Raw genomic sequence first — 53,515 nt, 5'->3', positions numbered from 1 at the left:
AAGGCGCGATCGCTAATCAGGATCGCTTCATCAGCTCCCATAGCCAAACATTCTTTCAGGGCGTCTTTCGCCTGAGGCGGTCCCATGGAGACGACGGTCACTTTGCCGCCTTCTTTTTCTTTGAGTTGCAGCGCCGCTTCCAAGGCATTTTTGTCAAAAGGATTGACAATGCTCGGCACTCCCTGACGAACGAGCGTGTTCGTTACGGGATCGATTTTCACTTCGGTCGTGTCAGGTACTTGCTTGACACAAACTACGATTTCCATACTTTCGGCCTCCTGTTACACATTAGTAAAAGCGGGGGGCAAAAGCCCCTTACCGCAAGATAGCGCCAGAAACAACCATACGTTGTACCTGATTTGTGCCTTCATAAATTTGGCAAATTTTCGCATTTCTGAAGAGACGTTCTACAGGATATTCTTTCGAATAGCCGTAACCACCGAAGATCTGAACAGCATCTGTCGTAATTTCCATTGCTGAATCAGAAGCAAACATTTTAGCCATAGCAGCCTCTTTCGAATAAGGTTTGCCCTGATCTTTCAGATAAGCAGCTTGATATACGAGCAAACGAGAAGCTTCAATTTTCGTAGCCATGTCAGCCATCATGAAAGCAAGTGACTGCTGTTTTGCAATCGGTTTGCCGAACTGAACGCGTTCTTTGGAATATTTAATAGAATGTTCCAAAGCTGCTTGTGCAATTCCAAGAGCCTGAGCGGCAACGCCAATACGGCCGCCATCTAAAGTCGTCATAGCAATTTTGAAGCCTTCGCCTTCTTTGCCAAGACGATTTGCTGCTGGAACACGGACGTTTTGGAAAATCAATTCCATAGTCTGAGAGGAACGAATACCAAGTTTGTCTTCTTTCTTACCGAAAGTAAAGCCTGGCATGCCTTTTTCCAAAATGAATGCGGTAATCCCTTTCGTTCCTTGCGAACGATCAGTCATAGCAAAAACAACATAAATATCAGCAACTTCGGCATTCGTAATAAACATTTTGCTACCATTTAAAATATAGTCATCGCCGTCTTTGACTGCGATGGATTGTTGTGCACTCGCATCAGTACCAGCATTGGCTTCTGTCAAGCCAAAAGCGCCTAGAGAAGTACCTTCTGCGATAGGAGTAACGAATTTTTTCTTCTGTTCTTCTGTACCATATTTAAAAATCGGCCAAGCGCAAAGCGATACGCTAGCAGAAAGAGCAATACCCAAACCGTCATCAACGCGGGAGATTTCTTCTACTGCCATAATATAAGTTAGACCGTCGCCGCCAGCTCCGCCATACTCTTCAGGGAAGCAAATTCCTGACAAGCCTAATTCGACCATTTTGTCATATAAATTACGGTCAAAAATATCTTTTTCGTCTCTTTCTGATGCGCCTTCAGCCAATTCAGCTTCAGCAAATTCACGAACAAGTTTTTTCATTAAAGCCTGATCTTCTGTCATTTCAAATTTCATTACAATACACTCTCCTTTTATCTCTTGCCTTTTTTAGTGAAACATGAGTTATAAAGAAAACTGTCTGATTATACTCTTTCGCCAAAATATTCAAAATACCTTTGCATGAAACTATTTTTTATACAAACTATTTTTCTACAAAATATTCAGCTTTTAGTACATCAGACGCTCCAAACTAGCAAGTAAGCATTTCTTCTTTAATTCCCATAGGTGCATCCGTAAAAATACGAGCATCCATAGTTTTTAAATTTGGCGAAATCTCTGGCTTAAATTCCATGTGTGCCAAAATGTCTTTTTCCAAATCTACGCCTGGCGCAATTTCGGTTAAAGTAAGACCTTTATCTGTCAATTCAAATACAGCTCTTTCGGTAATATACAGGACAGGTTGATTCACTTTGCGAGCGTAGGCGCCGCTAAAAGTAATTTGTTCCACTTGTTTTAGGAATTTTTTAGCCTTTCCTTCCTGAACAATCGTCAGTTTGCCATCACCAACAGCTACTTTGAGTCCACCGGCTGTAAAGGTACCACAATAAACTACTTTCTTAGCATTTTGTGTAATATTAATAAATCCGCCGCAACCAGCAACACGACCTTTAAACTTACTTACATTAATATTTCCTTCAGGATCGGTTTCGGCAAGACCCAAATATGCTAAATCTAAACCGCCGCCGTCATAAAAGTCGAACTGGTAGGGTTGATCCAAAATTGCTTCGGCATTCGTTGTAGCACCAAAGCTTAATCCGCCAGCAGGTACGCCGCCAACAGGCCCAGCTTCAACAGTCAGGGTCATCGTGTCGCCGACTCCTTCTTCATTGGCAACCATAGAAATTCCTTCAGGCACGCCAATACCAAGATTTACTTTCGCATTACAAATAAGTTCTAAAGCGGCACGGCGAGCAATGACTTTTCTTTCATTTAATTTCATCGGAGGTAGAGAGTTTAATGGCACGCGCACTTCACCAGAGTAAGCCGGATTATAAGCTTCACCATAAGTCTGCTTATGATGCTCTGGTTCAGCTACAACGATATAGTCAACAATCAAACCAGGAATTTTCACGTTCATCGGCGCTAGGGTACCGTTTTTAACAATTCTTTCGACTTGAACAATAACAATTCCACCGGAAGCTTTGGCAGCTTGAGCAATAGGTAAAATTTCGAGCGAAACAGCTTCGCGTTCAATTGTAATATTACCTTTTTCGTCGGCACTAGTACCGCGAACAAGAGCCACATCAATCGGGAAAGGCTTATACCACAGCCACTCCTCGCCGCCGAGTTCGACAACTTCAACAAGATCTTCCTTAGCAGCTGCATTAATTTTACCGCCTTCTACCCGTGGATCTACAAAGGTATTTAAACCGACTTTTGTAATGACGCCAGGTTTTTTGCCAGCAACTCCACGGAACCATTGGGCAATCGTTCCTTGTGGTAAATTATAAGCTTCAATTTGATTTTCTACAGCCAAATTGCCCAGTTTTGGCGATAAATTCCAATGGCCGCCAATGACTCGCTTTACAAGCCCGGCATGACCAAAATGATTTAACCCAAGATCCTTGCCGTCCCCTTGCCCTGCTGCATAAACCAAGGTTAGATTTTTGGGTGATTGACTCTGCAAAAAAGTTTCTTCTACTTGAGCCGTAATAGCTTCAGGATGACCGCTGCCAAGAAAACCGGAAGTTGCTACTGTTGCGCCATCATGAATCAACGCCACCGCTTCCTGCTTTGTAATCACTTTTGCCATATCTAACTCCTCCTTAAAGATAAACTCAAAACCTATTCAGCCATAAAAAATGCAATTGCCGTGCCAAATTTCTAAAAATCTGAAAAATTATAATAAAACTTCGCACTTTTCTTCACAAAGTCAAATGTTTTCGATTGTTTGCTTACAAAATATTTTTGTACAATTCCCGTTATTTAAAATATTTGCAAGCCATTCATTTGATAAAACTGTCTAATATTAGACATACATGTCTAATTAATAGACATTTTATGTACATATTAGTGCACAGTAATCACAAATAATTTTTCTGTTTTTTTTGACTTCATAAAATTCACTATATATTTCAAACGATTTATTTAGAAATAATACGACTATTTTCAAATTCCCACTCATTTTGGTATATAACTTGCAATAACACTTGTTATAAATATCACAAATTTTTCCCCGAAAGGAGTGACGTGTTTCATCGGTTTTCTCAAACTTTACTTAGGATGGTGATTTTAGAATGGATGTAATTGGTATTCTCCTCAGTCTGTTTTTACTTATGTTTTTTGCCTATCGCGGTTTCTCGGTTATTTTATTCGCTCCTGTTTTCGCCCTTCTTGCCGCTTCTATGTCAGGATTACCCCTGATGCCTGCTTATACGGAATTATTTATGGCTAAAGCAGTTGTCTACATCAAATCGTTTTTCCCCGTCTTTATGTTAGGAGCCGTTTTCGGCAAAGTCATGGAAGACACTGGACTTGCCAAAGCAATTGCTCGTTCCATCATTCAGTCACTGGGCAAAGAAAGAGCGATTCTCTCTGTCGTACTAGCCTGTACGGTGTTAACTTATGGCGGTGTTAGTTTATTTGTCGTTGTATTTGCAGTCTATCCTTTTGCTGCAGCATTATATAAAGAAGCAGATATTCCCAAACGCCTATTACCTGGTACCATTGCCCTCGGCGCCTTTACCGCTACAATGGATTCCTTTCCTGGCACACCACAAATTCAAAATCTCATTCCTACTAACTTTTTCGGCACAACAATCTATGCGGCGCCAATCCTCGGCATTATCGGCGGTATTCTAATCTACACATTAGGTCTTTTTTACTTGGAACATCGTCGTAAAGCAGCTGCGGCCGCTGGCGAAGGCTATGGTAACCATACCTTAAATGAGCCTGAAGTAAAAGAAGACGTAACACTTCCGCCTTGGTATGTAGCAATTCTTCCATTAATTACTGTTCTGGTCGTAAATCTCTTGATTACAAAAGTAAATTGGGACCCTTCATTAATTACTATTTTCCAAGACATGAAAATTCCCCTTGTTGCAGCTGGTATAAAAAACGTTCTCGGTATTTGGGCTCTGATTATCGCCTTGATCTGCGGTATTGTTCTAGCTGTGTTACTAGGAATTACAAAGCTGCCAAAAGGTGGTTTGATCAAAGCATTAAACGCTGGTACTATCGGTTCCCTGCTTGCCATTATGAACACAGCTTCTGAAGTAGGTTACGGCAATGTAATTGCGTCCTTAAGCGGCTTTAAACACATTTCCGCTGCTCTCATGTCCATCAAAGTCGGCGGTAGCCCGCTCGTATCGGAAGCTGTTACCGTAAACGTACTAGCTGGTGTCACAGGCAGCGCTTCCGGCGGTATGTCTATTGCCCTAGATTTAATGTCTAAAGACTGGCTCGCCTGGGCAAATTCCATTGGAATGTCCCCGGAAATTCTTCACCGTGTCGCTTCCATGGCTTCCGGCGGCATGGATACGCTTCCTCATAACGGTGCAGTCATCACGCTTCTCGCCGTTTGCGGTATGACACATAGACAATCATACCCTGATATTTTTGCCATGACTTGTATTAAAACATTCATGTGCTTTGTCATTATTTTAATTCACTCTGTAACAGGTATTTTATAAAACAACAAAATATAAAAATAGAGAAATAAGAAAAGTAGTTTGTATTTTTGCATTGTATGTATGATGTTGAAGTGAGGGTTTTATGGACGGCGGCGCAGTAGCGCCGCCGTCTTACGTTGTCTAGAAGATCAATTTCTGGACATAATATGTATATAAATTTAGACGCAATCGGACAAAATAATCACTATTTTTTATATATTCAATCTAATTAAAAAAAACTTATATTTTTTACATTTCTATTTTCTCATCCACACTCTTCTTAGCTCACTTATTCAATAGAAAATAAGATTCCAGGTATAAATCTTGCATTTTAAACATAATAAGTATATACCCTATATTGATTCGTTATTGAGGGAGGTGAAGATCAAACTTTTCCTTGGTATGAGTGATAAGCTAAAATAACTTGACAAAGGACGGTGGACTACAATGGAAGTCATAGGTATTATTTTAAGTCTATTTCTTCTCATGTTTTTTGCTTACCGCGGCTTTTCCGTGATCCTCTTCGCCCCGGTTTTTGCTTTATTGGCAGCCTCGCTTTCGGGACTTCCGCTCATGCCAGCTTATACAGAATTATTTATGGCCAAAGCGGTCACCTACATCAAATCATTTTTTCCTGTGTTTATGCTCGGCGCTGTTTTTGGCAAAGTTATGGAAGATACCGGCTTGGCAAAATCAATTGCCCATGCCATTATAAAATCGCTCGGTAGAGAACGCGCTATCTTGTCTGTTGTTCTCGCCTGTACGGTCCTTACCTACGGCGGCGTAAGCCTCTTTGTCGTTGTATTTGCCGTATATCCGTTTGCTGCAGCTTTGTATAAAGAAGCAGACATTCCCAAACGGCTGTTACCTGGTTCTATTGCTCTTGGCGCTTTTACGGCTACCATGGATTGCTTCCCAGGAACGCCGCAAATTCAAAACCTTATCCCAACAAACTTCTTTGGCACGAATATTTATGCCGCACCTATTCTCGGCATTATCGGCGGCATTTCAATTTATACCTTAGGCCTTTTCTACTTAGAACACCGCCGCAAAGCTGCTGCGGCAGCCGGTGAAGGCTATGGCAATCACACGTTAAATGAACCAGAAGTAAAAAACGAAACGAATTTACCGCCTTGGCAGCTTGCTATTTTACCGCTGTTGGCTGTTCTAGTAATCAATTTTATGATGACCCGCGTTGAGTGGGATCCCGCAATTTTAAAGGTATTCCAAGATATGAAGCTGCCGCTTGTAGCAGCCAGCGTCAAAAATGTTCTTGGCATTTGGTCACTCATTATCGCTCTAGTTTCAGGCATTTTGTTGGCCATTGCTCTCGGCTTTACAAGACTTTCTTCTGGTGGCTTGATCAAAGCGTTAAACGCTGGTACTATCGGTTCCCTGCTTGCCATTATGAACACAGCTTCTGAAGTAGGTTACGGCAACGTAATTGCGTCCTTAAGCGGCTTTAAACACATTTCCGCTGCTCTCATGTCCATCAAAGTCGGTGGCAGCCCGCTCGTATCAGAAGCCGTTACCGTAAACGTACTAGCTGGTGTCACAGGCAGCGCTTCCGGCGGTATGTCTATTGCCCTAGATTTAATGTCTAAAGACTGGCTCGCCTGGGCAAATTCCATTGGAATGTCCCCGGAAATTCTTCACCGTGTCGCTTCCATGGCTTCCGGCGGCATGGATACGCTTCCTCATAACGGCGCAGTCATCACGCTTCTCGCCGTTTGCGGTATGACTCACCGCGAATCCTACCCAGATATTTTTGCTATGACTGTTATTAAAACCTGTATGGTTTTCCTCATTATTTTGCTTCATTCCATTACAGGCATTCTGTAAAAACAAAATCAGTAATGGTAGCTGCTCCGCCAGGAGCAGCTTTTTCTTTACACCAAAAACGAGTATAATATATGAGAATGCTTCTTCTTAAAGGAGGAATTAGGTTGATCACAGCAAAAAAAGCGTTTCTCACCGCGACCATTCTACTCACGTTTTTTCTCTTCATCGAAGTTCCCATCATCGATGCGGGCCTGACAAGTCAACCTAAGCCCAGTGATGTACTCATTGTACTAGGCGCTCGATTAATCGGTCATGAACCTAGTGCAGTGCTTCAATTAAGGCTGCAAGAGGCTTACCGTCTTTATGAAGCAGGGTATGCAAAAAAAATCATCGTGAGCGGCGCTAAAGGCTCCGATGAAGATATTTCAGAAGCACAAGCTATGAAAGACTACTTTTTACAGCAAGGCGTATCAGAAGATGTGATTTATGTGGAAGAACACTCTTATAATACCTATCAAAATTTAGCAAACTCAAAAAAAATCATGGAAGAAATGAACTGTCATAATGCGATCATCGTATCAAACACTTCTCACATACACCGCGCTCTACTGCTCGCCAACCAAATAGGCCTTGAAGCAACAGGCGCTCCGGCCCCGCTACCTAACAATATTTATTTCACAGCAAAACAATATGCGCGAGAAGGCGCCGCGGCAGCAGCCCTGCTGTTCATCCCGTCAAAATAAAAACAGCCCTTTAAGTCATACATTCTGATATGCCCCCAAAAAGTTAGATTTTTATGGTCTAATTGATTGGGGGCAATTCATACCGACTAAAGGACTGTCTTTTTATTTATTCCATATTAAGCAACTGTTACCGAACCAGAACCAAGCAACTGGAGCAGTTTAGGCACAATATCTGTCGATAAATCAACCCAAAAACCGCGATCTGTTTTAATTACTTTTTTATTGCCAGCAAAGTGAAGATACACAACCGACTCTCCAGCTTTCGCCTCAAGCAAATCTTTCAATTTAGCCATAATTTCTGGTGTTTCCTGGTGAACAGCAATACGAATATGCACTTCTTTATTACTGTCGGCAGTACTTGCACCTAATTCGCGAATCGTACTTGCTAAAATCTTAGCAGATTCTTCATTTTTACTGATACGTCCCTGTATAATCACTGCTTTATCTAATAGCAACAGCGAACTATATTGGTCAAAAACGCGAGGAAATACAACAATTTCGATATGATCCGTCAGGTCTTCCAGCTCTAAAAAACACATAAGCTCACCATTTCGGGTGCTGATTCGCTTCGCGCCAATAATCATACCGCCAATACGTACGGTCCGACCATCTGCAAGATCGCCTGACAAAATATCCTTGATCGCCGTCAAAGAGCGAAACTGTTCGCGATAAGAATCAAGGGGATGACCCGTAATATAAAAGCCGATGATTTCTTTTTCCATGGCCAAACGCTCTAACAACGGCAACTCTGGCAGATCAGGAAGGTCGATATGCACCTGATTTGTCAGATCGTCGTCGCCAAACAGACCAATTTGGCCGCTTTGTAAATCTTTTTGCAGTTGTTGGGCTGTTTCGACAACTTTATCAATAACCTGTTTCAGTTGTGAGCGCTTATACCCTAAAGAATCAAAAGCGCCGCATAAAATAAGACTTTCCATGACCCGCTTATTAACAAGCCGCATATCAACGCGACGGCAAAAATCAATCATAGATGTAAATTTTCCGTCTTGCCTGCGAGCTGTAATAATACTTTCAATGGCGCCCTCACCCACATTTTTTACAGCGGCCAAGCCAAAGCGAATCGCTTGCTCACTTACAGAAAACCGCGACTGACTTTCATTAATATCAGGCGGCAAAATTGCAATTTTTAAGCGGCGACACTCTTCAATATACTGCCCAACTTTTTCGTTGGCGCCAATAACGCTTGTTAACAGAGCGGCCATAAATTCCTGGGGATAATGTGCTTTTAAATACGCCGTCTGATACGCTACCAAAGCATAAGCAGCACTATGCGATTTATTAAAGCCGTAATCGGCGAAATGAGCCATCAAATCAAAGACTTCAATCGCAAAACCTTTCTCAAGTCCATTATTGATGCAACCTTGAACAAAATGATCTTTCTGGGCCATAAGAACTTCATGTTTCTTTTTCCCCATGGCGCGCCGCAAAAGATCTGCTTCGCCTAAAGTAAATCCACCAAGCACAGAGGCGATCTGCATAACCTGTTCCTGATATAAGATAACACCAAAAGTATCCTTTAAAATGGGTTCAAGCAACGGATGCAAATATTTCACTGTTTTGCGGCCATGACGTCCTTCAATAAAATCTGTTACCATACCACTGCCTAATGGCCCTGGTCGATATAAGGCTACAAGGGGAATAAGGTCGGCAAAGCAACTAGGTTTTAATTCCTTGACTAAATGAGTCATGCCTGATGATTCCATTTGAAAGACACCCGAAGTTTCACCTTTTTCTAAAATTGCAGCAGTTATTTCATCCGCTAAGGCAATGGCCTCAATGTCAAAAGCGCTGTCATGATTTTCTCTAATTAAATCAACAGCGTCGCCAATCACAGTCAAAGTACGCAATCCCAGCAGATCCATCTTAAGCAGACCGAGTTCTTCAATCAAATCTTTATCATACTGCGTCGTTAAAAAACCTTCAGTGGAGTTTTGGAGCGGTACATATTCTGTTAAAGGCTGCCTAGCAATAACCAGTCCCGCTGCATGAGTCGAAGCATGCCGCGGTAGTCCTTCTACCGCCTGAGCTAGATCAAGGAGTTTTTTGGCTTCTTCATTTGTCTCATAGAGATTTTTCAGTTCATGACTTTGAACAAGCGCTTTTTTTAAAGTAATGCCAAGTTCGTTAGGAATCAACTTGGCTATCTTATCAACTTCGCCATAGGAAAGATTTAACGCTCTGCCCACATCACGTACTGCGGCCTTTGCCGCCATCGTACCAAAAGTAATAATCTGGGCTACATGATCCGCACCGTAACGCTGAGCTACGTATTCAATAATCCTACCGCGTTTTTCATAGCAAAAATCAATATCAATATCAGGCATGGTAACCCGTTCTGGATTTAAGAAGCGTTCAAAAAGCAATCCATACTGCAATGGATCAATATTGGTAATTCGGAGAAGATATGATACGACACTGCCGGCAGCTGAACCGCGGCCAGGTCCTACGGGAATTCCATTCCGCCGGGCATAGTCCACAAAGTCCCACACAACCAGAAAATAGCTATCGAAACCCATATCATGAATAATAGATAATTCATAATCGAGACGTTTTTTTATTTCATCAGTTACACTTTGGTAACAGCGCTCTAAATTTCTTTCACAAAGCAGGCGAAGATAAGATTGAGCGGTATAACCTTCCGGCACCGGGAATTCCGGTAAATGATAATGATCAAAGTCAAAATCCACTTGACAGCGTTCGGCAATCTTTAAGGTATTCGCTAGCGCTTCCGGCTGACCAGGAAATAATGCAGCCATTTCTTCGCCTGATTTTACATAAAATTGATCATTAGGAAACCGCATCCGATTTGGTTCATCAACCGTTTTTCCCATCTGGATGCATAATAACACATCATGAAATTCCGCATCCTGCCGCTGAATATAGTGAATATCATTCGTAGCGACTAAGCCAAGACCATATTTTTTTGCCAAAAGAATCAATGCTTCATTTGCCGTTTTCTCTTCTGGCAAACGATGATCTTGTATTTCTAAAAAGAAATGATCTGTATCGAAAATATCAAGATATTCTTGTAAAATCTCTTCCGCCTTCGGTAAATTTCCTCGTAAAATCTGGGCAGGAATTTCCCCGGCAATACAGGCGCTCAGTACAATGATCCCTTTACTATACTGCCGCAGCAATTCGCGATCGATTCGCGGTTTATAATAAAATCCCTCTGTATTCCCCCGTGATACCAGCTCAATTAAGTTTCGGTAGCCTTCATTCGTCTCGGCTAGTAAAATCAGATGGAAATAGGCATCGCCTTCTCTTGTCGTTTTCTCTAACCGCGACTTTGGCGCTACATAGACTTCACAGCCAATAATTGGTTTAATACCAGCCTTTTTGGCTTTTTTATAAAAATCAATACAACCGTACATCACGCCATGATCAGTAATGGCAATCGCCGGCATATTCATTTCCTTCGCCCGGCTGATCAGTCGATCAATGCGGCTGGCCCCATCAAGTAAACTGTATTCTGTGTGAACATGAAGATGAACAAAGGGAGTCTGCTCGCCTTCTGTTTTTCCTGCCATAGAAACCTCCATTACACTAAAATGCTATATTGCAGTATGAAAAAACAGCACTGCCTCGCGAGCAGTACTGTTCAAAAGTTCAGATTTTATCTTATTGCAATCCGAGACGTTGGACTGCAATCGGACTGTTAAAAGCAAATAAATCATGGAAAGAGGTGCGATCTAACGCCTTTTCACACGAAACCGCTACTCCTTCCGGCACATACAAAATCACTTCATCTGAAATGATTTGAGCCTGTCCGTGAAGCACATAACATACGCCTTGCAAAAAGTCATGCATAGTCTGTTGCTCATATTGCTGCAGTCCCGCATAATTGATTAGCAGGGCTGAACCATCTTGTAGCCAATCGGCGTAGGAACAAGTCTGCTCAAGTATAGCAGGCGAAAGTACAATCATTTTTCCCTGGGGAGATTCTTGCAGCACAAGAGAATGAGGCCTGAGGCGATGCTCTCTCTCCTCTGATAATTCATTCAGACTCTCGGGCATAATATATTGTTTTACCTTATCCCATAGAGAAGGAGCCATAATTGTTTCGCCTCCTAAAAATCAGCTGCGACTTAGCTCAATCTTTCGCCATTTCTTAATATAATTCGCGATAAAAAGAATCTCTCCTGCCATAAATACGGTAAGAAAAGAAATCCTTAGGATTTTTTCTTTTCCCGACCGCGAGCTTGACGATTTAAAACGGTTTTGCGTAAACGAATGCTTTTCGGCGTAACTTCCACTAATTCATCATCATTAATATATTCAAGAGCCTGTTCTAAACTTAAAATTTTCGGCGACGTCAAACGAATCGCTTCATCAGAAGAACTGGAACGCATATTTGTTACATGTTTTTTCTTACAAGGGTTCACGTCCATATCCAGTTCTCTGGTATTTTCGCCAATAATCATGCCTTCATAAACTTCCTGCGCTGGAATAATAAACATAATTCCACGATCTTGTAGGCTGTAAATGCCATAGCCTGTCGTTTCTCCTTGTTCAAAAGCCACAAGAGCGCCACGTTTTCTGCCTGGAATTTCTCCCTTGAAAGGAGCATAACCATGGAACAAATGATGCATAATGCCATTGCCCTTCGTATTTGTCAAGAACTCGGAACGGAAACCAATCAAGCCACGAGCTGGAATGATAAATTCCATACGCAAATAGCCGGACAATTCCACCATATTAACGAGCTCTGCTTTTCTTGTTCCGAGCGATTCCATAACGGCGCCCATAAATTCCTGTGGTACGTCAATAGTCAGATTTTCCATTGGCTCACAAAGCTGACCTTTTATCATTTTATTTAACACGCGCGGTTTTCCTACTTGGAATTCGAAACCTTCGCGACGCATTGTTTCGATCAAAATTGCCAAATGTAATTCGCCACGGCCTGCCACTTCAAACGAATCAGGGCTATCTGTTTCTGTAACGCGTAAGCTTACATTCGTTTCGATTTCTTTAAACAAACGATCGCGCAAATGACGGGATGTAACAAACTGGCCTTCCCGTCCGGCAAAAGGACTGTTATTAACACTAAAGACCATCGCTAAGGTCGGTTCATCAATATTAATTGTCGGCAAAGCCTCAGGATTTTCCGGATCAGCAATCGTTACGCCAATATTAATATCAGCGATTCCTGTAACAGAAACAATATCGCCAAGCGCCGCTTCAGAAACCTCAGCGCGCTTCAGACCTTGGTAAGTATAAACCTTACCAATTCGTTCCCGTTTCGAAACATCACCATTTAGAACAACGACATTTTGTCCAGCCATCATTTTACCACGAATAATACGACCGATAGCAATTTTTCCGACGTAATCATCGTAATCCAGTGTAGTGACAAGCATCTGCAAAGGACCATCAATTTCGCCTTCCGGTGCCGGAATTTTTTCGATGAGCAATTTAAATAGCGGCGTTAAATCCTTATTATCATCATCCATGCTCATTTTGGCAATGCCTTCACGTGCTGTTGCATAAACAACAGGGAAGTCAAGCTGTTCGTCATCTGCATCGAGCTCAATAAAGAGTTCTAAAACTTCATCAACGACATCTTCTACGCGCTGATCAGGACGATCAATTTTATTGATGACAACAATTGGTTTTAGTTTTTGTTCTAGGGCTTTGCGCAATACATATTTCGTCTGCGGCATGGGGCCTTCGAAAGCGTCAACTAACAGAAGTACGCCGTCAACCATGTTTAATACACGTTCTACCTCGCCGCCAAAATCAGCATGGCCAGGAGTATCCACAATATTAATTTTCACGCCGTCATGCATAACAGCCGTATTTTTCGAAAGAATTGTAATGCCTCTTTCTCTTTCTAAATCATTAGAATCCATTACTCGTTCCGCAACTTGTTCATTGCTGCGAAATACGTTGCTTTGTCTAAGCATGGCGTCTACCAATGTTGTTTTGCCATGGTCAACGTGAGCGATAATGGCGATATTTCTCAAGTCTTCGCGCTTCATGTATAAGTACCTCCTAAGTACAAAAGAGAAAAGGATGCTGTGCCACCTAGCATCCTTTCTAGTTTCATTTAAATATCAATATAGTATACTTCTTGCCCTTCTGTCAATTGTTTCCCGTAAAATTTTACACAAAATCCGTCATAAATTCAAAAACGCTGTCTTTATTTAGCAAAAAACTTTTTCATTAACCCGCGAACTTGCGAAATAAGACCGAGCACTTTACCGGCTTGTGCTGGTTCCTTAAGCAGAATTGTTTCGAATTTTTGTTTATACTCACGATACTCTTCTTCCATATCTTTAAGCGCGCTCTGCACTTGCCGCACAACAGGGTCCACAATAACAATATCGGATTCCTTCACTTCATAGTGACGGCCTGTAATGGTAATGGCATCACCATAGGCAGGGATATAGGCAGGCGCCTGAATCGTTTCCTCTACCACTTTTGCAAAAGGCTCTGACATGTTAATTTCGCCATGAACAATGAACACACCAGCTGGCGGCTCTTTAAAAGAAGACAGCCAATGAAGCAGTTGCTGTTGATCAGCATGGGCTGAAAAGCCTTCTAAATTGCAAATTTTCGCCTTAACAGCGACTTCTTCCCCCATAATTTTAACGCGTTTAGCCCCTTCGATGATCCGACGCCCTAAACTTCCCTGCGCCTGGTACCCTACAAAAAGAACCGTTGAGTCGCTTCGCCACAAATTATGTTTTAGATGGTGAAGAATCCGCCCAGCATCAGCCATGCCGCTGGCTGAAATAATGACAGCTGATTGATCCATTGTATTAATATTTTTTGATTCCTCCGCTGTTTTCGTAAACCGTAGGTTCGGCCAATCCGCTGGCCCCTTGCCTGAAGCCACTAATAATTCATAGGCTTCTTCATCATAATCTTCCGAATGACGAAGAAAAATACTAGTAGCTGCAATCGCTAAAGGACTGTCAATAATCACAGGAATATCTGGAATCCGCTTTTCTCTAAGTAGTTTTTGTAAATAGTATAGCAGCGTCTGCGTTCGCCCGACGGCAAAAGCGGGAATAATAATATTGCCGCCTCGCTCTACTGTTTCCCGAATAATCTCGGCCAACCGCTCTTCTCGATCATAGTGTTCATGAACCCGATTGCCGTAAGTCGATTCGGTAATGACATAATCGGCATGTTCTAAATAGGTAGGGTCTTTTAAGATCGGTTGATCAGGTTGCCCTAAATCGCCGGAGAAAACCAGTTTTGTCGTTTCTTCACCTTCGGTCACATAAACTTCTAAAAGGGAAGAACCTAAAATGTGACCCGCGTCTTGAAACACAATACGAATGCCTGAAGCGACCTCAAATTCACTCCGATAAGGAACAGATGAAAACTGGTTTAAGCAGTTATAAGCGTCATCAATCGTATACAAGGGAATCAGTTCTGGCCGTCCAAGCCGTTTGCCTTTGCGATTATAAATTTCGGCATCATATTCTTGAATGTGAGCGCTATCAGGCAGCATAATTGAGCACAGCTCTTTTGTAACAGGAGTTGCGTAGATTTTACCGCCATAACCAGCGCGGCAAAGACGCGGCAAAAGTCCGCTATGGTCAATATGGGCATGCGTTAAAATTACAGCATCTAAAGTATTGGGCATAAAATGAAAGGGGCGGCGGTTGAGAGCTTCGATTGTTTTTGAGCCTTGAAACATGCCACAATCAATTAACACCTGTTTTCCATTGGCCTCCAGTAAATAGGATGAGCCTGTTACCATCATTGCTGCGCCTAAAAAAGTAAGTTTCACTATAACCACTCCTTTACCGTCTAATCTTTGCTTTCCTATTACTTTATACTGAAAAGTTCGACAAAGAAGACTTTTTTCCCTTTTCCCCAAAAAAAGAACCATGAACGGCAAACCGTTCATGGCCAAAGTTCAATCCGTAAAAATTAAGGGCGTCCAATGACTCGTACCTCTGGTTGAAGTAAAATACCGTGAGCCGCCTGTACCTTCTGCTGCACTGCGGCAATCAAATTTAGTACATCTGTCGCTGTGGCTCCGCCGCAATTCACTACAAAACCAGCATGTTTCTCGCTAACAGCGGCACCGCCGATTTGAAACCCTTTCAGCCCAGTCTGTTCAATCAGCGTACCAGCAAAGTGCCCAGGCGGACGTTTAAAAGTACTTCCGGCACTTGGCATATCAAGTGGCTGCTTTGCTTCACGCCGAGCAGTGAGCTCCGCCATTTTTGCCAAAATAGCCGCTGAATCGCCGACTTGTAAAGATAAAACAATTTCACAGATAATAGCATGATTTTCTTGAAAAATACTGTGACGATAGGCAAATGCTAATTCTTGTCGAGACAATACGATTTCTTGACCATCAAGCGTTACTGCCGAAACCGAAAAAACGATATCCTTGATCTCTCCGTCATAAGCTCCAGCATTCATAAAGACTGCGCCGCCGATGGTTCCGGGAATACCAATGGCAAATTCAGCGCCAGAAAGCTTCTGAGTCGCAGTAAATTTTGCTACATCAGCCAGAAGAGCTCCCGCTCCCACGGTAATTGTGTCGCCATTAGCCTGCATGGATGCCATATTATCGCCTAAAGCAACTACAGCCCCAGCAATACCGCCGTCACGAACAAGCAGATTGCTGCCATTACCAATCACCGTAACAGGAATCTGATGCTTTGCCGTAATTCGCATGACTTCTGCCACTTCTTGTTGACTGCCTGGCAAAATAAAATAATCAGCAGGCCCGCCAATTTGAAAGGTCGTATGATCTTTCATCGGTTCATCAAATAAAACTTTACCTGTTACTAATGCAGTTTGAAGCTCTGCCTTAAATTTTTGATTAGCGCGGTAATTTTCCAAATATATCCATTCCTTCAGCTATAGAATCACCTAATACTTTATAAATATCGGCCATAAGACGCTGAAACTTAAAGTGAGCCTGCAAAAATTGCGCTGCTGTCTGATTCAGCATCAAAACTTCCATAAATTTTTGTAAATCTGCCTCTTTTTCCGTTGACGGTTGCCCCGTCATACGGTCATACTCATAAGCCATTTGCTTCGCTAAAAAATCCCGTACAAGTTCTTGGGCCTTACTATCCTGTTCTAAAACCTTTTTGGCTCCGACAAGTGCTTGATACTCCGCACTTGTATTTAGCAATCGAGCTAATTCATGCGCTTTATCATAAATGCTCACTGGATTCCCCCCAATATTCTGCTTTGTTAATATATGCAAGTTATAAAAGCCTATGCTTTATTTTCTAGCGCATACCAGGATAGCCAATCTGACGAAGCGCTTCATAAGCTACGATAGCTACGGCATTCGACAAGTTCAACGACCGTGCGTCTTCAATCATCGGAATCCTGAGCCAACTATCAGGATAACGATCCATAATTTCTTGCGGCAAACCTGCTGTTTCGCGACCGAAAACAATGACATCCTCTTTTTGAAAGGCAATTTCACTATGGGCTTTCTGCCCTTTTGTTGTATTTAAAAAAAAGCGATGGCCTTGAAATTTCGCTTCGACTTCCGCAAAAGAATCATAATAAAACACATCAACAAGATGCCAATAATCAAGTCCAGCTCGTTTTAAATGCTTATCATCTGTTGAAAATCCCAAGGGCCTCACTAGATGAAGACTGCAACCTGTGGCCGCACACATTCTAGCAATATTCCCAGTATTTCCGGGAATTTCTGGTTGAAATAAAACTATATTCACTGACATTTCACCTCATAAATTGTATTATAAACGACATATAACAGAAAAAGCAAACAGAGCAAACAACAAAGTTTGCCCTGTTTGTCATATTTCTTGCGACTAAGCTTTGGCCTGTAAAACCATTACGGCAATATCATCGCGAATTTTTTGATTCTGCACATTCCCCACTAAGTTTAAAATAGTATCAAAAAAGCCTTGTGGATTCGAATGCAGTAAATATTTATAACTCATGAAATAGCGCTGTAGATCTTCACCAATATTTTTTTCTTCTTCGATAATCATCGCATCAAAAAGTCCCTCGGTAGAAATAAGCAACATATCTCCAGGCAGAAAAGCCTGCTGTTCTTCCTGATAACGAACATTGTCTTGTTGACCCACTGAACAGCTTTCCTGGTGTAGGCACAAAGCCGTATCAGTCTTGGCCGAATAAAACAACGGATAACTGTTCCCCCCATTAGCCCAGGTAAGCGTCTCACCTTCAATGACGCCGACAAAAGCATTAAAAGGTTGAGCGCCTTTTAACATTTGATAAAAAGACTGATTCATTTGCTCTAAAACAGCCGCCGGAGTACGACCTGCCTTGATTGAATGTGCAAATTCTATTTTTCCCATAGCTGCTGTCATGGCCGCCGTGACCCCTTGACCAGACATCTCCGCCATAATAAACCAAACCTTATTTCCTTCTTGTACACAGTCATAAAAAACGCCGCCAATATCTTGACAAGGTACATACTTACCAAACATTTGTAGGGAAGGAAAGTTTTTCACTTCGGTCATGAGCATTGTGTGAAATACGTTAGCAAGCATTCTTTCAAGTTGCATTTTTACCTGCATGGACATAAGTTCTTTCTTTTGGGAATAAGATTCCAAGGCATTTTTTACTTTGATTGGCACAATCACCTTCATTTGTTGCGGTGTGAGCGGCTTAGTAAAATAATCGTAAGCACCCAATTCCAGAGCCCGGCCAATGCTTTCAATATCGTCCATCGCCGAATAAACAATCACTGGTATATCTTTAAGGTCTTCGTTTGCTTTCACTTCTTCAAGAACCTGATAACCATCTTTTCCCGGCATCATTAAATCTAGAATAACTAAATCGATAGGCTCACGTTCCAAAGCTTCCATTGCTTTAAAACCATCTTCCGCTTCTAAAAATGTAACAGACTCCAAAGTACTAAGCACAGAAGAAATCAATCGGCGGTTCAACCTTACATCATCAACAACTAAAATCTTATACAAAGGAATCACCTCACGTTTTTTCATGTTTCGTTTTCCTTGGCAGGCAACTGCACTGACTGTTTATTCGAAACCAAATCTTCTAATTCTTTATACACTTGCTGAAACTCACTTTCTAGCGCCGCAAAATGCTGACGACATTCGGCGAAATTCCCTTGATTCGCCCATTGTTCCATCTGTTGCAGCAAGCGACTAAAGCGCCTAGCTCCCAAGCTAGTACTACTTGATTTTAAATTATGAAGCAATATAATAAACTCTTTACTATTTTCTTGCTGCAAAGCTACCGCAAGATCAGAAAAATTCGCTGGCGCCTCTTGTAAATATATGGTAATCAATTCATAAACAAAATTCTCAGTGCCAGAATTTTCTAGTGTGAGCAGAGCCTCAATTTGACCGAGTTCAACTGCTCTATCCTGTAGCAAACAAGTAGTTTGTCCCAAAGAATCAAAAGCAAATAAATTAACCGCTTCTATGCCAAAAGGCGCTACGAACCAAAAAGACGATCCCTTGCCAAGTTCACTAGCAACACCGATTTTCCCACCCATTTTTTCAATAAATTTGCGGCATAAAGCAAGTCCCATGCCTGTACCGCCAAATTGGCGTGTTGAGGAACCGTCGGCCTGCACAAAGGGCGCAAAGAGCTTCTCACAGTCCTCCGACGCAATTCCAATTCCCGTATCGGCAACAGTCACGCGCAACCACAAACAATTGCTTTGAATATCGACAGCCTTCATCGACACCGTTATATTCCCTTGGCTTGTAAATTTTATTGCATTGGCAGCAAGATTCAAAATCACTTGCTGTAAGCGAACAGGATCGCCAACAAGCTGCTCTGGAACATTTTCATCCACGTGAAACGCTAGCTCCAACGCTTTTGCCGCCGCTTCCGACTGCAATAGCGCATGCATGGTATGCATGATCTGGCGTGGTTGAAATAAGCGCGTGTCAAAAATCAGTTTATCGGCCGCCGCCTCCGAATAATCAATCAACTCCGTAAGAATCGTTAATAGTAAGGAAGCCGATTCATAAATCATGGCGACATACTCCTGTTGCTGCGGCACTAGTTCCGATTGCAACAATAAGTCGCTCATTCCTAAAATTCCGTTTAGAGGAGTACGAATTTCATGACCGATATTTGTCAAAAATTCATCCTTAGCCAACTTAGCCTTTCGGACCTCTTCTTTCGCAGCAGCCAGCTCTTCCTTGAGCTTTGTTAATTCTAATAGACGATCTTCCTGCGTCATTTGTAACTCCTCGCTTTTCCTTTATAAGTGAGCAGCTATCTCTTATATTTCATTTCCCGCTTTCTCGGCTGTTTCCTGCTCAGATTATGACGAAATTTTGGTAAAAAAGAAAAAACAAGGCTTGGCGCAGTGCCAAAATCCTTGTTTTTCCATTGATCAAGCTTTTCATAGTCATTTGCGACTAAATTGTGATAATATAAAGTAGATATTGCTATAATAAGTTAACGTTCAAAGTAGGTGCATTGATTCTTGATAAAACGTCTTTTCATTACGCTTTTCGCGATTATCCTATGTTTTTATATACTGGAAGCGACTAATTTTTTGGGGTTTACCCATTTTAAACCACAGTTAGAGGCCTCACTCGAAGGGGAACAACTTGTATTACACTGGACGCGGCTCCCTATTCCCGTATTATATAAAATTGAAGTTTTAACAAGCAATCCCACCAATCCCCACCGCAGCGAAAACGTACAAACCTTAACAAGCTTTTATAGTTGGACGAATCATTTTACAATTGATCCTTTACTGAAAGCCCATACGTATTGGCGGGTTACAGCGATTGGTCTCTTGCAACATCCGCTGGGAGCTCCTTCTGATGTCATTTCGCTTGTCAAAGCATATGATACGCAAGAACCTGATACAAACTATTACAAACCAGTTCCACTCAAGCCAGTCGAGAATCAAATCGTCTCTGATACACCGATTCTTATGTGGAAAGCCATTTCCACAGCTGTATCCTATGAATTAGAAATTCTCACAAGTCCGCCGGAAAATCCAAATGGCTCGGCACTATCGGCCCATCATCTGTTTAGTACGCAAGAAGTCTATACAAACGGTTACCAACTAGACGTAAGCGATAGACCGGAAACGACCTTTTACTGGCGCGTACGAGCCCTTGATTATTATGGCAATCCTATCGGCGTTTTTTCCGATGCAACAGAGCTTCATATTGACCATAATAAAAAAGAAGTTTTACATCCTATAATTAACAATTTTTTCAATCAAAATGGTATGGCTACACCGCTTTACCCTGTCTATAGTTGGATTCCCTTGCAGCGAGTTAGCGGCTATGAAGTAGAAATTCTAAGCCAACCGGATCATTCCAACGGCGTAGCGCCATCGCCTTATCGCCTTGATACAAAGTTTGTAACAACAGGCAATGACTGCTACGATGAAACGCCACGCAGCAAGCCAGGCATCTACTACTGGCGAGTCAGAGGCTTTGATGAAGCGGGAGCTCCAGTCGGTGAATATTCAGATTGCGCCCCGTTTACAGTCGATCTAAGTAAAGGCGCCTACAGTGCGACTTTAGGCGATAGCATTACGCATGGCGGTGGCGCTATTTCCTACTCCCCCTCCGACTGGGAATACAGTTACCAGACTTATTTTCAGTTTCCTACAGTCAATTTAGGCAAAAGCGGTGATACATCAGAATCTATGCTAGCGCGATTTGACGCGGATGTTCTGCCGTATCATCCTAAATATCTGATCATTATGGGAGGATCTAACAGCTTACGCGGTGGCATACCAGCCAGCCAGGTTATTAGCGATTTGGCAAAAATGCGTGATAAATGTTTAAAAAATGGAATTCGGCCAATCTTTCTAACGCTGCCTCCCATCAATCCCGATAATATTAACCGAGCTTTTAATGAAGAAACCTCACCAAATTGGAAGTCGCAGTTTCATGAAGTAAACCGTTTCATCAGAAGTCAGCCTTACTTTATTGATATTGAACCCTTTATGACTGGTCCTGATGGCTTATTGCCCGAATACTACGGCCTAGATGGACTCCATCCTGATTTAGCGGGGAAAAAGTTGATGGGACAAATCATCAATCTCAACTGGAGTCGGGTAACTAGATAGATTTCTTAGTATCACACCAATCTAACAACCGATCACGGCGCTGTTTTGCCGCTGCAAAAAATTCTTTTATACTAGTCTCTTCTTCTTGCTCGATCGAATCAATCAGTTGGTCTAAAACCAACTGATATTTTTTTAGGCTTGTGATAATTTCCGCTTTATTAGTGAGACAGATATCTGTCCACATAATCGCATTGGATGAAGCAATTCGCGTGGTATCACGAAAACCGCCGCCAGCCAAATTAAGAATTTCTTCACTTTCTTCATAACAGCCTAGCGTATTGACTAGACCAGCGGCTGCTACATGGGGCAGATGGCTAATAACGGCAGCATAGCGATCATGGCTGTCTGGCGCCATAAATGAAATGTCTGCTGCCAGGTCCGTTATCAGTCCTTTTAAAAGGGCCACTGCCTCTGTCGGTACATGATCTGCTGGAATCAAGATATAGCGTTTATTAACAAACAGATCGGCCTGAGCTGCTTCTATGCCGCTTTTTTCTCTTCCCGCCATGGGATGGCCACCGATATAATAAAAGTCTTCTGTCGGACTGCTTAAAGCTTCATAGAGGCATTTTTTCACACTGCCCACATCTGTTAAAATAGCACCTGGTTTTATATGGGGTCGTATCTCATTTACCAAAGGCAAAATACTTTGCATGGGAGTACAAAGGAAAATGACGTCAACTGTGGCAAGATCTTCCCATGCTGTTATGGTGCGATCAATGGCTCCTCTCGCCACAGCGCAGTCCATTACCTCTTGCGATTGATCCCAGCCCAAAATAATTCGCCGCTGATCGCACTTTCTTGTCAAGGCAAGCCCGATAGAGCCGCCAATCAGCCCCAGCCCAAGAATGGCAATCACTTTTTCTTTCATACGAGCTTCCGATCTACAGCTTGAGCAATTTTATTAAGACTGTCCATAAGGCTTTGGAAGTCTTCTGGATTTAAAGACTGCGCACCATCTGACAAAGCTTCTGCTGGATTGGGATGAGCTTCAATAATTAATCCGTCAGCGCCAGCGGCAATCGCGGCTTTCGCCATCGGTCCTACTAAGCTACGGACACCTGTTCCATGGCTCGGATCGACAATAACAGGCAAATGACTTAACTCTTTTAAAGCGGCTACAGCGCTTAAATCAAGGGTATTTCTCGTATGGGTCTCAAAAGTCCGGATTCCTCGTTCACAGAAAATAACCTGACTGTTTCCTTCGCTTAAAATGTATTCTGCTGCATTGAGCCACTCATCAATCGTTGCAGAAATGCCGCGTTTTAGTAATACTGGTCGATCCGCTTTTCCCACCGCTTTAAGCAGCTGAAAGTTTTGCATATTTCTTGCCCCGATTTGTAAAATATCGGCGTACTGACTAACAACAGGTACAGAGTGACTATCTACGACTTCGGTGACAATGGAAAGACCCGTCAACTCTCTTGCTTTCGCTAAATATTTTAGCCCCTCTTCTTCCAGCCCCTGGAAAGAATAAGGCGATGTGCGCGGTTTGTAAGCGCCGCCCCGTAAAAACTGAGCTCCTGCCGCTTTAACGATTTTTGCTGATTCTAGTAGCTGTTCCTCACTCTCTACAGCGCAAGGCCCGGCCATAACAGCTAGATTTTTGCCGCCAATTTCAAAACCGTTTACTGTAATTACAGAATTTTCCGGATGAAATTCTCTGCTGACTAATTTATAGCTTGTTGTCACAGGCACAATCTTTTCTACACCTTTCATTACCACCACTGGCAACTCGGCTATCGCCTTTTTATCGCCAATGACGCCAATAATCGTCCGAAGGCTACCTTGTGATAAATGGACTTTTAAACCTGCTGCCGTAACCTTTGCTACTACTTTTTGAACTTCCTCTTCCTTTGCCTCTGGTTTCATTACAATAATCATAATATACTAGCCTCCTACTTGTTTTTGGGTAAAATAAAAACTCCCATCCCTCAAATCAGGGACGGAAGTTAATTCCGCGGTACCACCCTGCTTGCTATGCAAGCCGCTCATTCAGGTACGGGCCTATGCCGATACCTTAGCCTCTGATAACGGTGGCACTCCGGCTCAGCCTACTTACAGTTCGGCCTGCTGCTTCCAGATGTATTTCAGATAGAATAAGTATCAGGTTTCACCCCCCCCCTGACTCTCTGCAACTTTACGCTATCTTACTTCTTCTGTTCATCGCATTTCGTTGTTTGTAAGTTTATCAAAAAGACGCTTATATGTCAACACTATTTTATTGTTTTTTTGTTAAAAATGATAAAACTGTTAACTTCTCGCACATTCTGTCGCGTCACCGCGCATAATTTCCAAACCATGCTGCAAGGTTGGCAATATCACTTCAAGACATTCTTTCACGCCTTTCGGGCTGCCGGGAAGATTTACGATCAACGTACGGCCGCGCAGTCCTGCTGTCGCCCGACTCAACATCGCCCGTGGGGTAATCGTAAGCGACTTGGCTCGCATGGCTTCAGGAATCCCTGGCACTTGACGATCAATAACAGCAAGCGTGGCTTCTGGCGTCACATCGCGCGGCCCCAGACCAGTTCCCCCTGTCGTTAGAATGAGATCCGCTTGTTCTTTGTCAGCCATCTGACATAAAGCCTGCTGTAGCTCCATTTGATCATCCGCAACAATCTGATAAGCTATGACCGTGCCAAAATGAGCAATAAGCGACTGAATGAGTTCCCCGCTTTCATCACGTCGTTCACCGCGCGCTCCTTTATCACTTGCTGTAAGAATTCCAATTCTAAACATGTTCGTACCCCACTTTCTGAAACAAACCGCTTTTACCGCCCGCTTTTTTCAACAGTGAAATTTTGCCAATCTCCATCGTCTTATCAACAGCCTTGCACATATCGTAAATCGTAAGAAGAGCTGCGGAAACAGCGGTTAAAGCCTCCATTTCCACGCCAGTTTTACCATAGGTTTTCACTTTTGCTAAACAATGAACTGCCGCGGCCTCTGGCAATAAAGTAAACTCTAAATCCACGCCTGTCAAAAGCAGCAGATGGCACATAGGGATAAGTTCCGCTGTACGTTTCGCCGCCATAATACCAGCTACCTGGGCTACGGCCAACACATCGCCTTTGCCAATCTTACCAGCTTGAATCAGCTCTAGCGTATCGGGTATCATAGTAATAATACCTTCCGCAACAGCAAGTCGTTCTGTATCATTTTTCGCTGTTACATCGACCATTTGGGCTTTCCCATCTTTATTAAAATGAGTGAATTCCATTTCTCTTCCCGCCTTTAATCAGGATATAAATCAAGCTGATCGCCATCTTGCAAAATAAATCTTGCCGTACAGGCCTCATGATTCACCTTCATACGTTGAATTTCTTGTTCATCCAGTTCCAACTCCTGCAACAATTCCCCTACAGTCATATCCTCAGCTACGTCAGCTGTCAGAATGCCGCTATTGCTATTCGGCGCATATTTTTTTAACATTTCATGTAATCGCACTTCGATGACCATGAAGTCAACTCCTCTATCATAAGTTCAATGCTTTGTTAGGCTTTATTCGGTCATTTGTAAAAAAATTCCTTCTGTAGTTATGCGGCGGTAAAAAAATCTAACAGCTAAAACAAGGATTTTATCGCGAAAAAGAGAAATCTACTATACATTATTTCAAAGGAGGGCTCATGAAAATGGTCCAATTTCACTTTTACGGTCATGCCTGCTTTGCTTTAAAAGACGGTGAACACACGCTTCTCTTTGATCCCTACATAAGCGAAAATCCGTTTCAAACTGCCAAAATAAATGAAATAGATTGCACCCATATTTTTATCTCCCATGGTCATGGCGATCATCTAGGTGATGCAATAGCGATTGCCAAACGCACAGGCGCGCTTGTGATCACCACCGCGGAAATCGCTCATAAATGCACTGACGAAGGCTGTAAGGCTCATCCCATGCATATCGGCGGCACTCGCACCTTTGATTTTGGTAAAGTTCGAATTACACCAGCTTTTCATGGTTCTGGAATTCCTGGCGGACATGCAGCTGGTTTTATTGTAACATTCGGCGGCACAACCGTCTATTATTCCGGCGATACAGGCCTATTTGGCGATATGGCTCTCTTAGGTCGTCTGCAAGCAATTGATTGGGCCATTCTACCAATCGGTGATAATTATACCATGGGCATTGATGATGCAGTAGAAGCAGTAAAGCTTTTAAACCCGCGCAAAGTTGTCCCTATCCATTATAACACTTGGCCGGTCATTGCCCAATCACCCGAAGAATTTAAAGAAAAAGTAGAACAAGCAACGCCATCACTTGTTAGCATCGTAAATCCAGGACAAGAAATTATACTTGATTAACCTTATTGGTCAAAGATTTCTCGCCTTTTGCCTCTACAATTTATAAATTCAGAAACTAATGTGCATAAAAACAACTTGGCAGCCGATTAATTCGAGGCTGCCAAGTTATTATATTATAGGTAATTTTTGTTTGAATGAGCTAAAATATCTTTATAGCAGAACCGAATCTCGTATATACCAGGTTTTTATGCCATACTACAAAATTACTCCTGAACCATTATCAATATTATTTCTTGAAAAATTCATAATATTGGGTTTTTTCTGTATTGTTTCTAAATTCCACTGTAAATAGAACCATTTATATGTAATACTTTTTTATAAGCTGTTTCAAAATCTTTACTTAACTCTTGATTTATACTAAGGTCAAATACATATTCATTAGTAATACGATTTATTCCTAAATAAACTTTTTCTAATAACACTATTGCCTTGTCCTTATTTATTTTTATTAAAGTTGTTCCATCATTAGGATCATCCGTATAATATTCATTCACATATGCACATATTATTGCATGAACATTTTCCGGAATTTTAAGATATAATGTCCAAAATATTTCAGGAAAATTATCGATTAATTCTTGAATATATTTTTTAAAATCAGGATTTTGATATAATTCACGTTTTTCCTCATCATATCCTTTAAATATTAAAAAGGTCTTTTGATAACAATCTCTTAAGCAGTCTTTGTTTAGCATAAATTTGCAAACAAACCTATTAATCAATGAAAAGTCCAATTTTTCTACGTCCTCGCGCTCTATATTCAAATGGAGATATTCATGAGAATTAAGTACAGGTGTCCGTTTATTTAGATAACTATCCTTCATCAAGATATTGCTAATCAATGAACGTTCTAAAAATGCATCATCTTTCTTTAAACATATCTTTGAATTATCTAATCCCAGTTCAACTGCCTTATTATATTCACTTGTGACTTTTTCCTTTATTTCCAGTAATTCTTTATGATAGGTTTCATTACAAACTATTATAAAAAACACAAATGAATTTACAATAATACACCGAGTAGTACAATTATAGAAATTTTCATCCCGTATCCTAAATGGTGCTATTCTAAACCAGTCAACTTCATATTGGCGTTTCTGTTTTAAATGATATACAGTATCAGAGAATTTTTTACCAAAAGAGTCAACGCCCATATACATCGCAAATATACTAGTTAAAGCTTTCGGAGTACCTTCTTCGCCTAAAACGTATTTTAAATTTTGTGAATATTGCTGAATATCGAAATCGGCTTTATTTGCACGAGCTGAATTGTAGCAAACTTTTAGTAACCACCGTGACAACATATTATAGTTGTATTTTAAAAATATTTTTTTAGGAAGTTCTGCCAAACGGTCATTGTATTTTATAATGAGGTTTAGCGCATAACTATCTAGTATTGAGAGCACTCCGTTATTACACACGTCACACACATCTTTAATTTGAGGGTCAGTTTTCACTATTCTTGAAGGCACTATATCCATTCCAGTTATTTGGTTTTTAAAATCCATTCTTCTAATAAAGCCATTAGGTATAATATGCTCTCGTGTCATTTTACCGTTCTTCCCACAGTAAGCACACTCCATAATATCTTCTCCTTAGTATTCGCTGTATTTTCACATATAAAAAAATATTTATCTATACTATACATAATTGTTCTATTTTAAAAACGTGCTAAGAAGCTCTGTAAAATACCCATAAATTTCAAAATTTAACGCTAATGAAAACGCTACACTATTACCGTTTGTTCCATTCATCTGTCACTATGAAATAAAAAAAGAATGTGTCAAACACTATCCGCCTAGCTTTTTTACTCAGCGCTTGGACAAAAATACCGATGCAAACAATAAGGACAATTTTGCTGCCGACAAGAATACTTTGCTTCTTCACGATGACGAAGCAGAAAAGTACAATCCTCACGCAGTTTTTCCTCAAACTCATTCACTGAGATGGGATCAACTTGTACTACAGTGTCTGTTTGCAAAAAGTAAAGTGAAGCGCTTGCGACGTTTTTGCAGCGTAGCTTTGCTGCTGCCCAACTATAAAGTTGCAGTTGAAATTGATAATGTTCGTTCCAAGGAGTGATCCGTGTATCACCGCAAGCATCCGTTTTAAAATCGACAATTTCCAAAGCCGTTTCTGTTTCAACTAGTCGATCAATGGCACCACGAAAATAATAAGGCGGTGAACCAGGAAGCGCCGTAGTAAAGTGCCATTCATTGTGATACGTTCTTGCCAAATCCACCCTAGCAAAAGAGCTTTTGCAGTAAGCCTCACAGAGGGGGAGAGCGGCCTCAAATAAAGCTTCATGCAACTCTTCTGGCGCTGTAAACTCTACGGCATTTTTTAAAGAAGCTGCTAGTGGCCCTTGACGATATAGTTCGATAAACTTATGAACACAGCTTCCCAGCAACGCCGCTGGTACTGCTAGTTTCGCTGTCTCTCCCCCTAGGGAAATATTGAAAGCTTCGCTAACCAGGAATTCTCGTTGATCAGGAATCTTTGCAATATAAGAGTAATAGTAAGCCCGCGGACAAAATTGATACTGGCCTAACATTGCAGCCGAGAAAAACGGCTCAATGCCTGCTTTGTCACTGTGCAGCGGCTGAAGATTTTGTTCGACCCAGGCTAAATCTACTGTTTTATCAGACAAAACGGAACTAGCTTCCGCCTCTATAGTCATTTCCTCTGGTTCATAAAAATGCAGATATAGCAGTTCATCGGCAAGTGAAATCACTTTATTATCTACCGAAATTACCGCAAGATTCAAAGCTTTTAACAGCCATTGATGCCAGCTATTCAATTCACTATAATTTTTTTCACTAATATCTTTTATACCTTTTTCATCATGAACTGAAGATAAAATAAAATAATCTTTGGCCCGTGTTTGCGCCACGTAAAATAGCCGTTTTAGCTCCCATTTTTCCTGTAAGCTGATCTTTTCTTGCAAAGTAAGATATAAGCTATTCATCCCCCAAGAACTCTTCGCAGCAACAGCGAATTGTTCATCTGCTGTAAACAACAGCTTAGAAGCCGAATTTGTAAAGCGTCGCTGCAAATCAGGCAGTATTACAATCGGATACTCCAACCCCTTGGATTTATGAATTGTTAAAAGCTTTACCGTATTGCCTGACTCGCTTTCGATCTGGGCCTCGGCTTCCTGTGTTTCCTGCCGCAGCAAGTCATCAATATACAGCAAGAAGTCTGATAAACAAGCGCCTTTCGCCGCCTGAGTCGCCACTAAGGAACAAAACTTATCGACATTGGCGGCTTTTTGTTGTCCCATAAATTGACTAAATAAGAATTCACGATAATGAGTTGCTGCAAGAGCCTGCTCTAACAGTTCCGGTACAGGCAAAAAACCACGAGAATTTTTCAGCTTCACTAATAACGCTTTGGCTGCTTCACAAACACGTTTTTCTTCGTCTGGCAAGTCGAAAAGCTCCTCAAAATGAAGCAGCCCTTGCCACAAAGATGAATGGTTCTTTCGTAAGGCAAGCAATGTCATATCTTGTACACAAAAAAATGGGGAACGCAGCAAACCAATAAACGCCTGTTCGTCATAGCTATTTTGCAATACACGCAAAAGATGAATGAGGTCAATTGCTTCCTGTTTCGCAAAAAAGCCGCGTCCCCCCACTACGTAATAAGGAATCTTGGCCTGTCGCAAGGCCTCTTCATATAAAGCAATATCCGTAAATGCCCGCAGCAAAATCGCCATATCACCATATTTAGCGGCTCTAAAACATTGCGCCGCTTCATCATACACTCTTTTTTCACTAGTCAATTCTTTGAGACGCTTGGCAATCATAGCCGCCTCTAGCTGCCGGTCGGAAAGCTCTCCCTCTTCTGTTGGCTTAAAAGCAATCAGCCATTCGACGAAATTCTCCTGGCCATCACAAGTTTTATGCCCCTTTGTGGGCTGAAAAGAAACGACGGTATCACCAGCAAACAGGCGATCAAAAAGCTGATTTCCGAAAGCAACTAAGCGGCTTTGTGAGCGAAAATTCGTATCCAAAGCCAGCGAGACACCACCACTCGCTTCGATTTCTTTTCGTACTTTTTCAAAAACCTGTACGTCAGCGCCACGAAACCGATAAATCGACTGTTTTGGGTCCCCCACAATAAACAGTTTATGGCCGTAAAGTATTTTAGAATCTCCGCCAGCCAATAAATAAACAAATTCTCGCTGCCGATCATTGGTATCTTGAAATTCATCGACCATCAAATAACGATATTTTTGACAATACTTTTGGCAAATATCAGGATACTCTTTCAAAAGCTGTAAAGTTTTCAACTCCAAATCAGCAAAATTAAGAGATTGCTGCACCGTTTTCGCCTGATTCCATACATTATGAAGCTCTTGATAGAAAGCGGCCAGCGACGGAATTAATATTAAAGCAGTTTGACAAGCCATCGTTGCCGCCAGAAGCCCTAGCGCCTCTTCCATTTCTTCTTTTGCCGCCTTGGCGTCGCCGCTTAAACGAATGTTTTTTAACGTTTCCTTCACTTCGCTTTGCCAAAAAGACAAAAAATCAGCGTCAAGCAGCTCCAATTTTTGTGCAATCATTGCAAGCTTCTCGCCAAGACATTCCAGCTTGCCGCGCCCGGCTGATCCAGCTTTTAACTCCCCGGCATAGCCAACCAAAGCAGTAACGCTTTGCAATAGTGCTATTTTTCTAGCTGCCATTTGTGCAATTTCTGCTTCATAAGGTGCCGCTAACTGTGTTGACAGCTCTTCATTCAACCAACCTGCCGCCTGCAATTCTTCACATAAAGGCGGCAGTTCTTTATATAAAGTTCTCAAAGAAAACTCTTGCAGTAAACTAGCTAACCAAGGTGATTTTCGATCAGCCGCCGCTAAAATGACTGTTTCAACCGTCTTTTGTAACAGGACTTTATTTTCGCTATCTTCCATAACGGAAAAATTGGGATCAAGACAAGCTTCTACGGGGTTTTCCCGTAAAATTCGGCCGCAAAGACTATGAAAAGTAGAAATAGGCGCATATTCCAGACGACTCTTTTGAGTATTCCAATAGGCTCGTTCATCCCAAGCACTGGCAGCCAATTCTTCTATTAACGAAACGCGCAAACGCTCGCGCATTTCCTTGGCCGCTTTTTTCGTAAAAGTAATGGCAATAATTTCTTCACAGGAAGCTTTTTTTTGCCTAAGAATATTCATATACCGTTCGACAAGCACCCTCGTTTTACCAGCGCCAGCGCCAGCGCTTACCGCCACATTTCGATCTAGTGTCAAGATCGCTAACTGTTGTTCCGGCGTAAACTGCTTCATAAGGCACCTCCTTGTCGGCAAATTCCTTGTCCTAAGCAATAATTAGAACATTGCTGCGGCATGGCGGGGAAAAAGCCAGCGTCAATCTGTTCCGTAATTTTAAACAGCTGCGCCGTAAATTCTTCGTAAAAATTATGCCAATCGTCTTCTGACAACAAACATTGACTGGAAATTTTTATGGAACCGAACTGATTTTTACACTCAGACCGCCACAATCCATCTTTAATCAGAGCACCTTCAATGGAATAATAAGCGCCGCCTATAACACCTTGTGTCCTAGCTGTAAGCAGCTCGCTTACAGCTAAAATATAAAGTGGTAATTGCAAGTCCGTCTTCGCTTTAAACGTATCTTTGGCCGCAGGAACCGACGACTTCTTATAGTCATAAACAGCATAACGCTCTCCCGTCGTATCAATCCGGTCCACCTTACCACATAAAGCTAGCTCATCATTCTCTCGCTTTAAAATAAGCGGCATTTCTAGCGAGGCAGCATCAGAAGCAGGCTGCAACTTGAGACCAAAGCTCCATTCTAAATAAGCAGGACGAAGCGCCAAATCAGATTCGCTCTGTTTTGCTACTTCATAGGCCAACCATTTCTTCAAAGCATCCGCCATCGCATTAGCCTCATAAGGCCATAATTTGCCGCCAGAAAACCGACCTTCCTGCTCACTAAGGTTACGCATCTGCGCAAAATCTGCTAATAGTTCTTGTTCATACTTGTCTATCTCAGTTGCCACGAGCTTTTGCTGACGATATCGCCCCATAAACTGTGCTAAAGTACGATGATATAGTTCGCCTGCGGCTGTAGCTTCTGTCGTTTCCCCAGCCTCCTCGATCCGTTCCGGCTGAAGTAAATATGTCAAGAAATAGGCAAAGGGACATCTAACATACGTTTCAAGCTGCGAAACGCTCCAAATCTTTGACCGGATTGCCTCTTGTTGCCACTTATGCCAGTTTGGTACAAAACCGCCAAATAAACTTTCTTGGTCATGTCGACGACTTTCTGCCGCCCCTTCATTCCTAATTACACTCGGTAAAGGAAACCGTAGGAGTAACGCTTCGCCAATTAGTCGTTCGTCTTCTGACAACAGCTCGCTGCGTCTTTGCCACAAAGCCTTGCGTTGTAGTTGCCTCATGCTATAAATTTCGCGGTAATCGTCAGGGAAAATTTCATCAATGGCAACAGCACGCTTGTTTTTGGGTGGAATCTCTGTTAAACGATCGATTTCAGCCAAAAAAGGTGAAGGAAGGGTTTCTTGATTTTCAATGCCGCTCACATATAGACGTTCTTTCGCCAAAGCAACGGCTACCGTAAAATAAAACTTCTCCTCTTCCCGCCGTTTTGCCGCTGTGGGCAAGCTGACGCCCAGTTCATTCCAAAGACGTCTTTCGTGATCATTGTACAGCCAATTCTCCGGCACGGCTTTGGGAAAATGGCCTTCGGTCAGTCCTAGCAGACATACCGTAGAGAAGGTAACGCCTCTTGCTTCAGCCGGACTGAGTACTTGAATTCCACCGTAAAACGGCTCTTCCAGCGTAATGTTCTGCAAGCTGAAAAACTGGCTTAATAGCTTACTATATTCAGCCAAAGTCAAGCTTGATTCCCCTTGCCCCACAGCAACTAATTCTTCCGATAAAGTATCTAGACCACTAATAATTGCCTTGTAAGACAAAACAGCCGCTTTAAATCGTTCTAGCGGTAAACCCTCGCGATAGAGTCGGCCTAGGCTAGTAAAAGGTACAAGCTCTATCATTAACGTGCTCAAAGTCGCGCCGAACTCTTTAACTCGAGCCCTTTGAGGCATCGTTTTTATGATTTCATAAAGTGTTAGAAATCCTTGTCTTTCTTTGGGATAAGCTTGAAGCCATTTAAGCCAATCCTGCCATTGATAAAGACGTACTCCTGCCGCTTTTTGCAGCAGTTCTTCCCTGTCCCAGCCATATCGATTGGCTATAAAGGCAGAGTCTAGTAAAGTTTTTACGCTTTGTTTCGACCCACCGTCCATATGAGCCGCAATAATATCAAAGAGCAGTTTTAGCAGCGGTTGGTTCATAAGCGGCTCATCGCGTCGACGGTCTAAGGGAAGGGAAAGTTCCTTACATAAGGCAAACAGCCCAGGATATTTTTCGTCACTGCGAATCAAGATAGCAATTTCATCAGGTCGTTTACCGTTAATCAGCTGCTTTTTTATATAGCTGCCGACAAGTTCCAGTTCCTTGGCTTCATGGGGCGCTGTCACGAGTTCAATACAAGGAGCCGCGACTTTTTCTATAGACTGTTCCGTAAACAAAGTTTGTATAAGCGAGTTAAGACAGTCACTGCGGTTTTGCTCCGATGATAAATCGACCCATTCCACGGCAAAACCAGCCCCAACTAAAAAAGTATAGGTTCTTTCTACAGGACCATAAATTTCGGGCCGATTCTTCTCATAGGCAAGGGCAATCTTTAGTTCACATTGCTGTCTTAATACATCAAGAAGTTCTTGCTGCAAGGGAGTAAAAATATAAAATTCACTAAAGTACAAAATCTCATAAGTAAACAGTTCGGGCTGATCACGTAACGCTTGACTTGCTAAAAAATAGGATTCTTCTAAATCAAGCAGCTTATATTCGTCTAGTTTCTGTTGATATTTTTGGTAAATAATCGTCAGTTCAAAATCTTTTATGTGAGTTTCTGGACTGCCTTCTTTCGCGGTTATCGCAGCCAGCCACTCCGCAGGGCTGGTAGCGCTTCGCTTAATCTCGCCAATCAGACTAGTAATTGTACGAATAAAGCCAGGGAACGACCTCATTTCCTGGAAATAATGCAGTTGTCCTTCGCCGATCAGATCGTCAATAATCTGCTTTACCAAACACTCCTGAGCCATGCGACTCATTGCCCGTCGCTCAATAGCGGCCTTAGCAAGAATCTCCTGTACGAGAGTGTCAAAAGCTAGAATTCGCACTCGTTCCAAACAAGCTGGATCTTTTGCAAGCACTTCACGCGATGCTTGTTCAAATAAAGTGGAATTAGGCAGAATAAACAACTTATTTCTAGTTTCATTGCCATAATCGCACCCCTCTGCCAACAGCTCTTGCAACATACGCTGGCGGTAGGATTGCCCGATAGGCAGACAGTATAAGGTATGCACAAAGCCCAGCTCCTCTCGCGAAAAAAACCTGCCTTGTTGCTGGCAGGATTTTTCGTTTGTTTATGCTTCGTATTTCATTTTATTCTAATGGTAAAACCATAGCAACTTCATCACAGTTAGGAAATTTAGGACAGTTGATACAGTCCTTCCAAACCTTATGGGAAAGACTTTCTTTCGTCACCTCGGTAAAACCAAGTTTACCGAAAAATCCCGGTTGATAGGTTAAAGTAAATACTGTTTTTACGCCATACTCTCTGGCCTCTGCTACTAAACGCTGAACAATTTCGCGACCAATTCCCTGTTTTTTCACATCAGGCGATACAGCTAAGGCTCTTACTTCTGCTAAGGCATCCCAAACCATGAGCAATGCCCCCACGCCAACAACTTGACCGTTCTCCTCTGCTACAATAAAATCACGCAGTGTTTCATAGAGAACATTGCGGCTTCGTCCTAACATAAGACCCTGTTCGGCATACTCATTAATCAACTTATGCATTTGTTCCACATCACCAAAAGCGGCTTTGCGATACAACATGGAAACTCCCCCTTTATAGCGGCAAAGTGATTTGCCTTTCTCATTTTAACGTATACTACTCGGACATAAATCTGTTAAGGGACAAGCCGCACATAGTGGTTGACGAGCCTTACAAACCTTACGGCCATGCCAAATCAACCAGTGATGCGCATCGCCCCATTTCTCCTTAGGAATTGCTTTCATAAGACCTTGTTCGACAACTAGTGGCGTATCTCCTACAGCTAGTTTTAAGCGATTTGCCACACGAAACACATGGGTATCTACAGCAATTGCCGCTTTACCAAAAGCGACACTCAGCATCACATTCGCCGTTTTTCGGCCAACGCCGGGTAAAGCAAGCAGTTCGTCAAACTGATCTGGCACCTGACCTTGATGCTTCTGACATAAGAGCTGACAAGCAGCTAAGATGTTTTTTGCTTTACTATGAAAGAGACCGCAGTCGCGAATTTTTTCTTCCAACTCGCTTTGTGTTAAACTTAAGATTTTTTCCGGTGAGCTATAAGCGGGAAATAGTCGTTTTGTAATCATATTGACGCGCACATCGGTACACTGTGCTGATAAGATAACAGCAATAAGCAGCTCAAATGGCGTGGAATATTCTAAAGCCGTTTCAGTATGGCCATAAACATTCTCAAGCCGCTCTAAAATTTCACTGCGAATCTTTTTATTCATTTTCCCACTGCCTTTCTCCTTTATCTGATGTCAACTACAGAAATAAAAACTGCTCCACCTCGAGAGGGAAGCAGTTTTTACCACAGCTGGTTAGTTCGTCAGACTCCGTACAGGTGCCGGTATGCGGCCGCCTCTCGCAATAAATTCATCGCTCTTAAAGGTATTCACTTTTAAGATCGGACTATGGCCAAGCAGACCGCCAAATTCCACATGATCGCCTACCCCCTTGCCAGGAACAGGAATCAACCGGACAGCCGTTGTTTTATTATTAATCATGCCAATCGCAGCTTCATCGGCAATAATCGCCGATATAGTCGCTGCCGTCGTATCACCAGGAACAGCAATCATATCAAGACCGACCGAACAAACACAAGTCATAGCCTCTAGCTTTTCTAGCGATAAACTGCCTTTTTCTACGGCGTCAATCATACCGGCGTCTTCACTAACCGGAATGAAAGCGCCACTCAAACCGCCAACATAAGAAGATGCCATCAAGCCACCTTTTTTTACAGCATCATTTAATAAGGCCAAAGCTGCTGTCGTACCAGGAGCGCCACAACTCTCCAAGCCCATTTCTTCGAGAATATGCGCTACGCTGTCCCCTACCGCTGGCGTCGGCGCTAAGGACAAGTCAATAATTCCAAAGGGAACGCCGAGACGACGTGAGGCTTCCTGCGCCACAAGCTGTCCCACACGAGTAATTTTAAAAGCTGTCTTTTTAACAGTTTCCGCGACAACGCCGAAATCACAGCCTTTAACTTCCTCCAAAGCTCGTTTCACAACGCCAGGACCGCTAACCCCTACGCTGACTACCATATCTGGCTCGGACACGCCATGGAAGGCTCCGGCCATAAAGGGATTATCTTCTACAGCATTCGAGAAGACCACAAGCTTAGCACAGCCAAGAGCGTCACGGTCTTTTGTTCTTTCAGCTGTTTCTTTAATAATTTCTCCCATTTGCTTCACGCAGTCCATATTAATACCGGCTTTCGTCGAAGCAAGATTTACGGAAGAACAAACACGATCCGTAATACTTAAGGCTTCGGGAATTGAAGCAATCAGCTTGCGATCCCCCGGCGTATAGCCTTTATCAACAAGGGCCGAAAAACCGCCGATAAAATTAACGCCGACTTCTTTCGCCGCCCGGTCAAGAGCCTGTGCCACAGCGACATAGGAATCGGCTTTGCAGCCTTCAGCCACAATCGCAATCGGCGTAACAGAAATACGCTTATTAATAATTGGTACGCCATATTCCGCTTCAATCGCTTCACCCGTTTTGACTAAATGCTCCGCCCGGGTCGTAATTTTATCATAAATATTTTGACAAAAAACCTTTAAATCACTGGAACAGCAGTCACGCAGACTAATGCCCATAGTAATCGTTCTTACATCAAGATTATTTTCTTGAATCATACGATTCGTTTCTAAAATTTTCTGTATGGTAAGCACAATAGCACCTCTTATCTCTCGCCTTAAATAGTATGCATGCTTTTAAAAATATCCTCATGCTGCGTCCGAATATCAAGGGACATAGCCTTGCCTTCCGCCGCTAGGATATCTCTTAATTCCACTAGACTGCCAACCATTTCTGTTACATCGACAATCATAACCATATTAAAAAAGCCTTCCACAATGTTTTGATTGATATTTAAGATATTAGCTTTTTTTTCGGCGAGTATGGTACTCACTTTGGCAATAATACCGACACGGTCTTGACCTACAATTGTAATTACGGCTTTCATCTAATTCCCTCCAAAATGCCTTTCGTAATTGCGCTTTCCGCAGACAAATGTGTTATTTTAAAACGATGACTTTATTATTATACTTGCTTTTCAGCAAAAACCATAGACTTTTTTGTATACTTATTTTATTTTTTTCTTGAATGTTTACCTTGGGGCCATTCCGCCTATAGATATGACTTGCTTAAAGTACAGTCATTTGATAGTATTTGTAAGAAAGAACTTGTAAAAAAGAGGTGATCGAATGATAACTCCGGAAATCATTCAGCGAATTAATGAATTAGCAAAAAAGCAGAAAGAATCTGGTTTAACGCCAGAAGAAAAAAACGAACAAACGGCCTTACGCCGCCTTTACCTTGATTCCATTAAGGGACGGCTTAAAGAAGAGCTGGCCGCAAGAAATATTAAACCAAAACAAGCGCATCATGTTCACGGTCCTCACTGCACCTGTCATCATCACTAAGGAAGGGGCATTCTATGCAAACGCAATCTCGCTCGATTTATCTCCCCTTATTGACGGCAGGTCATTTTCTAAGTGATTTTTACGCGAACTTTCTGCCAGCATTATTACCGCTTGTCATTGCTTCGCTGCACTTATCGTTAACATCTAGTGGTGTTCTCGTCATGGTTTTTTCCGCAGCCTCTAATATTCTACAGCCTATTTGCGGATTTTATCTTGATAAAACGGGGAAAACTACGTTTATTCTACTCACTCTTCCCTTAAGCGCTTTTTTTATTTGTACAGTAAACTATATTTCTTCTTATAGCATGCTGCTTTTGGCCTTACTTTTTTCGGGCGTAGCGTCTTCTTTTTTTCATCCGCTTGCGTCACTTTTGTTAAGTAAAGTAACAAAAGAAAAAAGTAAAAATCTATCCATGTCGATTTTTATTGCCGGCGGTAATTTCGGCTTTGCCTTCGCACCGGCAATTATTATTTACTTTCTCCTCGTTTTTGGTTTTTCCTCTCTTCCGTGGCTGATGGTTCCTGGTTTTCTCTTAACAGCCTTGTATCTTAGCTGCGGCGTCCATAAAATTGATATCAAAACACATCAGACACCGCTAGCCACAGCAACCAAAAAACGACCTTGGTATACTTCGCCGGATCTGTTAAAACTGAATCTAGCCATGGGACTTAGAGCTTGGCCGCAAGTAGCCATTCCGACCTTTCTGCCAATCTTTTTAGCCCAAAAGGGACTTACTTCAACGGATTCCGGTCATCTATTAACCGTTTTCTTAGTAGGCGGCGCTGTTGGCGGCCTCATTGGCGGTTATATGGGCGATCGCTTTGGTCGCAAAATCAGCACAGTAGCAGCCCTGGCCCTATGCCTGCCCGCCTCTTATTTTTTTATTACTGCCTCTGAAATAACGGCTTTGACCTGGATCTGTCTGGCTATAAGCGGCGCCACACTGCAAAGTCCGCTCCCCTCTTCCATCACCTGGGCGCAGGAACTTTTGCCAGAAAACGGCGCTATGGCCTCAGGTATGATGCTAGGACTGGCTTTCGGCCTTGGCGGTCTCGGTGCCGCTTTGACTGGTTATCTTGCCGATCTGACCAGCTTAAAACAAGCTTTTACGTTAACGCTATTTGCTTTACCAAGCGCGATAGCCTGCACCATGCTCATTCATAACAAACCAAGAAACTAAAAAAATCCTTCCGCCTTAGAGGCTGGAAGGATTTTTTTCTAATGTTTCGCTTCAAAGGTTTCACAATCTGTATCTTGTGTCTTACCGGCATTGCGTCCGGCAACTTGAATTTCCCGCGCTTCACAGATATTTTCTCGCGCCCAATGGCGACAATTATTCACAAAACATTCCACATTGGGAGTAATCTGTGTTTCATCCATAAAGGCCGCTGATACAGTCCCGGCAATGTTTGCATTATGAAGTGCGCCAACGGTATCACCAATTGTTTTACGACTATGAAAGGATTTGCACTGCGTATCCTGGCAATTCTCAGACTGGGGCTTCTCCTCATCATTATAAATACTAATACGGGAAGCCATACATTGATCGCCAGGCATAAAATGGGTGCATTGATCTACAGTACAGGTCACTAACGGATTCGCCATGCTATCACCCTTTCTTTTTTTCTTAGTGTCTGTCCTTTCCTGTTACTTTATTCAGCAAGTGACAGAGAACTTAAATTTTTTAAGGGAATAGCGATCCGCTGATCATTGCGACAGTAAGGACAGTAAAAAAGATGCACACAACTTCCTTCACTATCCTGCGACGTATAGGGACTGTAGGGTCCGTAATAATCGACAAGCCGCCCTTGATTTACCATAATCTGACCACAATAATCGCAAGTAACGAGCTTAGATTCTATGCCATTGCAAAGAGAACAAAAGGTTTCCATTATGCCGCCTCCTGCTCTCTAGACTATCCAAAAAACAACCTTTTATCCATCGTGCTAAAACTTATGCGTTGTCACGCCGTTTCAGCCAAAAATAAACAGGAATTCCCAGACAAGTTACGCCGATAGAATACAAACAATCGGTGGTGCTGCTCACCAAAGTACTGCCCACAATATAGATAGACCCCAAAATAGCAATCAGGGGAACAATTGGATATAAGGGAACACGATAGGTCAAATGAGAACTTCCTTTTCGGCAGCGAAGAATAATGACTGCTAAAAAGGCCAAAATATAAAACAGCCAAATTGCAAACATCGCTAAATCAGTTAACCGATCGGGATCACCGGCCATAACGAAACCAACTGCCATGATTAGCTGAAAACAGCCAGCGTTGACCGGGCTGCCCCACTTAGGATGCACTTTTTTCAAAACAGAAGCACCAGGTAATTGATTCTGCTGCGCCATAGCAAAGGGTACTCGGGCATTCGTCATAATATAGCCATTCAACGCACCAAAAACAGACACTAAAATTCCTAGATTAATGAGCAGACCGCCGTAGTTGCCAAACAGCACTATAGCCGCCTGCCCAGCAGCCTTCGTACCGAAAGCAACAATATCAGCAGCTGAGAATAATTTGAGTAAAGCTAGATTCACAAATAAATAAGCAGCAATCACAATGCCTAAACCAAGAAAAATTGCTTTGGGCAATTCTCTAGCGGGATTTTTCATTTCCCCGGCTACATAAGTTACGCCAATCCAGCCGTCATAAGCCCAGAGAGTGGCAAGTACAGCCGTACCCATACCGCTGGCAGACGACAAACCGCTCGGCATAGCCAAAACATTACCTGTTCCCGTCAAAATACCACAAAGCGCAATGAGTACAATAGGTACCAGTTTGCCGATTGTCGCCGCGGTTTGAATCGCGCCGCCATATTTAGAACCTAACGCATTCATGGCCGTCAAAAAAATAAGTACAGCTGCCGTAAGCGGCGTCTTGTAAAATTCCGGCAGATCTAAAAAGGGACTACACAAGGAAGAAAAATAAAGACCTAAGGCAGCAATCGTAGCCGGGCCATAAACAATCGTCTGCATCCAGCCAAACAAATAGCCAATGACCTTACCATAAACTTCTCTTAAATAAGTATAAAGACCGCCCGTTTTGGGAATTTGCGCGCCAAGCTCTGCAATGGTAAGACCTGCGGCTAAAGTAATCAAACCGCCTAATCCCCAGGCAATGAGCGCCTGAGTCGAGTCACCTGCTGCTGCAATAACTTTGCCTGGCTTCATGAAAATACCAGATCCAATTACCATACCAATCACAAGCATAATCGCGGAAAAAAAGCCTAATTCTTTCTTGAGTTGATTTTCTGTCGTTTGCTTTTCTAGCACAAACACACCACCAATTTATATCGTTTTTTAGTAGACCTTATTTACAATAACAAAATTACTTTTATTACGCAACAGGAAAACCGATGAAACGAAGAGTATTTTATAAGAAGCAAAACTAATCTACCGCAACTGTGGTATAAAAAGAGGTGCTTTATGTCAACAAATCCAACGTCCTTAACACTTCGCCCCCATATTCTCTATCAAGTCGCCAAAGCGGCTTGGGAGGGCACTTTGTACCAAAAAAGCGATGAATTAACCGCCTTATTGCAAGATGAATATAAAGACAAATACACAAGAAAGCAAGTAGCCAATCAAATTCGCAGTGCTATGGGTCTGCCGCCTCATGACAGTGATCAAATTACCGGCCCGAACGATGAAGAAGCTCTTATGGGAATCAACTATGACCCAGTTTGGATCACTGATGCCGACGCCTGTTCCCACTGTGATCCTGATGATCGGGCCTGTATTGCCGCTTGCGCCACAAAAGCCATTACGACGGATGAACAAGGGCGTATTCAAATTGATCAAGATAAGTGTATCGGCGACGGTTTATGTGTTACCTCTTGCTCTTTTGGCGCATTAGCAGAAAACTCTCAATTTGTGCCGCTCATTAAACTACTAAGAGAAAGCCAAGCGCCAGTATACGCGTCTGTAGCACCAGCCTTTGCCGGTCAGTTTGGTCCGGAAGTCACGGCAGGAAAATTACGTTCGGCTCTTAAAAAAATCGGGTTTACTGATGTCGTTGAAACAGCGCTCTACGCCGATTTACTAACCATGAAAGAAGCATTAGAGTTTCACGAGCATGTTAAAGAAAAAAATGATTTTCTCATTACTAGCTGTTGCTGTCCGGTCTGGATTAAACTCATTGAAAATAAATTTCCTGAACTGATTGATAAAATTTCTCCTTCCGTTTCGCCAATGATCGCATCAGGTCGTGTTATTAAAGAGTTTACGCCTGAAGCCAAAGTAGTATTCATTGGACCTTGCATTGCGAAGAAGCAGGAAATCCTCATCCCTGAGCTGCAAGGCGCCATCGACTTTGTATTGACTTTCCAAGAGCTTAAAGCAATCTTTGATGCCGCTGAAGTAGATCCTGCCAAAGAAGAAGATCATGAGAATCCACAAGCTTCCTGGGGCGGTCGCGTCTACGGCCGGACCGGCGGCGTAAGTGAAGCCGTAGCCACAACGGTGGAACGGCTCGTACCGCAGCGAGCACAAAAACTGCAGTCCTTAAAAGTAGATGGGATTCCTGAAATTCAAAAATTATTAGAAGCGCTTAAAACCTCTGGCGCTCCGGAAGCAAATTTTATTGAAGGCATGGCTTGTAAAGGCGGCTGTGTTGGCGGGCCAGCGCGGATCATTCCGCCTGATGCTGGCACTGAGTATGTAAATGACTACGGAAACGCTTCTCATGCTAAAACACCCGTAGAAAATACCCAGGTCTATGCAATTCTTAGCCGCTTTGGCTTACAAGAAGGCACCGTACCCGATTTAACAACAGGCGAAAGCGCTATGTCAAAACTGCTTAGCCGCACCTTATCACCGAAGAAATAACTAATTTCAATAAATTCTTATAGAAAAGGGATGTCTCGCTACGAGACACCCCTTTTTTTTGCTTGTTATACTCTGAATATATTTTTAGGACTTGCCAAAAAAACAGGAACCGCCGATAAATTCTCGTAAAATCGAATTCGGTGGAACTGCGTCTTCATCTATTCCCACGAAATAAGATAAAAAGTTAAGTAATCGCCGCGCCTCCGTATATTCAGCAGCCTCGGAAGAAATTTCTTCCAATAAGGGAACGGCATATTTCTTTAGTATGGCCAATTCATAAATCAGCGAAGAATTAAACATTACATCAGCTCGTTCTTGAAACGGGAAAATATTTTTTTCTTCGCCACGCCGCACGGAAGACCACATCTGTAATGATCGGAGTGCATTGTGGCCGCGAAATTCATTATCCCGCACGATTCGCCTAAGCAGCCTGGCATCGGTTGTCGCCACACGGTGATGCCTGTCAATTGATAACTGTGTTAAAGCACTTACATAGATTTTAATTTTATGTTGTCTAGCTACCGATTGTGTGAGCCGCTCATTCAGACCGTGAATGCCTTCAATAATCAAAGGTTGATCTGGCTCAATCTGTAAAATTCGTCCATTATATTCGCGAAGTCCTGTGAAGAAATTAAAAGTTGGTACTGCTACCGCTTTTCCCGCTAGCAACTCAGCTAAATCTTTATTAAATAAAGCAAGGTCAATTGCCTCGAGGCTTTCAAAATCGACCACACCCATTTCATCAACTGGCGTTAAATCGCGCTCAACAAAATAATCATCAAGCGAAATCGGCACAGGTCTAAGACCATTTACCCTTAGCTGCACACCGAGACGTTGGGCAAAAGTCGTCTTACCTGACGAAGAAGGCCCAGCAATTAAAATGACCTTGACTTGATGAGCATGGGCGGAAATAAAGTCGGCAATCTGAGCTATTTTCTTTTCATGGAGCGCTTCTGCTACATGGATTAAATCTTGTGCCTGCCCCTCTAGCACTTGTTCATTTAAGGAAACGACATAGCTACAGTGCATAATCCGGCCCCACTCTTCAGCTTCTAAAAAAACTTCTGACAATTTTGGCTGAGGAACAAAACGCGGTAATGTATCAGGCGCCTTCGCTAAAGGGTGTCGAATAATCAGACCTGGCTGCCAAAACTGCAGTGCGAAGAGCTTCAAATAACCGGTGCTAGGCACAAAAGCGCTTGAGTCATACTCCATAACATCGCCACAGGAAAAAATCTGTACGAAGGGAGCATTTTTTTGCTTCATCAATTTTACTTGTTCTTGTTGCCCTTTTGCTGTGAAAAAGGCAATTGCTTCAGCAAGTGGGACTTGGCTTCGCAAAATCGGTCTATCTGCCGCAACAATTTCTTGCATTTTTTCTTCCAGTACGGCCACATCTTCCGCCGTCAATTCCTCGGCCTTATGAATTTCACAATATAGGCCATTACTGATTGCATGCTCAATTGTGACATGAGCGTCAGGAAAGATTTCCGAAACAGCTACAACCAACACGAAAGCCAAGCTGCGCTGATAAACGGCAATCCCCGCTTCCTGGGTCATATCGATAAAAGAAATCTCCTTACTCTCTACAATGTCTTGTTGCAAAGCAACTAGTGTATGATCTACAGAAGCAGCGACAATCTGTGCTGCATAACCAGCTTGTTTTTTTCGGCTTAATTCTAATAAATTGAGCGGACAGGTATATTCTTCTTGTTCGTTACCATGTCTAAAAATAATGTGCTTCATTTTCTTCTCCCCCATCGCATCAAAGCTAATTTCTTTAAGATCCTAAAGAAAAAAGATGAACCCTTGACAGGGTTCATCTTTTTACCAGGACCGTAACAGCCTCAAAAGACGATACGCGATAATTGCCAGAGGCATGCGCCGCATGGCAAACCGCATGCCCAGCCACACTAAAAATAGCGATCCGACAACATGAAGCAGCCAAAAACCACTCTTCGGAAATTCAAATATCGTATCGTCTACAATATTATCATTATAATATCCCATAGGAAGCCTCCTCACCTAAAATCAGATTGCAATTTTAGTATATCCGGACAGCCGATTCTTACCTATGGATAAAACTTCTATTCAGACGCTTTCACAGCTTTAGCAATCTTAGCAGCCATTCCGACCATTTTTCCTTTAGGGACGGCGCAAACAGCAATACGAATGCCTTTTGCCATAGGAACACCAAAAATATAATCATTTTTCAGTAATTCACAAGCCTGTTGCGCATCTTTTGCTGGAATCGTCAAAAAGAAGCCAGCGCGATAAGGCAGCATATATAATCCAGCCGCTTTCGCTTCAGCCATAAAGAGATCCGCTCTATCTCGAATCATATGATACAAGGCGGATCTTTCGGTTTCAACTTGCGCTAACAGACTTTTATCATTATAAATATTCGCAAGCATCTGCATGGCACTGCGGTTAATATTAGACCAAGTGGCCCGCGAAGTATATTGATTTACATCAACAAATTCTTGAATCACGCCTTTATCAGAAGAAAGACCGATCATCGCGCCTACACGCTGTCCATACATGGTATAACCTTTCGACATGCTAAAGCCAAAGACAGTTAGGATATTCTTCGGCAGTCCGCCAAATAGACTCATAAAAGAGCGGGTTTCATTCTTTTCACCAGCATAATCAATATAGGCAATATCAACAAGTAAAATAATATTTTTATCAGGATCTTTCGCCATTTCTTTCAGGCACGTAAGAACATTCTGCCACTCGTCATTTGTCAGACTATAGCCAGTCGGATTATGAGCCGGACTATTAATAATAATAATTAAATTTTTCTGCTTTGCCAGCACTTCTTTTACTTTTGTCTCAAATGCGGCAAGGTTAAACTGCAGTTTGTCATCAAATAAAGTGAAGGTATCTAGTTTCCGCAGCATATCTTTACAAAGCACATTATAAGGTCCCCAGTACCAGTCTGATGTTAAAACAGTATCTCCCATTTCGGAGTAATTCCAAATTGTATGATGAATGACGCCAGAGCCGCCTGAAGTAGCAATTGCGTCCATATAGCCGTCTGGTTTATGATCTTCAAAAGTAAGAGCTGTCGCGGCTTCCAAATAACTTGGTAAACCAGCGATCGGTGCATAAGGCACCACATCTTTCATGGTTAACGCACGATAAGCTGTTTCCACTGCTGGCAGACAAGCGAGTTGCTCCTGATCATTTAAAATTGCCCCAATTGTAGCATTGGCTACTTTCTCTTTCCCCACCTCAGAAACCGCTTTTACTGCTGCAGCATTCGCACCAAAAATATTATCTGTTGCACATTTGCCTTTTGCATGATTCGCGGCAATACTATATGTCACACTAAATCCCCCGCTTTACTAAAATTCCGTTATTTTTTTAATTATAGCGATTTTTCAAAATATTGTCAATGAACACGATTACAGTCTTATTCTTTGAAAAAAGCTTGGTGAATCGCATTGACTGCTTCTGCTGCCATATCCTTTTCCACAAGACAGGAAATACTAATTTCGGACGTACTAATAACACCAATGTTAATTCCCGCCTTGGCCAAAGCGCCAAACATCGTAGCAGCAATCCCAGGAGATCCAAGCATTCCCGCACCAACAGCCGATACTTTCGCCACATTTTCATCAATCGTTACGCCAAGGGCGCCCATTTCTTTCGCCACACTTTCTACTAGAGTGCGACAGGCGTGCACATCCGTAGCAGCCACAGTAAAGAGCATATCAATAATGCTTTTATCAGAATTACGTACACTCTGTACAATCATATCAACATCAATATGGTGATTGGCTAATTCCGAAAATAATTTATAGGCAACGCCAGGCTGATCTGGTACACCAAGAACAGCAACCTTTGCTACGCTTGTATCGTGGGCTACGCCACGAATAATAAACTCTTTTTCTTCCATTGTATATCCCTCCCTGATAATGGTTCCTTCCTCTGTCGTAAAGGTAGATCGTACATGAATCGGAATTTGATACTGCATTCCCATCTCCACTGATCTAGCCTGCATAACGCCAGCACCAAGCCGCGCCATTTCCAGCATTTCATTATAAGTAATCTCTTTCATTTTTCGGGCACTTTTTACGACGCGCGGATCAGCAGAATATACACCATCCACATCAGTAAAGATTTCACATACATCAGCTTGCAAGGCTCCTGCCAGAGCAACCGCCGTTGTGTCAGAACCCCCGCGGCCTAACGTCGTCAAATCGCCTGCTGGATTCAAACCTTGGAAACCAGCCACAACTACAATTTGATCTTTGGCCAGTTCTGCCATAACCCGCTCAGTATCAATCCGCAAAATTTTCCCCTTGCTATAAGCATCACTTGTATGAATTCCCGCTTGCGCTCCTGTTAAGGAGATTGCTTTATGTCCTAACGTGTGCAGCGCCATAGCTAAAATGGAGATGGAGACTTGCTCGCCTGTAGTTAACAGCATATCCATCTCCCGCAGCGAAGGTTGATCCGTAATCGCCTTAGCCAAATCAATGAGTTCATCTGTTGTATCTCCCATAGCTGAAACGACAACAACAATGCGGTCGTCAGGCTTCTTCTCTGATACAACGCGGCGCGCAACAGCCAGCATTTTTTCTGGTGTGGCAACGGAACTTCCGCCGAATTTTTTTACAATAAGAGCCATTTCGTACCTCCTAAAACCGGAATTGCATATCACAAAGAATTAATATTCTCTCTAAAAGTACAAACTCCTCCTTGTAGTGGATATATTCAAGTAAAGCCTAAAAAAATAGCCCCGGCTAAGCCGAGGCTATCAAAATGACTGGTACCTTATGCTTCTACTGTAATTTCCTGCGAGCTTTCCCACAGTCCATGAATATTACAGTAAGAAGAAGCTAATAGCGTCCCTGAAGTAGTTAATTTCACAACAACTTCTGAAGTTGGTTCCGTATATGCTGGCCCTTGATTTGCACCTGCTACAGCCTCACCATGGGCATTAAAGTCAAAAGTTCCTAATTCATAAACAAACTTTCCATCTGCTGGTTTGAAAAATAGCTTAATCCAACGGATATGATGTTCCGTCGTATTCGGATGGGCAATTTCTTTGCCTACAGAAAGAGTAATTTTTACTTTTTCACCAGCTTTAACGCTGGAAGGAGCTTCAATGACCGGAACGTGTTTTTCAGCTTTCCATTCACCACTTTGTACTACATCTGCCAATTTCATAAGTCTAAACCCTCCTTAAAAGTAACTATCTGATATTTCTGTTTTACCTATTATAGGTATTCCCTAAAAAAAACAATTCTCCTCTAATTTTTTAGTGTATTTTTATAATAATTTTTATTAAAAAACAATCACTAATAATTTTTTTGCTTTTAATGTTAAATTTTCTGGACAAAACTGCTGTTTTATGATAAATTATATAAAAATAGTAGCCTTTAAATTAGTCCAGAGAGACTGATAAGGTACACATGAGTTGGCTTCGGCCAGTGCGTGTAACTACCAGCCTCTTACATCAGTAAGAGGCTTTATTGTGTGCCAAAAGGATGTTAGGAGGAAACAATATGAACAAAAGAGTCATTGATACCCAGGAAAAACTTCCCCTTTTAACGACTCTTCCCCTCAGCTTACAGCATTTATTCGCCATGTTTGGTGCAACGGTCTTAGTCCCAATTTTATTTAAAGTTAATCCCGCAACGGTTCTCTTATTTAATGGGATTGGCACACTTTTGTATTTATTTATTTGTCAACGTAAAATTCCCGCCTATCTTGGATCAAGCTTTGCTTTTATCTCGCCTGTCTTCGCTGTTTTGCCTAATTACGGCTACGAAGCCTGCCTCGGTGGTTTCATCGTAGCTGGTCTGGTCTTTACTGTTGTCGCCTTAAGCTTAAAGGTCATTGGTACAAAGTGGATTGATGTGGTTTTTCCACCTGCCGCTATGGGCGCCATCGTAGCTGTTATTGGCTTAGAACTTGCGCCTGTCGCCGCTGACATGGCTGGACTCACGGCAAAAACATTAGATCCCAAAGTAATCATAGTATCAATCTTTACACTGCTTTTAACCATTTTCGGTTCTGTCTTATTCCGTGGGTTCTTTGCAATCATCCCTATTCTAATCGGTGTAATCGGCGGCTATATCCTTGCCGCTTTCGTCGGACTTGTTGATCTCTCGCCAGTAGCTAGTGCGACCTGGTTTGCTCTACCAACATTTTATACTCCGACCTTTAACTTTAATGCCATCGCCATTATCTTGCCTGCTGCTCTCGTAGTCATTGCTGAACACATTGGCCATCTCATCGTAACAGGAAATATCGTCGGCCGTGATCTAACGAAGGATCCTGGCTTGGACCGTTCGCTTCTTGGCAATGGCTTATCAACCATGATTTCAGGCTTCTTCGGTTCTACACCAAATACCACCTATGGTGAAAACATCGGTGTTATGGCCATCACCAAAGTATACAGCACCTATGTCATCGCTGGCGCCGCAATTCTGGCAATTCTCTTGTCCTTTGTCGGTAAACTAGCTGCCATCATCCAAAGTATCCCAGCGCCAGTCATGGGCGGGGTATCGCTCTTACTCTTTGGTGTAATTGCCGCTTCTGGTATTCGCATGCTCGTAGAAACAAAAGTAGATTACAGTAAAGCAAGGAACTTAATTTTAACAGCCGTTGTTTTAATTATCGGCGTAAGCGGTGCAGCAATTACGATTGGTACCATTACCTTAAAAGGCATGTCTTTAGCTACACTCGTCGCCATTATCTTAAGCCTTAGCTTCCGCCTTCTTGATTCCCTTGGCTTAACGAATGAGCCCTAAAAATAAAGAATAAATAGAACGTTTACATGAGTTCTCAGATAAGAAAAGGCAGTTGACCTTGTTTTAGGTCAACTGCCTTTTTGCTGCTCATTTTTTTTATTACGATCTGAAGTTAACAAACTGCAAATCAATATCAAAATCCTGCTGCTTTAACATGGCAATGACATTCTGAAGATCATCTTTATTTTTACCAGAAACACGGATCTGGTCTTCCATAATCTGCGCCTGTACTTTGAGCTTACTATTTTTGATCGACTGAATTACATCTTTAGCCTTTTCTTTACTGATCCCCTTTTTTAAGGTAATCACCTGACGCACACAGCCCTGTGATGCTGGCTCTACTTTCCCATAATCAAAAACTTTCAAAGAAACATTTCTTTTTACTGCTTTGCTCTGAAGTATATCGATAATATTTTTTAGCTTCATGTCATCATCAGCTACAATTTTTATGGTTTCCTTTTCCAACGCAATTGTTGATTTACTGCCGCGAAAATCAAAGCGTTGACCGATTTCCTTCACCGTCTGATTTACAAAATTATCAACTTCCTGCATATCAATATCAGACACAACATCAAAAGAACAATCTTTTGCCATCAATCAATTCCTCCTGAAAGCACTTTTATTTTTTACTAGTAATTCGTATAGTCGTACGAGCGAGTACATAAGAGAAAGCAAAAACCCCGCCGACAGTAAAAAAGAAGGCCGTCGGTTTAATGAATAGCAGGTCAGAGCTTGCCAGCAAGCTAAATAGCAACGCTGCCGTATACGCTAAAAATAACTCACCATAACGGGGATTGGTCATGCGAGGCGCCATAAGCAACCAAACAAAAAAACCGATTAAAATAATGTTACTATTTTTTATAAAATCCATGAAAAACTCTCCCTATCCGCCTATCTTTCACTCAAAAGTTATTCGCAACAACGAGGGCAAAATCCTGCTGAATCGGCAAAAAGTCACGAACGTTATGTAATAAATGTTCATAGAATACACCAAGTAATGAGCTAAATCACTTCATTTTTGCCTAAGAAATAAAGGAGGCTATAAATTATGGAAGGAAAGTATCCCCATTGGTATCATGACCATGATATGGGGCATATGGACGATTGCTGCGAATATGAGGAAAAAGATATGATGTGTGAATATCCGATGCCGCTTCCCATGCCCAAAGTAGCAAAAATGTCTTGCCGCGAAACTTTTAAAGACCGCCTGAATTGCCTGCTTGGCGATGAAATTCTCTTTTCTGTTTGCGGGCCTGTAGGAATTTGCAAAAGTCGTGCGGCCTACTGTGGAACTTTATGTTATATTGGTGCCGATTTTATTATTGTAAATGTAAATTATCGCCGTCGTGCTGTTTCTATGCATATTCCCATCTGTATGCTTACATTTATTGCACCTTACAAAACCTGCTGCTAAATCCCTTCGCAAAATTCCACCATGCACACAACCTTCGACGCCGCATAAGATATAGCAATTGCAGAAGAAGGGGTGTTTGGGAATGAAATTTCGTGAAAAAAGGCCTGTTACGCTTGATCTTGACCATATGAAACTCTTGCACTCAGAAGCAGCCGAACAGCTAGAACTCATGCAAACCGCTTTGCAATCAGCCCAAGTCACAGCGGGAACGATGCGTGATGCTTTAGATCAGATTGCAGTCAATCACTGGCATTCCTATCTTGACATTTTACACATGGTTAGTCTGCATGATGAATCTTTTGCTGCCATTCTTCAAAAGGCGAATCTGATTTTCCGACAAGATGAAACGCGCGATGAACCAGAAGAAAATTTAGGCGATTTTAGAGAACCGCTTTCTCTGCTACTTTTATCCCTGATCCGTCGGCACCGCCGCTTTGACCGTGTTTATGCATTCCGTAATAATCCAATGGGCGACTACTTAAAAGAATCTTTAAAAACGGAACGACAGCACGTTGCTGAACTAATCGAGATGGTGCAGACGCTTCTCTAAATTCGCCAAACTGCCTAATGGCAGTTTTTTTATATCTTATAAGGCTAGAACAGGATATTTCGGCAAATAACTCGAATCCTATAATCATGCTAAAATTTATCGTAAATTATTCCTTAAATGAAAAACCCTTAACAGTGAAAGACTATGTTCGATATCATTTAAAATTTTCCCTAACAGCCTGGCGCAAACTCAAAGCGTCAGGCTCTATCACGCTAAACGGAGAGACCGCTTCACCAATAAGTTTCGTATTCCCTCAGGATATACTCCTTCTCAATATGCCCACGCAAAATACACTCTTACCAATAGCTGGTCCCTTAGCAATCTGCTATGAAGACGAATACTTGCTCGCTGTAAATAAACCGAGCGGACTATTAGTCCATCCGACTTCTACCTTACATGAAACTACGCTGGCTAACCTTGTACTGTACTATTATCAACAGCAAGGTCTCCTGAGCGATTTTCATCCAATTCATCGTCTGGACCGTAACACATCAGGTCTACTGCTTATTGCCAAGCACGCTTACATTCAGCAGTTGTTAGCAACAAGCTCTTTAAAATCAATCGCGCGACAGTACTTAGCTCTAGTTACAGGTGAATTAGATTGCTCTGGTGAAATTAATGCTCCCATTGCGCGAAAACCTGGTAGTATTATTGAGCGAACCGTTTCTCCTAATGGGCAAGAAGCTCTGACCCATTACGAAGTAGTACAAACCTATCGCAATGCAACCTTACTTCGCCTAATCCTGGCAACAGGGAGAACGCATCAAATCCGCGTCCATCTTTCCCATTTAGGCTATCCGCTCTTAGGTGATGATTTATATGGTGGTCAGCGTACTATTATACAGCGTCAGGCGCTCCATTCCGCCTCATTAACCTTCCCCCATCCTATAACAAATGAAATAATACGACTATTCTGCCCTATTCCACCGGACATGCTGCAAGCAATTCAAAAATTGCAGCGGAAATAGGCGTCGCCAGCACATGCCAAATTGTGCTATAATAAAACAAGTATTGAAAATTAGGAGGGATATTATGCCATTAGTTACCACAAAAGAAATGTTTGCTAAAGCTTACGAAGGTCAATATGCAGTTGGTGCCTTTAATGTAAACAATATGGAAATTATCCAGGGAATTGTCGATGCGGCCAAAGAAGAACAAGCTCCGCTTATTCTTCAAGTATCTGCTGGCGCCCGGAAATATGCCAAACATATCTATTTAATAAAATTAGTTGAAGCTGCACTAGAAGATTCCCAGCTCCCAATTGCTTTACACCTTGATCACGGCGAAGACTTTGAAATTTGTAAATCCTGCATCGATGGCGGCTTCTCTTCCGTTATGATCGATGGTTCAAAACATCCTTTTGAAGAAAATATTGCACTTACTAAAAAAGTAGTAGAGTATGCTCATGCGCACGGCGTCGTTGTTGAAGCGGAACTCGGTCGTTTGGCCGGTGTAGAAGATGCTGTAAAGGTTAATACCAAAGATGCTACTTATACCGATCCAGACCAAGCTAAAGAATTTGTAGAACGAACTGGTGTAGATTCTCTAGCCATTGCAATCGGTACAAGTCATGGCGCTTATAAATTTAAGGGTGAACCAAGCCTTGATTTCGAACGTTTAGATATCATTTCAAAATTACTGCCGAACTTCCCGCTCGTCCTTCACGGGGCTTCAACAGTTCTGCCTGAATTCGTAAAAAAATGCAATGACTTTGGCGGCAATATTCCCGGAGCACAGGGAGTTCCCGAAGATATGCTACTCAGAGCTAGTAAATCAGGCGTATGCAAAATCAACATTGATACTGATCTACGTTTAGCCATGACGGCTTCCATTCGTGAACACTTCATTAACAATCCAAGCGACTTCGATCCGCGCCAATACTTAAAACCAGCGCGCGAAGCAATTAAACAAATGGTAAAACATAAAATGAAGAATGTATTGAATTGCAGTAACCGCCTGTAATTCAATATATAAAGGAACGATCTGCTTACAATATAAATTGTAGGTAGATCGTTTTATTATTTTACCACTAAAACTACTTCTTGCTTTTGATGTGCTGTTATATGATAATACAAAAAACCACTTCGTAAAGAAGTGGTTTTTTGAAATCAGCAACTATCTATCCTCCCAGGCCGTCGCCAGCCAAGTACTTTCGACGTATATGGGCTTAACTTCTGTGTTCGGGATGGGAACAGG

46 protein-coding genes, 1 rRNA gene, 1 pseudogene and 1 other annotated feature are annotated in these 53,515 nt (G+C 42.3%); of the genes and pseudogenes, 13 read left to right on the top strand and 35 right to left on the bottom strand.

Annotated features, from left to right (window positions below; genetic code table 11):
• From AC0NJP_RS18070 to AC0NJP_RS18060, 3 genes are all read right to left on the bottom strand, one after another.
• Positions 1 to 266 (bottom strand): adenine nucleotide alpha hydrolase family protein (locus AC0NJP_RS18070; protein ID WP_474700681.1); only part of this gene is annotated, 266 nt, incomplete at its 3' end.
• A gap of 49 nt (positions 267 to 315) precedes the next feature.
• Positions 316 to 1,455, bottom strand: coding sequence for an acyl-CoA dehydrogenase (locus tag AC0NJP_RS18065; RefSeq protein WP_474040676.1), 1,140 nt, complete (start codon positions 1,453 to 1,455; stop codon positions 316 to 318).
• 175 nt (positions 1,456 to 1,630) lie between these two features.
• A complete protein-coding gene (locus tag AC0NJP_RS18060) occupies positions 1,631 to 3,193 on the bottom strand; it encodes an acyl CoA:acetate/3-ketoacid CoA transferase (RefSeq protein ID WP_474040677.1) in 1,563 nt (520 codons plus the stop codon).
• A gap of 484 nt (positions 3,194 to 3,677) precedes the next feature.
• On the opposite strand from AC0NJP_RS18060, the gene AC0NJP_RS18055 reads away from it, so the two are divergent.
• From AC0NJP_RS18055 to AC0NJP_RS18045, 3 genes are all read left to right on the top strand, one after another.
• Positions 3,678 to 5,072, top strand: a complete 1,395-nt coding sequence (locus AC0NJP_RS18055; RefSeq protein WP_474040678.1) for a GntP family permease — start codon at positions 3,678 to 3,680, stop codon at positions 5,070 to 5,072.
• A 426-nt stretch (positions 5,073 to 5,498) separates the two neighbouring features.
• On the top strand, positions 5,499 to 6,893 hold the full coding sequence (locus AC0NJP_RS18050; RefSeq protein WP_474040679.1) for a GntP family permease: 1,395 nt from the start codon (positions 5,499 to 5,501) through the stop codon (positions 6,891 to 6,893).
• A 104-nt stretch (positions 6,894 to 6,997) separates the two neighbouring features.
• Positions 6,998 to 7,576, top strand: a complete 579-nt coding sequence (locus AC0NJP_RS18045) for a YdcF family protein (RefSeq protein WP_474040680.1) — start codon at positions 6,998 to 7,000, stop codon at positions 7,574 to 7,576.
• Between the two features lie 116 nt (positions 7,577 to 7,692).
• Here AC0NJP_RS18045 and AC0NJP_RS18040 read toward each other — a convergent pair whose 3' ends face one another.
• The 9 genes from AC0NJP_RS18040 to AC0NJP_RS18000 all read right to left on the bottom strand — a co-directional run bounded on the left by AC0NJP_RS18040 (position 7,693) and on the right by AC0NJP_RS18000 (position 19,751).
• The gene (locus tag AC0NJP_RS18040; RefSeq protein ID WP_474040681.1) at positions 7,693 to 11,127 is read right to left on the bottom strand and encodes a DNA polymerase III subunit alpha; all 3,435 of its coding nucleotides are present in this window, start codon (positions 11,125 to 11,127) and stop codon (positions 7,693 to 7,695) included.
• A 91-nt stretch (positions 11,128 to 11,218) separates the two neighbouring features.
• Positions 11,219 to 11,653, bottom strand: a complete 435-nt coding sequence (locus AC0NJP_RS18035) for a cell division protein SepF (RefSeq protein ID WP_474040682.1) — start codon at positions 11,651 to 11,653, stop codon at positions 11,219 to 11,221.
• Positions 11,654 to 11,769: 116 nt separating this feature from the next.
• Entirely contained in the window at positions 11,770 to 13,578 is a 1,809-nt protein-coding gene (gene typA / locus AC0NJP_RS18030; protein ID WP_474040683.1) for a translational GTPase TypA, read from the bottom strand.
• Between the two features lie 161 nt (positions 13,579 to 13,739).
• Positions 13,740 to 15,344 (bottom strand): MBL fold metallo-hydrolase RNA specificity domain-containing protein, encoded by a 1,605-nt coding sequence (locus tag AC0NJP_RS18025; RefSeq protein WP_474040684.1) that lies wholly within the window; start codon positions 15,342 to 15,344, stop codon positions 13,740 to 13,742.
• Between the two features lie 143 nt (positions 15,345 to 15,487).
• Positions 15,488 to 16,414 (bottom strand): UDP-N-acetylmuramate dehydrogenase, encoded by a 927-nt coding sequence (gene murB / locus AC0NJP_RS18020; RefSeq protein WP_474040685.1) that lies wholly within the window; start codon positions 16,412 to 16,414, stop codon positions 15,488 to 15,490.
• The gene (locus tag AC0NJP_RS18015; protein ID WP_474040686.1) at positions 16,395 to 16,748 is read right to left on the bottom strand and encodes a YlbF/YmcA family competence regulator; all 354 of its coding nucleotides are present in this window, start codon (positions 16,746 to 16,748) and stop codon (positions 16,395 to 16,397) included. The genes murB and AC0NJP_RS18015 overlap by 20 nt, the downstream gene beginning before the upstream one ends.
• 64 nt (positions 16,749 to 16,812) lie before the next feature.
• A complete protein-coding gene (gene trmL, locus AC0NJP_RS18010) occupies positions 16,813 to 17,271 on the bottom strand; it encodes a tRNA (uridine(34)/cytosine(34)/5-carboxymethylaminomethyluridine(34)-2'-O)-methyltransferase TrmL (RefSeq protein WP_474040724.1) in 459 nt (152 codons plus the stop codon).
• Between the two features lie 99 nt (positions 17,272 to 17,370).
• Positions 17,371 to 18,534, bottom strand: coding sequence for a PP2C family protein-serine/threonine phosphatase (locus AC0NJP_RS18005; RefSeq protein WP_474040687.1), 1,164 nt, complete (start codon positions 18,532 to 18,534; stop codon positions 17,371 to 17,373).
• Complete coding sequence (locus tag AC0NJP_RS18000; protein WP_474040688.1) at positions 18,531 to 19,751, bottom strand: ATP-binding protein; 1,221 nt, start codon at positions 19,749 to 19,751, stop codon at positions 18,531 to 18,533. The genes AC0NJP_RS18005 and AC0NJP_RS18000 overlap by 4 nt, the downstream gene beginning before the upstream one ends.
• A 249-nt stretch (positions 19,752 to 20,000) precedes the next feature.
• Between AC0NJP_RS18000 and AC0NJP_RS17995 the strand changes: the two genes are divergently transcribed.
• Entirely contained in the window at positions 20,001 to 21,614 is a 1,614-nt protein-coding gene (locus AC0NJP_RS17995) for a GDSL-type esterase/lipase family protein (protein ID WP_474040689.1), read from the top strand.
• Here the strand turns inward: AC0NJP_RS17995 and AC0NJP_RS17990 are convergent.
• The 5 genes and pseudogenes from AC0NJP_RS17990 to AC0NJP_RS17970 all read right to left on the bottom strand — a co-directional run bounded on the left by AC0NJP_RS17990 (position 21,607) and on the right by AC0NJP_RS17970 (position 25,076).
• Complete coding sequence (locus tag AC0NJP_RS17990) at positions 21,607 to 22,485, bottom strand: prephenate dehydrogenase (protein ID WP_474040690.1); 879 nt, start codon at positions 22,483 to 22,485, stop codon at positions 21,607 to 21,609. The two genes, AC0NJP_RS17995 and AC0NJP_RS17990, sit on opposite strands and share 8 nt — an antisense overlap.
• A complete protein-coding gene (aroF, locus tag AC0NJP_RS17985; protein ID WP_474040691.1) occupies positions 22,482 to 23,498 on the bottom strand; it encodes a 3-deoxy-7-phosphoheptulonate synthase in 1,017 nt (338 codons plus the stop codon). Before aroF ends, AC0NJP_RS17990 begins: the two co-directional genes overlap by 4 nt.
• Before the next feature lie 54 nt (positions 23,499 to 23,552).
• Positions 23,553 to 23,790: a binding site (T-box leader), on the bottom strand.
• Positions 23,791 to 23,867: 77 nt separating this feature from the next.
• A pseudogene (locus AC0NJP_RS17980) lies at positions 23,868 to 24,347 on the bottom strand (MogA/MoaB family molybdenum cofactor biosynthesis protein); the annotation flags it as partial.
• A gap of 1 nt (position 24,348) precedes the next feature.
• Positions 24,349 to 24,837, bottom strand: coding sequence for a cyclic pyranopterin monophosphate synthase MoaC (gene moaC / locus AC0NJP_RS17975; RefSeq protein WP_474040692.1), 489 nt, complete (start codon positions 24,835 to 24,837; stop codon positions 24,349 to 24,351).
• Positions 24,838 to 24,851: 14 nt separating this feature from the next.
• Positions 24,852 to 25,076, bottom strand: coding sequence for a MoaD/ThiS family protein (locus AC0NJP_RS17970; RefSeq protein WP_474040693.1), 225 nt, complete (start codon positions 25,074 to 25,076; stop codon positions 24,852 to 24,854).
• A 173-nt stretch (positions 25,077 to 25,249) separates the two neighbouring features.
• On the opposite strand from AC0NJP_RS17970, the gene AC0NJP_RS17965 reads away from it, so the two are divergent.
• Positions 25,250 to 25,921 (top strand): metal-dependent hydrolase, encoded by a 672-nt coding sequence (locus AC0NJP_RS17965; protein WP_474040725.1) that lies wholly within the window; start codon positions 25,250 to 25,252, stop codon positions 25,919 to 25,921.
• A gap of 272 nt (positions 25,922 to 26,193) precedes the next feature.
• On the opposite strand, the gene AC0NJP_RS17960 is transcribed toward AC0NJP_RS17965, so the two are convergent.
• The 7 genes from AC0NJP_RS17960 to AC0NJP_RS17930 all read right to left on the bottom strand — a co-directional run bounded on the left by AC0NJP_RS17960 (position 26,194) and on the right by AC0NJP_RS17930 (position 37,291).
• The gene (locus AC0NJP_RS17960) at positions 26,194 to 27,504 is read right to left on the bottom strand and encodes a hypothetical protein (protein ID WP_474700680.1); all 1,311 of its coding nucleotides are present in this window, start codon (positions 27,502 to 27,504) and stop codon (positions 26,194 to 26,196) included.
• 224 nt (positions 27,505 to 27,728) lie between these two features.
• Positions 27,729 to 31,211 carry a UvrD-helicase domain-containing protein gene (locus AC0NJP_RS17955; RefSeq protein ID WP_474700679.1) on the bottom strand — a complete coding sequence of 1,161 codons (3,483 nt, stop codon included), beginning with the start codon at positions 31,209 to 31,211 and terminating at the stop codon, positions 27,729 to 27,731.
• The gene (locus AC0NJP_RS17950; RefSeq protein WP_474040695.1) at positions 31,208 to 34,342 is read right to left on the bottom strand and encodes a PD-(D/E)XK nuclease family protein; all 3,135 of its coding nucleotides are present in this window, start codon (positions 34,340 to 34,342) and stop codon (positions 31,208 to 31,210) included. Before AC0NJP_RS17950 ends, AC0NJP_RS17955 begins: the two co-directional genes overlap by 4 nt.
• 79 nt (positions 34,343 to 34,421) lie before the next feature.
• Entirely contained in the window at positions 34,422 to 34,877 is a 456-nt protein-coding gene (locus AC0NJP_RS17945) for an N-acetyltransferase (RefSeq protein WP_474040696.1), read from the bottom strand.
• A gap of 45 nt (positions 34,878 to 34,922) precedes the next feature.
• A complete protein-coding gene (gene nth / locus AC0NJP_RS17940) occupies positions 34,923 to 35,549 on the bottom strand; it encodes an endonuclease III (RefSeq protein ID WP_474040697.1) in 627 nt (208 codons plus the stop codon).
• A 90-nt stretch (positions 35,550 to 35,639) separates the two neighbouring features.
• Positions 35,640 to 36,998, bottom strand: coding sequence for a DUF711 family protein (locus tag AC0NJP_RS17935; protein WP_474040698.1), 1,359 nt, complete (start codon positions 36,996 to 36,998; stop codon positions 35,640 to 35,642).
• Positions 36,999 to 37,021: 23 nt separating this feature from the next.
• A complete protein-coding gene (locus AC0NJP_RS17930) occupies positions 37,022 to 37,291 on the bottom strand; it encodes an ACT domain-containing protein (protein WP_474040699.1) in 270 nt (89 codons plus the stop codon).
• Between the two features lie 241 nt (positions 37,292 to 37,532).
• On the opposite strand from AC0NJP_RS17930, the gene AC0NJP_RS17925 reads away from it, so the two are divergent.
• Positions 37,533 to 37,751, top strand: a complete 219-nt coding sequence (locus tag AC0NJP_RS17925) for a DUF896 domain-containing protein (protein ID WP_474040700.1) — start codon at positions 37,533 to 37,535, stop codon at positions 37,749 to 37,751.
• Between the two features lie 14 nt (positions 37,752 to 37,765).
• A complete protein-coding gene (locus AC0NJP_RS17920; RefSeq protein ID WP_474040701.1) occupies positions 37,766 to 38,932 on the top strand; it encodes an MFS transporter in 1,167 nt (388 codons plus the stop codon).
• Positions 38,933 to 38,970: 38 nt separating this feature from the next.
• On the opposite strand, the gene AC0NJP_RS17915 is transcribed toward AC0NJP_RS17920, so the two are convergent.
• The 3 genes from AC0NJP_RS17915 to AC0NJP_RS17905 all read right to left on the bottom strand — a co-directional run bounded on the left by AC0NJP_RS17915 (position 38,971) and on the right by AC0NJP_RS17905 (position 41,031).
• Positions 38,971 to 39,357 carry a DUF1540 domain-containing protein gene (locus AC0NJP_RS17915; protein WP_474040702.1) on the bottom strand — a complete coding sequence of 129 codons (387 nt, stop codon included), beginning with the start codon at positions 39,355 to 39,357 and terminating at the stop codon, positions 38,971 to 38,973.
• 47 nt (positions 39,358 to 39,404) lie between these two features.
• On the bottom strand, positions 39,405 to 39,644 hold the full coding sequence (locus tag AC0NJP_RS17910; RefSeq protein ID WP_474040703.1) for a hypothetical protein: 240 nt from the start codon (positions 39,642 to 39,644) through the stop codon (positions 39,405 to 39,407).
• 61 nt (positions 39,645 to 39,705) lie between these two features.
• A complete protein-coding gene (locus AC0NJP_RS17905; protein WP_474700678.1) occupies positions 39,706 to 41,031 on the bottom strand; it encodes an APC family permease in 1,326 nt (441 codons plus the stop codon).
• A gap of 153 nt (positions 41,032 to 41,184) precedes the next feature.
• Between AC0NJP_RS17905 and AC0NJP_RS17900 the strand changes: the two genes are divergently transcribed.
• Positions 41,185 to 42,585, top strand: a complete 1,401-nt coding sequence (locus tag AC0NJP_RS17900) for a [Fe-Fe] hydrogenase large subunit C-terminal domain-containing protein (protein WP_474040705.1) — start codon at positions 41,185 to 41,187, stop codon at positions 42,583 to 42,585.
• A gap of 84 nt (positions 42,586 to 42,669) precedes the next feature.
• Here AC0NJP_RS17900 and AC0NJP_RS17895 read toward each other — a convergent pair whose 3' ends face one another.
• From AC0NJP_RS17895 to AC0NJP_RS17875, 5 genes are all read right to left on the bottom strand, one after another.
• On the bottom strand, positions 42,670 to 44,331 hold the full coding sequence (locus AC0NJP_RS17895; protein ID WP_474040706.1) for a uridine kinase family protein: 1,662 nt from the start codon (positions 44,329 to 44,331) through the stop codon (positions 42,670 to 42,672).
• Positions 44,332 to 44,412: 81 nt separating this feature from the next.
• Complete coding sequence (locus AC0NJP_RS17890; RefSeq protein WP_474040707.1) at positions 44,413 to 44,595, bottom strand: hypothetical protein; 183 nt, start codon at positions 44,593 to 44,595, stop codon at positions 44,413 to 44,415.
• A gap of 77 nt (positions 44,596 to 44,672) precedes the next feature.
• The gene (locus AC0NJP_RS17885; protein WP_474040708.1) at positions 44,673 to 45,917 is read right to left on the bottom strand and encodes a pyridoxal phosphate-dependent aminotransferase; all 1,245 of its coding nucleotides are present in this window, start codon (positions 45,915 to 45,917) and stop codon (positions 44,673 to 44,675) included.
• Positions 45,918 to 46,003: 86 nt separating this feature from the next.
• Positions 46,004 to 47,224 (bottom strand): aspartate kinase, encoded by a 1,221-nt coding sequence (locus AC0NJP_RS17880; RefSeq protein ID WP_474040709.1) that lies wholly within the window; start codon positions 47,222 to 47,224, stop codon positions 46,004 to 46,006.
• Positions 47,225 to 47,370: 146 nt separating this feature from the next.
• Positions 47,371 to 47,766 (bottom strand): class II SORL domain-containing protein, encoded by a 396-nt coding sequence (locus tag AC0NJP_RS17875; RefSeq protein ID WP_474040710.1) that lies wholly within the window; start codon positions 47,764 to 47,766, stop codon positions 47,371 to 47,373.
• A 338-nt stretch (positions 47,767 to 48,104) separates the two neighbouring features.
• Here AC0NJP_RS17875 and uraA point away from each other — a divergent pair, with 338 nt between their 5' ends.
• Positions 48,105 to 49,355, top strand: coding sequence for a uracil permease (gene uraA / locus AC0NJP_RS17870; RefSeq protein ID WP_474040711.1), 1,251 nt, complete (start codon positions 48,105 to 48,107; stop codon positions 49,353 to 49,355).
• A 99-nt stretch (positions 49,356 to 49,454) separates the two neighbouring features.
• Here uraA and AC0NJP_RS17865 read toward each other — a convergent pair whose 3' ends face one another.
• A complete protein-coding gene (locus tag AC0NJP_RS17865) occupies positions 49,455 to 49,949 on the bottom strand; it encodes a YajQ family cyclic di-GMP-binding protein (RefSeq protein ID WP_474040712.1) in 495 nt (164 codons plus the stop codon).
• 25 nt (positions 49,950 to 49,974) lie between these two features.
• Positions 49,975 to 50,226, bottom strand: coding sequence for a hypothetical protein (locus tag AC0NJP_RS17860; RefSeq protein WP_474040713.1), 252 nt, complete (start codon positions 50,224 to 50,226; stop codon positions 49,975 to 49,977).
• Positions 50,227 to 50,403: 177 nt separating this feature from the next.
• Between AC0NJP_RS17860 and AC0NJP_RS17855 the strand changes: the two genes are divergently transcribed.
• The 4 genes from AC0NJP_RS17855 to fba all read left to right on the top strand — a co-directional run bounded on the left by AC0NJP_RS17855 (position 50,404) and on the right by fba (position 53,281).
• Complete coding sequence (locus AC0NJP_RS17855; RefSeq protein WP_474040714.1) at positions 50,404 to 50,769, top strand: hypothetical protein; 366 nt, start codon at positions 50,404 to 50,406, stop codon at positions 50,767 to 50,769.
• Positions 50,770 to 50,851: 82 nt separating this feature from the next.
• A complete protein-coding gene (locus AC0NJP_RS17850) occupies positions 50,852 to 51,319 on the top strand; it encodes a hypothetical protein (protein WP_474040715.1) in 468 nt (155 codons plus the stop codon).
• A 17-nt stretch (positions 51,320 to 51,336) separates the two neighbouring features.
• Entirely contained in the window at positions 51,337 to 52,287 is a 951-nt protein-coding gene (locus tag AC0NJP_RS17845; protein WP_474700677.1) for an RluA family pseudouridine synthase, read from the top strand.
• A 64-nt stretch (positions 52,288 to 52,351) separates the two neighbouring features.
• Positions 52,352 to 53,281 carry a class II fructose-1,6-bisphosphate aldolase gene (gene fba / locus AC0NJP_RS17840; RefSeq protein WP_474040717.1) on the top strand — a complete coding sequence of 310 codons (930 nt, stop codon included), beginning with the start codon at positions 52,352 to 52,354 and terminating at the stop codon, positions 53,279 to 53,281.
• A gap of 144 nt (positions 53,282 to 53,425) precedes the next feature.
• Here the strand turns inward: fba and rrf are convergent.
• A 5S ribosomal RNA gene (gene rrf, locus AC0NJP_RS17835) occupies positions 53,426 to 53,515 on the bottom strand; the annotation flags it as partial.

Source organism: Pelorhabdus sp. sgz311002, from assembly GCF_056134285.1.
This window is presented reverse-complemented; position numbering and strand designations above follow the sequence as displayed.

Coding starts and splice junctions, on each gene's coding strand:
- AC0NJP_RS18065 (WP_474040676.1), bottom strand. CDS start 1,455: ATGAAATTTGAAATGACAGAAGATCAGGCTTTAATGAAAAAACTTGTT.
- AC0NJP_RS18060 (WP_474040677.1), bottom strand. CDS start 3,193: ATGGCAAAAGTGATTACAAAGCAGGAAGCGGTGGCGTTGATTCATGAT.
- AC0NJP_RS18055 (WP_474040678.1), top strand. CDS start 3,678: ATGGATGTAATTGGTATTCTCCTCAGTCTGTTTTTACTTATGTTTTTT.
- AC0NJP_RS18050 (WP_474040679.1), top strand. CDS start 5,499: ATGGAAGTCATAGGTATTATTTTAAGTCTATTTCTTCTCATGTTTTTT.
- AC0NJP_RS18040 (WP_474040681.1), bottom strand. CDS start 11,127: ATGGCAGGAAAAACAGAAGGCGAGCAGACTCCCTTTGTTCATCTTCAT.
- AC0NJP_RS18035 (WP_474040682.1), bottom strand. CDS start 11,653: ATGGCTCCTTCTCTATGGGATAAGGTAAAACAATATATTATGCCCGAG.
- typA (WP_474040683.1), bottom strand. CDS start 13,578: ATGAAGCGCGAAGACTTGAGAAATATCGCCATTATCGCTCACGTTGAC.
- AC0NJP_RS18005 (WP_474040687.1), bottom strand. CDS start 18,534: ATGAAAAAACGTGAGGTGATTCCTTTGTATAAGATTTTAGTTGTTGAT.
- AC0NJP_RS18000 (WP_474040688.1), bottom strand. CDS start 19,751: ATGACGCAGGAAGATCGTCTATTAGAATTAACAAAGCTCAAGGAAGAG.
- AC0NJP_RS17990 (WP_474040690.1), bottom strand. CDS start 22,485: ATGAAAGAAAAAGTGATTGCCATTCTTGGGCTGGGGCTGATTGGCGGC.
- aroF (WP_474040691.1), bottom strand. CDS start 23,498: ATGATTATTGTAATGAAACCAGAGGCAAAGGAAGAGGAAGTTCAAAAA.
- moaC (WP_474040692.1), bottom strand. CDS start 24,837: ATGGAATTCACTCATTTTAATAAAGATGGGAAAGCCCAAATGGTCGAT.
- AC0NJP_RS17970 (WP_474040693.1), bottom strand. CDS start 25,076: ATGGTCATCGAAGTGCGATTACATGAAATGTTAAAAAAATATGCGCCG.
- AC0NJP_RS17965 (WP_474040725.1), top strand. CDS start 25,250: ATGGTCCAATTTCACTTTTACGGTCATGCCTGCTTTGCTTTAAAAGAC.
- AC0NJP_RS17960 (WP_474700680.1), bottom strand. CDS start 27,504: ATGGAGTGTGCTTACTGTGGGAAGAACGGTAAAATGACACGAGAGCAT.
- AC0NJP_RS17955 (WP_474700679.1), bottom strand. CDS start 31,211: ATGAAGCAGTTTACGCCGGAACAACAGTTAGCGATCTTGACACTAGAT.
- AC0NJP_RS17945 (WP_474040696.1), bottom strand. CDS start 34,877: ATGTTGTATCGCAAAGCCGCTTTTGGTGATGTGGAACAAATGCATAAG.
- nth (WP_474040697.1), bottom strand. CDS start 35,549: ATGAATAAAAAGATTCGCAGTGAAATTTTAGAGCGGCTTGAGAATGTT.
- AC0NJP_RS17930 (WP_474040699.1), bottom strand. CDS start 37,291: ATGAAAGCCGTAATTACAATTGTAGGTCAAGACCGTGTCGGTATTATT.
- AC0NJP_RS17925 (WP_474040700.1), top strand. CDS start 37,533: ATGATAACTCCGGAAATCATTCAGCGAATTAATGAATTAGCAAAAAAG.
- AC0NJP_RS17920 (WP_474040701.1), top strand. CDS start 37,766: ATGCAAACGCAATCTCGCTCGATTTATCTCCCCTTATTGACGGCAGGT.
- AC0NJP_RS17915 (WP_474040702.1), bottom strand. CDS start 39,357: ATGGCGAATCCGTTAGTGACCTGTACTGTAGATCAATGCACCCATTTT.
- AC0NJP_RS17910 (WP_474040703.1), bottom strand. CDS start 39,644: ATGGAAACCTTTTGTTCTCTTTGCAATGGCATAGAATCTAAGCTCGTT.
- AC0NJP_RS17900 (WP_474040705.1), top strand. CDS start 41,185: ATGTCAACAAATCCAACGTCCTTAACACTTCGCCCCCATATTCTCTAT.
- AC0NJP_RS17895 (WP_474040706.1), bottom strand. CDS start 44,331: ATGAAGCACATTATTTTTAGACATGGTAACGAACAAGAAGAATATACC.
- AC0NJP_RS17890 (WP_474040707.1), bottom strand. CDS start 44,595: ATGGGATATTATAATGATAATATTGTAGACGATACGATATTTGAATTT.
- AC0NJP_RS17880 (WP_474040709.1), bottom strand. CDS start 47,224: ATGGCTCTTATTGTAAAAAAATTCGGCGGAAGTTCCGTTGCCACACCA.
- AC0NJP_RS17875 (WP_474040710.1), bottom strand. CDS start 47,766: ATGAAATTGGCAGATGTAGTACAAAGTGGTGAATGGAAAGCTGAAAAA.
- uraA (WP_474040711.1), top strand. CDS start 48,105: ATGAACAAAAGAGTCATTGATACCCAGGAAAAACTTCCCCTTTTAACG.
- AC0NJP_RS17865 (WP_474040712.1), bottom strand. CDS start 49,949: ATGGCAAAAGATTGTTCTTTTGATGTTGTGTCTGATATTGATATGCAG.
- AC0NJP_RS17860 (WP_474040713.1), bottom strand. CDS start 50,226: ATGGATTTTATAAAAAATAGTAACATTATTTTAATCGGTTTTTTTGTT.
- AC0NJP_RS17855 (WP_474040714.1), top strand. CDS start 50,404: ATGGAAGGAAAGTATCCCCATTGGTATCATGACCATGATATGGGGCAT.
- AC0NJP_RS17850 (WP_474040715.1), top strand. CDS start 50,852: ATGAAATTTCGTGAAAAAAGGCCTGTTACGCTTGATCTTGACCATATG.
- AC0NJP_RS17845 (WP_474700677.1), top strand. CDS start 51,337: ATGGCAGTTTTTTTATATCTTATAAGGCTAGAACAGGATATTTCGGCA.
- fba (WP_474040717.1), top strand. CDS start 52,352: ATGCCATTAGTTACCACAAAAGAAATGTTTGCTAAAGCTTACGAAGGT.